The sequence below is a fragment of the Kitasatospora sp. NPDC052868 genome (assembly GCF_044547105.1).
Classification (GTDB): Bacteria; Actinomycetota; Actinomycetes; order Streptomycetales; family Streptomycetaceae; genus Kitasatospora.
This window is the reverse complement of the sequence record NZ_JBITZW010000021.1, coordinates 1-56,483: the sequence shown is the minus strand read 5'-3', so window position 1 is coordinate 56,483 and position 56,483 is coordinate 1. Positions and strand designations below refer to the sequence as shown.

General features: G+C 74.6%; 52 protein-coding genes (1 of these 52 running past the window's edge). 25 read left to right on the top strand and 27 right to left on the bottom strand.

Features of this window, described 5'->3' with window-relative positions; all coding sequences use genetic code 11:
* The 3 genes from ACIGZJ_RS28340 to ACIGZJ_RS28330 all read left to right on the top strand — a co-directional run.
* A protein-coding gene (locus ACIGZJ_RS28340; protein ID WP_396459897.1) for an FHA domain-containing protein crosses the window boundary here: on the top strand, positions 1-1,177 show its 3' portion. Its footprint begins 1,181 nt before the window's first position; the window shows 1,177 of its 2,358 coding nt (coding positions 1,182-2,358); its start codon lies beyond the left edge, outside the window; it ends in the stop codon at positions 1,175-1,177.
* Between the two features lie 33 nt (positions 1,178-1,210).
* Positions 1,211-1,789 (top strand): hypothetical protein, encoded by a 579-nt coding sequence (locus tag ACIGZJ_RS28335; RefSeq protein ID WP_392938584.1) that lies wholly within the window; start codon positions 1,211-1,213, stop codon positions 1,787-1,789.
* Between the two features lie 77 nt (positions 1,790-1,866).
* Entirely contained in the window at positions 1,867-2,838 is a 972-nt protein-coding gene (locus ACIGZJ_RS28330; RefSeq protein WP_396459948.1) for a serine/threonine-protein kinase, read from the top strand.
* A gap of 72 nt (positions 2,839-2,910) precedes the next feature.
* Here ACIGZJ_RS28330 and ACIGZJ_RS28325 read toward each other — a convergent pair whose 3' ends face one another.
* Positions 2,911-4,317: a streptophobe family protein gene (locus ACIGZJ_RS28325; RefSeq protein ID WP_396459896.1), complete on the bottom strand. Its 1,407-nt coding sequence runs from the start codon at positions 4,315-4,317 to the stop codon at positions 2,911-2,913.
* 469 nt (positions 4,318-4,786) lie between these two features.
* Here ACIGZJ_RS28325 and ACIGZJ_RS28320 point away from each other — a divergent pair, with 469 nt between their 5' ends.
* Positions 4,787-5,977: a DUF6777 domain-containing protein gene (locus ACIGZJ_RS28320; protein WP_396459895.1), complete on the top strand. Its 1,191-nt coding sequence runs from the start codon at positions 4,787-4,789 to the stop codon at positions 5,975-5,977.
* A 213-nt stretch (positions 5,978-6,190) separates the two neighbouring features.
* Positions 6,191-7,672, top strand: a complete 1,482-nt coding sequence (locus tag ACIGZJ_RS28315) for an MFS transporter (protein WP_396459894.1) — start codon at positions 6,191-6,193, stop codon at positions 7,670-7,672.
* A 182-nt stretch (positions 7,673-7,854) separates the two neighbouring features.
* On the opposite strand, the gene ACIGZJ_RS28310 is transcribed toward ACIGZJ_RS28315, so the two are convergent.
* Positions 7,855-8,511, bottom strand: coding sequence for a TetR/AcrR family transcriptional regulator (locus ACIGZJ_RS28310; RefSeq protein WP_396459893.1), 657 nt, complete (start codon positions 8,509-8,511; stop codon positions 7,855-7,857).
* A 180-nt stretch (positions 8,512-8,691) separates the two neighbouring features.
* Between ACIGZJ_RS28310 and tgmA the strand changes: the two genes are divergently transcribed.
* Positions 8,692-8,994, top strand: a complete 303-nt coding sequence (gene tgmA / locus ACIGZJ_RS28305) for a putative ATP-grasp-modified RiPP (RefSeq protein ID WP_396459892.1) — start codon at positions 8,692-8,694, stop codon at positions 8,992-8,994.
* Positions 8,994-9,959, top strand: coding sequence for an ATP-grasp ribosomal peptide maturase (gene tgmB / locus ACIGZJ_RS28300; protein WP_396459891.1), 966 nt, complete (start codon positions 8,994-8,996; stop codon positions 9,957-9,959). The genes tgmA and tgmB overlap by 1 nt, the downstream gene beginning before the upstream one ends.
* Positions 9,960-10,004: 45 nt before the next feature.
* On the opposite strand, the gene ACIGZJ_RS28295 is transcribed toward tgmB, so the two are convergent.
* Positions 10,005-10,448: a winged helix-turn-helix transcriptional regulator gene (locus ACIGZJ_RS28295; protein ID WP_396459890.1), complete on the bottom strand. Its 444-nt coding sequence runs from the start codon at positions 10,446-10,448 to the stop codon at positions 10,005-10,007.
* Positions 10,449-10,714: 266 nt separating this feature from the next.
* On the opposite strand from ACIGZJ_RS28295, the gene ACIGZJ_RS28290 reads away from it, so the two are divergent.
* Entirely contained in the window at positions 10,715-11,980 is a 1,266-nt protein-coding gene (locus ACIGZJ_RS28290; protein WP_396459889.1) for a DUF6745 domain-containing protein, read from the top strand.
* 69 nt (positions 11,981-12,049) lie between these two features.
* Positions 12,050-12,532, top strand: coding sequence for a hypothetical protein (locus ACIGZJ_RS28285; RefSeq protein ID WP_396459888.1), 483 nt, complete (start codon positions 12,050-12,052; stop codon positions 12,530-12,532).
* A gap of 65 nt (positions 12,533-12,597) precedes the next feature.
* Here ACIGZJ_RS28285 and galE read toward each other — a convergent pair whose 3' ends face one another.
* From galE to ACIGZJ_RS28265, 4 genes are all read right to left on the bottom strand, one after another.
* Complete coding sequence (galE, locus tag ACIGZJ_RS28280) at positions 12,598-13,617, bottom strand: UDP-glucose 4-epimerase GalE (RefSeq protein WP_396459887.1); 1,020 nt, start codon at positions 13,615-13,617, stop codon at positions 12,598-12,600.
* Between the two features lie 96 nt (positions 13,618-13,713).
* Positions 13,714-14,409, bottom strand: coding sequence for a hypothetical protein (locus ACIGZJ_RS28275; RefSeq protein WP_396459885.1), 696 nt, complete (start codon positions 14,407-14,409; stop codon positions 13,714-13,716).
* An 86-nt stretch (positions 14,410-14,495) separates the two neighbouring features.
* Complete coding sequence (locus ACIGZJ_RS28270) at positions 14,496-16,784, bottom strand: RICIN domain-containing protein (RefSeq protein ID WP_396459884.1); 2,289 nt, start codon at positions 16,782-16,784, stop codon at positions 14,496-14,498.
* A gap of 348 nt (positions 16,785-17,132) precedes the next feature.
* A complete protein-coding gene (locus tag ACIGZJ_RS28265) occupies positions 17,133-17,570 on the bottom strand; it encodes a hypothetical protein (RefSeq protein ID WP_396459883.1) in 438 nt (145 codons plus the stop codon).
* A 795-nt stretch (positions 17,571-18,365) separates the two neighbouring features.
* Here ACIGZJ_RS28265 and ACIGZJ_RS28260 point away from each other — a divergent pair.
* Complete coding sequence (locus tag ACIGZJ_RS28260) at positions 18,366-20,939, top strand: cytochrome P450 (RefSeq protein WP_396459882.1); 2,574 nt, start codon at positions 18,366-18,368, stop codon at positions 20,937-20,939.
* Here ACIGZJ_RS28260 and ACIGZJ_RS28255 read toward each other — a convergent pair.
* From ACIGZJ_RS28255 to ACIGZJ_RS28235, 5 genes are all read right to left on the bottom strand, one after another.
* Positions 20,917-21,048, bottom strand: coding sequence for a DUF6126 family protein (locus ACIGZJ_RS28255; protein ID WP_396459881.1), 132 nt, complete (start codon positions 21,046-21,048; stop codon positions 20,917-20,919). The two genes, ACIGZJ_RS28260 and ACIGZJ_RS28255, sit on opposite strands and share 23 nt — an antisense overlap.
* A gap of 47 nt (positions 21,049-21,095) precedes the next feature.
* A complete protein-coding gene (locus ACIGZJ_RS28250) occupies positions 21,096-21,443 on the bottom strand; it encodes an ArsR/SmtB family transcription factor (protein ID WP_396459947.1) in 348 nt (115 codons plus the stop codon).
* Positions 21,444-21,608: 165 nt separating this feature from the next.
* Positions 21,609-22,457, bottom strand: a complete 849-nt coding sequence (locus tag ACIGZJ_RS28245; protein ID WP_396459880.1) for a hypothetical protein — start codon at positions 22,455-22,457, stop codon at positions 21,609-21,611.
* A gap of 249 nt (positions 22,458-22,706) precedes the next feature.
* A complete protein-coding gene (locus ACIGZJ_RS28240) occupies positions 22,707-23,159 on the bottom strand; it encodes a hypothetical protein (RefSeq protein ID WP_396459879.1) in 453 nt (150 codons plus the stop codon).
* A gap of 285 nt (positions 23,160-23,444) precedes the next feature.
* Positions 23,445-24,407: a hypothetical protein gene (locus tag ACIGZJ_RS28235; RefSeq protein WP_396459878.1), complete on the bottom strand. Its 963-nt coding sequence runs from the start codon at positions 24,405-24,407 to the stop codon at positions 23,445-23,447.
* A gap of 266 nt (positions 24,408-24,673) precedes the next feature.
* Here ACIGZJ_RS28235 and ACIGZJ_RS28230 point away from each other — a divergent pair, with 266 nt between their 5' ends.
* Positions 24,674-25,387 (top strand): polysaccharide deacetylase family protein, encoded by a 714-nt coding sequence (locus ACIGZJ_RS28230; protein ID WP_396459877.1) that lies wholly within the window; start codon positions 24,674-24,676, stop codon positions 25,385-25,387.
* A 43-nt stretch (positions 25,388-25,430) separates the two neighbouring features.
* Here ACIGZJ_RS28230 and ACIGZJ_RS28225 read toward each other — a convergent pair whose 3' ends face one another.
* Positions 25,431-26,633, bottom strand: a complete 1,203-nt coding sequence (locus ACIGZJ_RS28225) for a glycoside hydrolase family 3 N-terminal domain-containing protein (protein WP_396459876.1) — start codon at positions 26,631-26,633, stop codon at positions 25,431-25,433.
* Positions 26,634-26,823: 190 nt separating this feature from the next.
* Entirely contained in the window at positions 26,824-28,362 is a 1,539-nt protein-coding gene (locus tag ACIGZJ_RS28220; RefSeq protein ID WP_396459875.1) for a PLP-dependent aminotransferase family protein, read from the bottom strand.
* Between the two features lie 29 nt (positions 28,363-28,391).
* Between ACIGZJ_RS28220 and ACIGZJ_RS28215 the strand changes: the two genes are divergently transcribed.
* On the top strand, positions 28,392-29,270 hold the full coding sequence (locus tag ACIGZJ_RS28215) for a methyltransferase domain-containing protein (protein ID WP_396459874.1): 879 nt from the start codon (positions 28,392-28,394) through the stop codon (positions 29,268-29,270).
* Positions 29,271-29,317: 47 nt separating this feature from the next.
* Here the strand turns inward: ACIGZJ_RS28215 and ACIGZJ_RS28210 are convergent, their stop codons facing one another.
* Complete coding sequence (locus tag ACIGZJ_RS28210) at positions 29,318-29,821, bottom strand: MarR family winged helix-turn-helix transcriptional regulator (RefSeq protein WP_396459873.1); 504 nt, start codon at positions 29,819-29,821, stop codon at positions 29,318-29,320.
* An 88-nt stretch (positions 29,822-29,909) separates the two neighbouring features.
* On the opposite strand from ACIGZJ_RS28210, the gene ACIGZJ_RS28205 reads away from it, so the two are divergent.
* The 3 genes from ACIGZJ_RS28205 (at position 29,910) to ACIGZJ_RS28195 (ending at position 33,272) form a co-directional block, all read left to right on the top strand.
* Positions 29,910-30,875 (top strand): EamA family transporter, encoded by a 966-nt coding sequence (locus tag ACIGZJ_RS28205; RefSeq protein WP_396459872.1) that lies wholly within the window; start codon positions 29,910-29,912, stop codon positions 30,873-30,875.
* A 55-nt stretch (positions 30,876-30,930) separates the two neighbouring features.
* Positions 30,931-31,569, top strand: coding sequence for an NAD(P)-dependent oxidoreductase (locus ACIGZJ_RS28200; protein WP_396459871.1), 639 nt, complete (start codon positions 30,931-30,933; stop codon positions 31,567-31,569).
* Positions 31,570-31,724: 155 nt separating this feature from the next.
* Positions 31,725-33,272 (top strand): alpha/beta hydrolase, encoded by a 1,548-nt coding sequence (locus tag ACIGZJ_RS28195; RefSeq protein ID WP_396459870.1) that lies wholly within the window; start codon positions 31,725-31,727, stop codon positions 33,270-33,272.
* Positions 33,273-33,346: 74 nt separating this feature from the next.
* Here ACIGZJ_RS28195 and ACIGZJ_RS28190 read toward each other — a convergent pair whose 3' ends face one another.
* The gene (locus ACIGZJ_RS28190; protein WP_396459869.1) at positions 33,347-33,634 is read right to left on the bottom strand and encodes a hypothetical protein; all 288 of its coding nucleotides are present in this window, start codon (positions 33,632-33,634) and stop codon (positions 33,347-33,349) included.
* A 23-nt stretch (positions 33,635-33,657) separates the two neighbouring features.
* The gene (locus ACIGZJ_RS28185; protein WP_396459868.1) at positions 33,658-34,041 is read right to left on the bottom strand and encodes a hypothetical protein; all 384 of its coding nucleotides are present in this window, start codon (positions 34,039-34,041) and stop codon (positions 33,658-33,660) included.
* Positions 34,042-34,435: 394 nt separating this feature from the next.
* Here ACIGZJ_RS28185 and ACIGZJ_RS28180 point away from each other — a divergent pair, with 394 nt between their 5' ends.
* The 7 genes from ACIGZJ_RS28180 to ACIGZJ_RS28150 all read left to right on the top strand — a co-directional run bounded on the left by ACIGZJ_RS28180 (position 34,436) and on the right by ACIGZJ_RS28150 (position 41,963).
* Positions 34,436-35,134 (top strand): hypothetical protein, encoded by a 699-nt coding sequence (locus tag ACIGZJ_RS28180; RefSeq protein ID WP_396459867.1) that lies wholly within the window; start codon positions 34,436-34,438, stop codon positions 35,132-35,134.
* A 186-nt stretch (positions 35,135-35,320) separates the two neighbouring features.
* On the top strand, positions 35,321-36,946 hold the full coding sequence (locus ACIGZJ_RS28175; RefSeq protein WP_396459866.1) for a PQQ-binding-like beta-propeller repeat protein: 1,626 nt from the start codon (positions 35,321-35,323) through the stop codon (positions 36,944-36,946).
* A gap of 190 nt (positions 36,947-37,136) precedes the next feature.
* Positions 37,137-37,316, top strand: coding sequence for a hypothetical protein (locus tag ACIGZJ_RS28170; protein WP_396459865.1), 180 nt, complete (start codon positions 37,137-37,139; stop codon positions 37,314-37,316).
* The gene (locus ACIGZJ_RS28165) at positions 37,301-38,041 is read left to right on the top strand and encodes a pyrroloquinoline quinone biosynthesis protein C (protein ID WP_396459864.1); all 741 of its coding nucleotides are present in this window, start codon (positions 37,301-37,303) and stop codon (positions 38,039-38,041) included. The genes ACIGZJ_RS28170 and ACIGZJ_RS28165 overlap by 16 nt, the downstream gene beginning before the upstream one ends.
* Positions 38,038-39,429 (top strand): pyrroloquinoline quinone biosynthesis protein PqqE, encoded by a 1,392-nt coding sequence (gene pqqE / locus ACIGZJ_RS28160; protein WP_396459863.1) that lies wholly within the window; start codon positions 38,038-38,040, stop codon positions 39,427-39,429. The genes ACIGZJ_RS28165 and pqqE overlap by 4 nt, the downstream gene beginning before the upstream one ends.
* Complete coding sequence (gene pqqB / locus ACIGZJ_RS28155) at positions 39,345-40,334, top strand: pyrroloquinoline quinone biosynthesis protein PqqB (RefSeq protein ID WP_396459946.1); 990 nt, start codon at positions 39,345-39,347, stop codon at positions 40,332-40,334. The genes pqqE and pqqB overlap by 85 nt, the downstream gene beginning before the upstream one ends.
* A gap of 150 nt (positions 40,335-40,484) precedes the next feature.
* Positions 40,485-41,963 carry a lytic murein transglycosylase gene (locus tag ACIGZJ_RS28150; protein ID WP_396459862.1) on the top strand — a complete coding sequence of 493 codons (1,479 nt, stop codon included), beginning with the start codon at positions 40,485-40,487 and terminating at the stop codon, positions 41,961-41,963.
* 169 nt (positions 41,964-42,132) lie between these two features.
* Here ACIGZJ_RS28150 and ACIGZJ_RS28145 read toward each other — a convergent pair whose 3' ends face one another.
* Positions 42,133-42,717 carry a TerD family protein gene (locus tag ACIGZJ_RS28145; protein ID WP_396459861.1) on the bottom strand — a complete coding sequence of 195 codons (585 nt, stop codon included), beginning with the start codon at positions 42,715-42,717 and terminating at the stop codon, positions 42,133-42,135.
* Between the two features lie 177 nt (positions 42,718-42,894).
* Between ACIGZJ_RS28145 and ACIGZJ_RS28140 the strand changes: the two genes are divergently transcribed.
* The gene (locus tag ACIGZJ_RS28140) at positions 42,895-44,184 is read left to right on the top strand and encodes a M20 family metallopeptidase (RefSeq protein WP_396459860.1); all 1,290 of its coding nucleotides are present in this window, start codon (positions 42,895-42,897) and stop codon (positions 44,182-44,184) included.
* A gap of 41 nt (positions 44,185-44,225) precedes the next feature.
* Here ACIGZJ_RS28140 and ACIGZJ_RS28135 read toward each other — a convergent pair whose 3' ends face one another.
* Positions 44,226-44,918, bottom strand: coding sequence for a class I SAM-dependent methyltransferase (locus ACIGZJ_RS28135; protein ID WP_396459859.1), 693 nt, complete (start codon positions 44,916-44,918; stop codon positions 44,226-44,228).
* A gap of 270 nt (positions 44,919-45,188) precedes the next feature.
* On the opposite strand from ACIGZJ_RS28135, the gene ACIGZJ_RS28130 reads away from it, so the two are divergent.
* Positions 45,189-47,552: a glycosyl hydrolase family 18 protein gene (locus ACIGZJ_RS28130; RefSeq protein WP_396459858.1), complete on the top strand. Its 2,364-nt coding sequence runs from the start codon at positions 45,189-45,191 to the stop codon at positions 47,550-47,552.
* An 89-nt stretch (positions 47,553-47,641) separates the two neighbouring features.
* Here the strand turns inward: ACIGZJ_RS28130 and yidD are convergent, their stop codons facing one another.
* Together yidD and ACIGZJ_RS28120 are read right to left on the bottom strand one after the other, a co-directional pair.
* Positions 47,642-48,223, bottom strand: coding sequence for a membrane protein insertion efficiency factor YidD (yidD, locus tag ACIGZJ_RS28125; protein ID WP_396459857.1), 582 nt, complete (start codon positions 48,221-48,223; stop codon positions 47,642-47,644).
* A gap of 85 nt (positions 48,224-48,308) precedes the next feature.
* The gene (locus ACIGZJ_RS28120) at positions 48,309-49,082 is read right to left on the bottom strand and encodes a hypothetical protein (protein ID WP_396459856.1); all 774 of its coding nucleotides are present in this window, start codon (positions 49,080-49,082) and stop codon (positions 48,309-48,311) included.
* 153 nt (positions 49,083-49,235) lie between these two features.
* Between ACIGZJ_RS28120 and ACIGZJ_RS28115 the strand changes: the two genes are divergently transcribed.
* Positions 49,236-49,706 (top strand): hypothetical protein, encoded by a 471-nt coding sequence (locus ACIGZJ_RS28115; protein WP_396459855.1) that lies wholly within the window; start codon positions 49,236-49,238, stop codon positions 49,704-49,706.
* A gap of 621 nt (positions 49,707-50,327) precedes the next feature.
* Here the strand turns inward: ACIGZJ_RS28115 and ACIGZJ_RS28110 are convergent.
* From ACIGZJ_RS28110 to ACIGZJ_RS28085, 6 genes are all read right to left on the bottom strand, one after another.
* Positions 50,328-51,737 (bottom strand): family 2B encapsulin nanocompartment shell protein, encoded by a 1,410-nt coding sequence (locus ACIGZJ_RS28110; RefSeq protein ID WP_392938678.1) that lies wholly within the window; start codon positions 51,735-51,737, stop codon positions 50,328-50,330.
* Between the two features lie 440 nt (positions 51,738-52,177).
* The gene (locus ACIGZJ_RS28105) at positions 52,178-53,143 is read right to left on the bottom strand and encodes a hypothetical protein (RefSeq protein ID WP_396459854.1); all 966 of its coding nucleotides are present in this window, start codon (positions 53,141-53,143) and stop codon (positions 52,178-52,180) included.
* Between the two features lie 204 nt (positions 53,144-53,347).
* Complete coding sequence (locus ACIGZJ_RS28100) at positions 53,348-53,470, bottom strand: hypothetical protein (protein WP_396459853.1); 123 nt, start codon at positions 53,468-53,470, stop codon at positions 53,348-53,350.
* A gap of 201 nt (positions 53,471-53,671) precedes the next feature.
* On the bottom strand, positions 53,672-55,102 hold the full coding sequence (locus ACIGZJ_RS28095) for a PLP-dependent aminotransferase family protein (RefSeq protein WP_396459852.1): 1,431 nt from the start codon (positions 55,100-55,102) through the stop codon (positions 53,672-53,674).
* 136 nt (positions 55,103-55,238) lie between these two features.
* Positions 55,239-55,526 carry a hypothetical protein gene (locus ACIGZJ_RS28090; RefSeq protein WP_392938688.1) on the bottom strand — a complete coding sequence of 96 codons (288 nt, stop codon included), beginning with the start codon at positions 55,524-55,526 and terminating at the stop codon, positions 55,239-55,241.
* A 161-nt stretch (positions 55,527-55,687) separates the two neighbouring features.
* On the bottom strand, positions 55,688-56,101 hold the full coding sequence (locus tag ACIGZJ_RS28085) for a universal stress protein (protein WP_396459945.1): 414 nt from the start codon (positions 56,099-56,101) through the stop codon (positions 55,688-55,690).
* Between the last annotated feature and the right edge of the window lie 382 nt (positions 56,102-56,483).

The window sequence follows — 56,483 nt, the reverse complement described above, 5'->3', positions numbered from 1 at the left end:
CGGGATGGAGCGCTCGGTGATGCAGATGCTGCGCAGCCTGGCCGACGACGGCCGCACGGTCGTGGTGGTCACCCACAGCGTGCTCAGCCTGGACGTCTGCGACCGCCTCCTGGTGCTCGCCCCCGGCGGCCGCACCGCCTACTACGGCCCGCCCGACGAGGCCCTGCCGTTCTTCGGCTTCACCGAGTGGCCGGAGGCGTTCGAGGCCTTCGAGAACGAGGACCACGCCGCCTGGCAGCGCCGCTTCCGCGAGTCCCCGCAGTACGACCGGTACGTGGCCGCCAACGCGCTGCCCCCGGCGCTGCGGGCGCCGCCCCCGGCCTCCCCGATCGGGCCGGAGAAGCCGCAGAGCTGGGCCTCCCAGCTCAGCACCCTGATCCGCCGCTACACCTCGGTGCTGGCCGCCGACCGGCTCTTCCTCACCGTGATGATCGCGCTGCCGTTCATCATCGGCATCATGTGCCGGGCCATGGCCGGATCCCGGCTGAGCTCGGACAACGCCCTCAACTGCCTGCTCACCCTCTGCATCGGCGGTCTGCTCACCGGCTCCGCGAACGCGGTGCGCGAGATCGTCAAGGAACGGCCGATCTACCAGCGCGAACGGGTGGTCGGGCTGTCCAGATCCGCGTACCTGGTCTCCAAGGTGGTGGTGCTCGGCACGATCACGGTCGTCCAGGCCGCCGTGCTGACGGTCGTCGGCCTGGGCGGGGTGGACCTCAGCCCGCCGCTGCCGGGCGGCGGCCAGGTCCCCAGCGGGGTGGTGCTGCCGCCGCTGGCCGAACTCATCCTGGCCGTGGCACTGCTGTCCTTCTCCGCGATGATGCTGGGCCTGCTGGTCTCCGCGCTGGTCCGCAAGGAGGAGGCCACCATGCCGCTGCTCGTCCTGCTCTCGGTGGTGCAGATCGTGTTCAGCGGGGCCATGCTGAAGCTGCACGGGGTTCCGGGCCTCGAACAGTTCGCCTGGTTCATCCCGTCCCGCTGGGGCCTGGCCGCGATGGCCCAGACCATCGACCTGCACGCGATCCTGCCCACCGCCATCACGGCCGACCCGCTGTTCCGCCCCGACCGGAGCGTGTGGCTGCGCGCGATGGTCCTGCTGGTGGGGCTGTCGGCGGTGTTCGGGCTCGCCGTGCTCGCGCTGCTGCGCCGCCAGGAGCCCGCGATCATGCGCAAGTGAAGCGGCCGCCGATGGACGGAGCCCACGGAGCCCATGGACGAATTCGCCTTCCACCCGACCCACGTCGCCCCGCCGGACGGCATGGCCACCTGGACCGCGCCCGACCCGGCGCGGCCCTCGACCCGGCTGGACCCGCTGCTGCCGGTCCAGCTGATCGGTCGCGAGGGCGACTGGGGCCACGTCCTGTGCTCCAACGGGTGGGCCACCTGGGTGGACGGCCGGCTGCTGATCAGCCTCCCGGACGCCCCGCCCGCCGCCACCGGCCCGCCCAGCCGGACCGCCGACCCCCGGCCGGTGCTCGCCCAGGCGGAGGGCGCGCTGGCCCGCTACCGGTCGCTGCTGGAGGACCTCGCCGCCGGCGGCGCCGACCTGGAGACCTTCCAGCAGCGCACCCGGGGGCTGCGGACCGGCCTGGTCATCGACGGCGACGCGCTCTGGGTCTTCGACCCGGTGCACGACCGCTGGTGCTACTGCGACGGGCTCCAGCTGCAGACCTACGCCGCCGCCGTACGGCCGACCGACACCCCGCCCGCGACGCCCTCCACCCCGGTGCCGCGGGTGCCGCCGGAGCCGCCCGGCGAGTACGAGCCCACCCGGGCGGGTGAACCGTGATCCCCCCGGAGCGGGAGGGCGGCGGGGAGCCGGCCGAGGAGGCCGCCACCCGGGCCTCGCCGAGCCTGCCCTCCGGCATGGTGGGACGGCAGGTGGCCGGCTACCGGCTGGAGGCGGAGATCGGGCGCGGCGGCATGGCGGTCGTCTACCGGGCCAAGGACCTGCGGCTGGGCAGGACGGTCGCGGTCAAGCTGCTGGCGCCCGAACTGGCCCGCAACGAGATGTTCCGCCAGCGCTTCAGCCGCGAGTCCGAGGCCGCCGCCGCGATCGACCACCCGCACATCATCCCGGTGTTCGAGGCCGGCGAGACGGACGGCATCCTCTTCATCGCGATGCGCTTCGTCGAGGGCGGCGACCTGCGCGGCCTGATCACCCGCAGCGGGCCGTTCCCGGTCGACCGCGCCGCCCGGCTCGCCCTGCAGATCGGCTCCGCACTGGACGCCGCGCACGACCGCGACCTGGTCCACCGGGACGTCAAGCCGGGCAACATCCTGGTCGCCGCCGGGACGGACGACGAGCACCCCGAGCACCTCTACCTGGCCGACTTCGGCCTCACCAAGAAGTCGCTCTCGCTGAGCGGGCTGACCAGCGTCGGCCAGATCGTCGGCACCCTGGACTACGCGGCGCCCGAGCAGATCTCCGGGCGGCCGCTGGACGGCCGCTGCGACCAGTACAGCCTGGGCTGCGTGGTCTTCGAGATGCTGGCCGGGGCGCCGCCGTTCCGCCGGGAGAGCGACCTCGCGCTGCTCTGGGCGCAGCTCAACGACCCGCCGCCCACCCTGCGGGCCCTGCGTCCCGACCTGTCCGAGGCGGTGGACGCCGTGGTGGCCCGCTCCCTCGCCAAGGCGCCCGAGGACCGCTGGGCCAGCTGCCTGCAGTTCGTCGCCGAGCTGCGCGCCGCCGCCACGCCCGTCCCCGGGCCCTGGGAGTCCGCCGGACCGCCCACCCAGGTGGTCCCGGCCTTCGGCACACCGGTGCCGAGCGAAGTCCCGCAGCCGCCCGCCTGGGCCACCCCGGTGGTCTACCCGGTGCGGCCTGCACCGCTCTGACCGGGGCGCCGGCCCTGATCCGGCCGCGTCGCGGCCACCCGTGCGGCGGAATGCCGCCGGGTGAACCTCCGGCTACCGCCGCGCGGGCGGCGGGCCGGCCGGGGGCGGCCCGGCCGGAGGCTTACCGTCCGCGGCCCCCGCCACCGGTACCTCGCCGCGCCGCCCGAAGCGGGCGGCCAGCAGGCCGCCCAGCCACCCCGCGACCAGTCCCCAGGCCGCCGCCAGCGGCACGGTCACCCACAGCACCGGGTCCAGCACTAGCTTGCCGCCGCCCAGGTCGGCGACCGGGTTGTCGCCCAGCACGGAGCCGAGAAGGTCGCCCAGCCCGCCCTGTCCGACGCCGACGCCGAGCACCGAGAGGCCGTAGGCGGCCGACACCCGCGACCAGACGCCCACCAGCAGCATGGTGACCGCCGCCGCCACCCCGAGCCGGACGGCGTGCTGCCAGAGCCGGACGCCGCGCGGCGAGCGGTAGGCGGCCAGCACCCCGGCCGCGAGCATCAGCACCCCGGCCACCGGCAGCAGCCACCAGGCCCGGGCGTCGTAGTCGGCCAGCGCCCCCAGGTCCACGGTGGCCTCCTGGCCGTCCTGCGCCCGCAGCACGTCGGCGAGGACGGGCGGCATCGGCAGCCCGATCCCGCCCTCCAGGTGGCCCTGCCACCGCCCGCCGAGCCCCACCCCGAACCCCAGCCAGGCCAGGTTGGGCATGGCCAGCAGCACGACCGCCATCGTCTCGCGGCCGTTGCCGTGCACCAGGGCGGTGACGACCCCGGCCACCGCCCCGATGACCACGTACACCAGCAGCACCAGCAGCATCGCGAAGGCGGCGGGCCGCACCACCCGTTGGAACGGCACCAGGCCGCGGGGCAGCGGCGCCCGGCGGGAGACGGCGAACAGCACCGCCAGCACCACCAGCAGCCAGAGCAGGCCGAACCCGAGCGTGCTCACCGCGTCCGCGTGGAAGCCGATCTCCGGGGTCAGCCCGAGGGCGCCGGAGAGCTCCTGCACGAGGTCCCCGCCGAGCGGGACGACGAAGGTGTGCCGGGCGCCGACGGTGAGCAGCGCCAGGGCCGCCAGCCAGACCACCACCGTCCGGGCCACCCGGCCCAGCAGCTCGGCGCCGCCGGCCACCGCGCGGAAGCGCAGCTGCCGCAGGAACACCTCGGCCGTCACCAGGGCGCCGACCAGGCTGACGGAGAGCGGCATCGCGGTGATCCCGGCGTCCACCTGGGCGAAGAAGCCGGCGCCGCCGTCCATCCGGACCGTGCCGCCGACGGCGAGTGCCAGGGTGGCGGCCAGGACGGACGGGAAGCCGCCGCCCGGGAGGTCGTCGGCGCCGGCCAGCCAGAGGCCGAGGGCGGCCACCGCCGCCATCGCGGCGACCCCGGCGAGCACCACCGCCAGGGCGTCCAGCCAGCCGCGCAGGGCGCCGGGCGGGCCGGCCGGCCGGGCCGCCGTGCTGAGGGGCTCCTGGTGCATGCGGGCTCCTGGTTCGACTCGGGTGCCCCCCCTCGGGTCTGCCTCCAGGTTCACCCAGGTCGGCCGCCCGCGCGCTGCGCACGGCGACGGCCGGATCACCTGCTGTTGCGGGTTCCGGAAAGCCGGGGCAGAAATAGAAAGCCAGTGGCAGGAGCCTCTCGCGTCGGCGGCTTTCGCCGACCGCCTGCGAAACGGAGCCCCGATGAGTTCCCAACCGCCCCCTTCCGGTCCCCCGTTCGGCCCGCCGTCCGGTCCTCCCTCGGGCCCGCTCTCCGGGCCGCCGTCGGGCGGCGGCTCGGGACCGAGTTCCACGCCCCCGCCGCCCTCCGGCCCGGGCGGACCGCCGAGCGGGCCGGCCAGCGGGTCCGGTGCGCCCTCCGGTCCCGGCGGGGGCGGCGGGCGCCCGACGCCCTGGTGGCGGTCGGGGAAGAAGCTGGCGCTGGCCGCGGGCACCGCGGTGCTGGCGGTCGTGGCGACGGTGCTGATCGTCAACAACAACGGCAGCAAGTCCAGCGACGCCATCCCGGCGGCCAACGAGGTCGCCCTGCAGAGCCCCTCCGACCCGGGCGCGGCGCCGTTCACCGAGTCGGTGGAGACGACCGCCGTGTCGGCCCCGGCGCCGTCGTCCGTCCAGCCCACCGGGACTCCGGGCGGGGGGACGACGGGCACGACCGCCACCGCCGGCACGACCTCGCCGTCGGGCCTGCACGCCGTGGAGGGGACGAGCAGCGGGCTCTACGCGGGCGAGATGTCCAAGCCGAGCTGTGACACCGAGCGGCTGATCGGCATGGTGTCCGCCGGGGACAACGGCCGGGCCTGGGCCTCCGCCCAGGGCATCCAGCAGTCGGCCATCCCGAGCTACCTGCGCTCGCTCACCTCCACCTACCTGCGGGTCGACACCCGGGTGACCAACCACGGCTACAAGGGCGGCGCCGCGGTCGCCTACCAGTCCGTTCTGCAGGCCGGCACCGCCGTCCTGGTCGACTCGCAGGGCGTGCCGCGCGTGCGGTGCAGCTGCGGCAACCCGCTGAAGCCCCCGGCGCTGGTCTCGAACGCCAAGTACACCGGCAAGCACTGGCAGGGCTTCCAGCCGACCTCGCTGGTCGTCGTGACGCCGGCGCCCGCGCCGGTGAAGGAGCTCGTGCTGGTGAACGTGGTCACCGGCGGCTTCTTCGTCCGGGTGACCGGGCGGATCGAGGTGATCGACAAGACCGTGCCGGCGCCCAAGGGGCCGCTCGCGCCCGGTATCCCGGCGCCCGCTCCGATGACGCCGATCTCGCCGTCGGCCTCCGTCTCCCGCTCCACCTCCGCGTCCGGCTCGACCTCGGGCTCCGGCTCGCCCTCGACCTCCGGCGCGACCACCTCCTCCGGCGGTCCGACCTCCGGGTCCGCCTCCGCCTCGACCACCTCGGGCTCGCCGTCCGGGCCGTCCTCGGGCTCCACCACGTCCTCGGGCGGCCCCACGACCTCCGCGTCGACGGCCACCGGATCGTCAGGACCGACGACCACCGCGGCCAAGCCCACCACGAGCGTGGCGACGACCGCGAGCATGGCCACCACGACCAAGACGACCGCCGCGGGTGCGACCACGACCACCACCACGACGACCACGACGTCCTCGCCGCCGCCCTCCACCGTCTCAGCCGGGTCCTCCGAGTGACCTGACCGCGGCCGCTCCCCCGCCGCTTCGCTCGGCCCCGTCTCTTCTCGGCCCCGTCTCGGCCCGTCTCGGCCCCGCTTCGGCGGGGCCGAGACGTTTCGGTGCCACCTCCACCCAGTAGGTTGGATTATCAAACTCACACCGCTAGGGTGAGTCCCACATTCCAACTCACCCTGGAGAGCGCCGTGAACCACCCGTCCCCGGAGGTACCCGATGCAGCGCGCTGACCGCGCCGGGCTCGTCCTGCTCGCCGCCTGCCTCGGCCTGTTCACGGTGTTCGTGCAGACCACGCAGACCATCGGCACCCTGGGCGCGGTCCGTGCGGACCTCGGCCTCGACTCCGCGGACCTGGTCTGGGTCCCGAGCACGTACACCCTCGTGGTGGCCTCCTTCGTGCTCGGCGCGGGCGCCTTCGCCGACCGCTGGGGGCGGCGGCGGATCTTCCTGGCCGGCACCCTCGCGATGGCCGTCGGCGGCCTGGTCCTGGTGTGCGCCGACGGTCTGCCGGCCGTCCTCGCGGGCCAGGCGGTGGCCGGCCTCGGCGGCGCGCTGATCACCCCCAGCTCCCTCGCGCTGATCACCAACGCCTTCCCCGATCCGCGCCGCCGGGCCGGTGCGATCTCCGCCTGGGCCGCCGCCTCCGGCCTCGGCCTGGCCATCGGCCCGATCACGGCCGGGCTCGCACTGCGCTGGTCGACCTGGCAGAGCGCCTTCTGGCTCGGCCCCGCGGTCGCCGCCCTCGCCGCCACCGCCGCGCTGCTCGGCGTCACCGAGTCCCGGGTCGAGGGCGGCCGACTGGACTGGCCCGGCCAACTCCTCGCCACCACCGGGCTCGCACTGCTCGTCTACTGGCTGATCGACGGCGGCCGGCACGGCTACCTCGCCGGCCGCCCGCTCGCCGCCGCGGTGGCCGCCGCCGCCTTGCTGGCCGCCTTCGCCGTGGTCGAACTACGGGTGCACCAGCCTCTGTTGGACCTGCGACTGATGCGCGACCCGTCGTACAGCGCCGCGCTGCTGCTGGCCGCGACCGTGCTGTTCGGCTTCGTCGGCCTGTCCCTGCTCCAGGTGCTCTGGCTGCAACAGGTCCGCGGGCTGACCGCCCTCCAGGTCGGCGTCCAACTCCTGGCGGAGTTCGGCACCTTCATCCTCGCCTCGGTGGCGGCCGGGCTGCTCGGGCGGCGGTTCGGCGCCGCGCCGCTGATCGTCACCGGGCTGCTGCTGGCCGCGGCGGGCGCCGCGCTGTTCGCCACCGTCGAGCCCACGGACGCCTTCGCCGGATACGCCCTCTCGCTGGTGGTCTTCGGGTTCGGCTGCGGCCTAGCCAACGCCCCGTCCACGGCCCTCGCGGTCGGACACGTGCCGCGCGGCAAGGAGGGCGCGGCGGCCGGCACGGTCAACGCCGCCCGCCAGGTGGGGGCGGTGCTCGGCACCAGCATCCTCGGCACCCTGACCACCACCCGGTTCGAGGAGCACCTCGGCAGGCTCGGCCGACCGCGGCCCCAGGACGTCGCCCAGGCCTTCACGGAGTCCGTCGGCCACGCGGCCTCGGTCGGCACGGCGGTCCTGCTCACCGCAACAGCGGCGGCCACCGGCCTGCTGGCCCTGGCCCGCCGCCGCCCGCCCACCCCGGCGCCCCACCTCCCCGCACCCGCCGCCCGGTCGGACGCGCCGTCGCCCGCCCCCGTACAGCACTGAACGGTCGTCGGGATGGCCGTCCTGATCCACGGCAACCGCTACGGCATGCTCGCCGACCGCGGGACGGAGCACCCGCGGGCCCGCCCAGCCGGGCCCGGGACATATCGGTGGCCGCCGAGGCGATCGGCGTGCTCGCCGCCAGCGGCCACGCGGCGCCGGGTCGCCGTGCGCCCGTCCGGGCACTACCTGATCTCCGGACGAGCGGAGGTCGGATCGTTCCACAGGCCCCGGCCGTACACCCCGTGCCGACCGTTCGGGCTCTCCGGGTACACCGCGTCCAGCAGGCTGCGGACGAACCCGTCGAGGTCGTCCAGACCGGCGGCAGCCAGCGCGCGGGGGCCGTCCGCCAACAGGTGGAGGACGGCGCCGTGCAGGGCGAGCGTGACGCCGGCGGCCCGCTGCGGGGTGACGGGAAGCCCGGCAGCCCGTTGGGCCAATTCGAAGCCCGCGAAGTCGGCCGTGGCGATCTGATCGAGGATCGCTGACAGCCAGGGCTTGCGGGCGGCCTCGCACTGCAGCTCCAGATAGGCGAGCATGCGCGGCCGGCCCGGCCCGGCGAGGTTCGCGAGCAGCCCGCAGAACATGGCCACCAGTCCCTCGCGATCGATGGGCCCTGCTTCGGAGCCCGCCACCTGCACCGTCATCGAGCGGTACTGCTCCACACACCGCTCGGCCACCGCGCGCAGCACGGCATCCCGGGTCGGGAAGTAGTTCTTCGCGGTCCCCGGCGGCACCCCCGCGGCCGCGTCGACGGCCCGGTGCGTCAGGCCGCGCCCGCCGGCATCGGCCAGCACCTCGATGGCCGCGTCGCCCAGCAGGTTGCGACGATTTTGATTCACCGTCAATTCCTCTTTCTAGGCGCCGACTTGTTTCTAATCAACCCCAGACGTGGTACCACAGATGTAGTAGCGGGCATTGTAGTGGCGAGCACCGACAGGCCGCGCCAACCCGCCGATGGCCTCCGCTCAGGCAGCGGGAGAGTCACCCGTACGAACAGTCGGAAGCAAGGGAGTCGAACGATGGAAACACGAGACCACGGCGCCCCCTGGGGCACCACCCGCATGGCGCCGTACGCCGAGTCCGACCTGGTTGCCCCACTCACCCCGGTGATCGACCCCGAGACCCAGATCGCCGTGATAATCGACGAGTACGGCCGCACGGTCGAGCTCGGCGACCACCTCACCGTCAACAGCCCCTCGAACTCCACGAGTACCAGCAGCAGCACTCAGAACTCCACGAGCACAAGTGGTCCTGACAGCTACGACTCCGACAACAACTCGGACTCGGACTCCGACTCGGATCACGACCCCAGCGGCTGGTGATGACAGGCCCGGGCGGGTCCGCGCTCGTCCTGACGAACCGTCATGACGTGACCGCCGACCTGGTTCTGCGCATCCTCGCGGAACGCAAGGTCCCGGTGGTCCGTCTCGACCCGGGCGTGGACCTGCATGCAGGTGCCGTGCTGACCGCCACGTACCGCACAGGCGATCAGCGCGGCACCTTGCGCACGCCGAGCCGAGAACTCGACCTCACGGAAGTCCGATCCGTCTGGACCCGCCGCCCCTCGCCCTTCCAGGGACCGGACGAACTGGACGAACAGGAGCGCCGGTTCGCCGGATCACAGTCCCTGTGGGGCGTTGGCGGCATCCTGGCCTCGCTCCCCGGAGCCCACTACGTGAACCACCCGTGGAACAACCGGGCGGCGGAGTACAAGCCGGCCCAGCTCGCCACCGCCCAGCGCAGCGGCTTCGCGGTCCCCGGCACGTTGATCACCAACGACCCGGACGAAGCACGGGAGTTCGTTGCCGGTCAAACCGGCGCAGTGGTCTACAAGCCGTTGTGGAACACCCCGTACGAGGTCGACGGCCGGGCGCAACAGGTGTGGGTGCGGGAGGTGCGCACGCACGAGATCACCGCTGCGGTGGCCGCCTGCCCCCACCTGTTCCAAGCCAAGGTGGAGAAGGCATTCGACGTACGGGTCACGGCGGTCGGAACCCGGCTGTTCGCGGTCCGGATCGACAGTCCTGATCTCGACTGGCGGCAGCGCCAGTCCCTGATGGAGTGCATTCCGATCGACGTCCCCGCCCGGGTCGCGCGCTCGGTCTCCGCCTATCTCACCACCTGCCGACTGGTCTTCGGTGCTTTCGACTTCGCCGTCACGACTGCTGGTGACTGGTACTTCCTTGAGTGCAACCCCAACGGACAGTGGGCCTGGCAACCCGACTCCGTCACCGACGCGATCGCCCTCGCCATCGCCGACCGACTTCAGAAGGGCCCAGGGGCGTGAACCGCCTCGCCACGCACTGCGCCGTGTCGGACACGGCCCAGACCTTCAGGGCAGCAGCACCTCGGCGTCCTCCGGTGCGAGCACCCGTCCGTCGGACGAACGGACCTCCAGCGCCGCGACCGGCTCCCCGGCCGAGCGGTCCACCAGCCGCGCGCGGGGCTCGCCGTCCTCGAAGAACCAGGCGTCGCCCCACTGGCGCAGCGCCGTGACGACGGGGAAGAGCGCGCGCCCCTTCTCGGTGAGCAGGTACTCCTGGTACGGGCTGCCGTCGGCGGCCGGCACCGATACAAACACCCCCGTCGCGACGAGGTTGGCGAGCCGTGCGGAGAGGATGTTCTTCGCCAGGCCGAGGTTCCGCTGGAACTGGCCGAACCGCCGCAGCCCGTCGAAGGCGTCCCGGACGATCAACAGCGTCCAGCCGTCACCGACCACGTCGAGCGGGCGGGCGAGCGGACAGACCGAGTCCTCGTGCGTGGTGCGCTTCGGCACTGGTCCCACCTCTCACCGACCGGGCTGTGCGGGCGGCCTTCGAGTCCACAGCTTGCGCTGCGCAACGCTACCGCGTGCCCGGCGCCCCGACCCTCAACCCGCGACGGCGAGTTCGGCGACCACCGCACGGTGGCCGGTGCCGTGCACGGCGTGCTCCCCGACGGCCGACACACGCTCTCCCTGCGGATATTCGCTTGCGGCCGATGCGCGGGGCCTGCCAGTCTGCGGCACATGACGAACCGAGAGGCGGTCTCCGCCATCATGCGATGAGCGGAGCGACGCCACCCGCAGAGCGGGTATCCGACGCACCATTCTCCGACTCCCCTGCCGGGCCCGCCGGGCAGCTCGCGCTGATCTGCGCGCTGCGCGACGAATGGCTCCGGCACGGGCTCTGCACACTCCCCGCCGACCGGGCGGTGGCCGAGGAGGCCGTCTCCCGGCTGTACGGGCTGATCGGCGAACCGCCGCCGCACTTCCTCTGGGTCGACTCGCCCGCCGCTGCACGGGGGTTGATCGCCGCCCGGCGGACGGACGCACCCACCTGGCGGGTCGGCGGAACCCTCCCGACCCGGGGTGGGGCCTGGCCGGCCGCGGCCCGGCTGGCCTCGCTGCTGTCCGACCTCCGCGCCCGCCTGGACCACCGGATCGCCAGGTCGCACCCTCTCTCCTGGAACCGGCCGGACCACATCTACCGGGACGCCCGCACCCTGCCGCCCCAATCTGCGCTCGCGGCCGGGCTCCCCGTCGACTCGATCACCGACATCACCGTGGAGGCCTCGCTCGCGGACACTCTGCGCGACGCGTTCTGCGCTCCCGTGCGCACCGCCCTCCTCGCCGGCGCCGGCAGCGCGCTCGGCCTGACCTGGTACGGCCAGCAGGACGCGGACTGGGTCGGCCACTACGACACCCGCCGCCGGGCCGGCCTGGCGGTCTACGGGCGCGAGAACGACCGCCAACTCGACCTCTGGGCGGCGCTGGCCCGGTCAACCGGCTGGTGGTGGCCCGCCGAGGGTCGCTGCGTCCTGGCCGAACGGCCGGTCGCCCTCCACACCGAGGCCCTCCCGCACGGCCACCACGGTCAGCGGCGGCTGCACCGGGAGGACGGCCCCGCGGTCCGCTTCGCCGACGGCGCCGAGGTCCACTCCCTGCACGGGACGCTCGTCCCCGCCTGGGTGGTGAACGACCCCACGGTGGAACGCATCCACGCCGAGCCGAACATCGAGGTGCGCCGCTGCGCCATCGAGCGCGTCGGCTGGGAGGCGTACATCGAGCAGGCCGGGCTGGGGCTGGTCTCCACCGCACCCGATCCGGGCAACCCCGGGTCCGAACTGCGGCTCTACCACCTGCCGCAGCAGTCCTGGGGCGTGCCCGCGCGGGTCCTGCTGGCCGTCAACGGCTCGGTCGAGCCGGACGGGCGGCGGCGCCGCTACGGCCTGAGCGTGCCCCCGTACCTCGACGACCCGCTGGCGGCGGCCGGCTGGTCCTACGGCCTGAGCGGCCGGCAGTACGCGCAACTGGTCCGTCGCACCTGAGCGTTCGTGCCGCCCTCCCCTTCACACCGTTCCGGCCCTCCCGGCCCATCACATCCCGAGGTGATTCGCATGCCCATCAGCACCGACGACGTCCTGACCCTCGCCGACCTCACCGCCCTCACCGGACTGGACGTCCTCGATCACCTGGAACGCGAGGTGGCCGTCCCCGTGGTGGCCGGGCTCCAGGCCCAGGGCGATCTGATCGTCATCCCGCAGTCCTTCCTGGAGACCGTCACCCTCACCCCGTTCGGCTACAGCCGCTGGCTCGACGTGCCCGCCGCCGGCCTCGAACTGCTGCGCAGCGCCGGGGGCGGCAACCCCCACTCGCTGGTCGCCGATCCGGGCGCCTGCCGGTGGACCGACGCCATCCACGATCCGACCGGCCTGGCGCTCGGTCTGATCGACGCGACCGCCGTCGCCTATCTGATCCACCCCGAACACGGCGCCACCGGCATCGCCCCCGGCCGCTACGTGGTCCGGCGCCAGCGCGAACGCGGCACCGGCTTCGGCATGGTGCTCGGCCGCTCCATGAACCGAATGGTCTGCGACTGACCACCGGGCCGGGTCCCGCCCCGGTGGGCCTGTGAGCGGGCCCACCGGGTGGGGCGGGCGGGGGGTCAGATGGTGGTGCCGAGGTGCGCGGCCCACTTGGCGCGCCAGGTGAGGGCGTCGGTGACGCCCTCGGCGATGGTGCGGCGGGCGGTCCAGCCGAGGAGGTCGCGGGCGGTGTCGACGGAGGTGTAGCAGCCGATGACGTCGCCCGGGCGCGGGGCGGCCTCGCGGACGTCGAGGCGGGTGCCGACGGCCTGTTCGAAGGCGGCGACGAGTTCGCGGACGGTGGTGCCCTCGCCGGTGCCGACGTTGATGACGCGGTAGCGGTCCTCGGCGGCGGGCTCGACGACCTGGTCGAAGCGGGTCAGCGCGGCGACGTGCGCCTCGGCGAGGTCCTGGACGTGGATGTAGTCGCGGATGCCGGAGCCGTCCCGGGTCGCCCAGTCGACGCCGGTGACGGTGAACGGCGCACCGGTGGTGTGGGCCTCGATCAGCTTGCCCAGGGCGTGGGTGGGGTTGAGGTCCTGGAGGCCGGTGCGCAGCTGCGGGTCGGCGCCGATGGGGTTGAAGTAGCGCAGCGCGATGACGCGGATCGCCTCGGCGCCCTCGGCGCGGGTCCAGTCCTGGAGGACCTGCTCCATCATCTGCTTGGTGCGGGCGTAGGGGCTGTTGGCGTCGACCGGGCAGGTCTCGTCGACCCGGGCGTCCGGGGTGGGGGCGTAGATGGAGGCGGAGCTGCTGAAGACGACGCGGGTGCAGCCGTTGCGCTGGAGGGAGTCCAGCAGGTCGACGGTCTTGGCCACGTTCTCGCGGTAGTAGTACAGCGGCCTGGCGACGGACTCCGGTACGACGATCTTCGCGGCGCAGTGCACGGCGGCGTCGATGTCGGGGTGTTCGGCGAAGACGCGGTCGAGGAGCGCCGGGTCGGCGATGTCGCCCTGGTAGAAGATCCGGTCCTCGACGAACTCGGCACGGCCCTTGGAGAGGTCGTCGAGGACGACCGGTGTGATGCCCTGGTCCAGCAGTGCCGACGCGACGGTGCTCCCGATGAATCCCGCGCCACCGGTGATCAGGACCTTCTTCATACGCGCGTGCTCCCTTGCGGTCGGCCGGACGCCCTGGTGGCGTCCGGTGACAGTGGGGACGGTGGTTCGGGCCCGACGGTTCCCCGCCGGGGCGGATCAGCGCAGGCGGGCGCCGGGGCGGGGGGTGCCGCGGCGGAGCCAGTAGCCGGCGGCGACCAGGAGCACGGCGGCGACCGCAGTGGCGATGGCGGCCCAGGTGGCCGCGTCGGACCCGCTGTCGGACCCGCCGCCGGATCCGTCCGCGGACCCGCCCGCGAGCGTCGCCGCGGCGGCCACGGACGGCGAGGCGCCAGACGAGGCGGACGGCGTGGCGGACGGCGTGGCGGACGGCGTGGCGGACGGCGCCGGGGAGAGGGTCGGGCCGAGGGTCGGTGTGGCGGCCGAGCCGGGCACCGGCAGCGTCGGGTCCGAGATGGCGGTCGCCTCGACGTCGAGTTCGCGCTCGCCGTGGCCCAGCGAGGGGAACGCGCAGTCCACCGTGATCCGCCAGTGGCCGGCCGGCAGGATCTCCCGGGTGGTGTACGACCCGGGGCGGCCGGGGACGGCGACCAGCCGCCACGGGCCGGCCGAGCGCCCGTCCGCGGAGGTGGCGGCGAGTGTCCCGGCGAACTCCTCGGTGACGGGGTCGTGGTCGTTCTCCCAGGTGGCCACGGTGGTGATGTGCCCGCCGTCCTGGCCGGCCACCTCCAGGTGGACGGTGTCGCCGTGGGCGGCGGCGGGCACGACGGGCGCCAGGACGGCCGCCCCCGCCAGAGCGAGGACGGCCAGGGTGCCGAACGGACGGGTACGCATGGTGGGGGCTCCTCGTGGGGGGTAGCGGGTACGGGCCGCCGCCGCAGTTTGCGACGACGGCCCGCACCCTCGGGTGCCGCGGTGGGTCAGGAGGTCTTCTGCAGCGACCAGGACTGGTAGGCCTGGCCGTTGGGCTTCTGCAGCTCCAGCAGCCAACCGCCGTAGTACCAGCGGCTGCTGACGCCCAGGACCAGGGTCGAGCCCTCGGCGGTGATGGTGAACCCGCCGCCCGACGGGGTCAGCTGCCACTTCTGGGCGGCCGAACCGGAGCAGGGCTGCTGCGCGAGGTACTGGCCGGCCACCGGGTCGCCGCCCAGCTGGAGGCACTTGTCGGAGCGCACGGACTTGATCCGCAGCGCGCCGTTGCCCGCGTCCTCGAAGCTCCACTTCTGGTTGGCGTACCCGGTGCGCTGGTAGGCGATCGCCACGGTGCCGTTGTTGAGCGAGCTGCCCCACAGGTCGGCGGCCTGGCCGGTGAGGCCGTTCACCATCGTGTAGCGGGAGCCGGTCTGCGGGCGGCCCGCGTCGGCCAGGGTGTGGAAGGTCGCCGGGCGGCCGGGCTTGGACACCGCGCCGGCGGCGTCGCGGACGGCGATCGCGACGGTGTAGGCGGTACCGGGGGCAAGCCGGACCACGCCGACGGTGGTGGCCTTCACCGTGCCGATGGCCTGGCCGTTCAGCAGCACGTCGTAGCCGGTGGCCGCGGGGACGGCCGGCCAGCTCAGCACGACGGAGTTCGGGGTGACCTGACTGGCCGTCACATCAGGCCCGGTGGCCCCGGTGCCGGAGGTGGGGCTCGGCGAGCCGGTGGGGGTCGCGGTCGGGCTCGTCGTCGCGGTGGGCGAGGCGGTCGGCGAGGCCGTCGGCGAGGTGCTGGAGGTCGCGGTCGGGCTGGGGGAGGCCGTCGGCGAGGCGGTCGGCGACGGGGTGCGGGTGGGCGAGGCCGTCGGCGAGGGGGTGTTCGTCGCCGTCGGGCTCGCGGTCGGCGTGGGGCTCGGGTTCGGCCCGGTGCCGCCGCCTGCGATCAGGAAGCGGTTGCTGGCGACGTTCCAGTGCGTGGCCAGGTAACTGCCGGCCGCGGGCGAGGTGTTGTAGTAGTCGTCGTGGTGGCAGTCGAGCCGGGCGTCACTCGCGTTGTCCGGGCAGACCGTCTTCATCGCCGGGTAGTAGGGGGTGTCCGAGTAGCACATCAGGTCCCACTCGTCGACGCAGTGGCCGCCCTTGCTGGAGTTGGGCGCGCTGTTGCTCACCGCGCCCAGGTTGTGGCCGAGTTCGTGCGCGGCGGTGTGCCCGCCCCAGCAGCCGGAGTCGGTACGGCCGTACGAGGGGCCGAAGTTGCTCAGGTTGTCCTGGCCGGGCCGCTCGTCACCGGCGAAGGTCCCGATGCCGCAGTACACCTTGGCATCGGTGAACATCATGTACTTGCGGTCCTTGCGGTTGAACCCCTGGGCGGCCACCGCGCGGTTGCTCGCGTTGAAGTCCTGGATCTCGGAGTCGGAGACCTGCACGTTCAACACGGAGGCGGAGCAGTCGGGTTCGGTCACGAACCGGACGTGCCGGACGCCGCCGGTCTCCTGGGCGCTGGCGTTGTAGATGACGTCGACGTCCGCCGCCCACTTCTTGAACGAGGCGAGGTACTGGGCGAACCGGTCGTTGCCGGGCCCGTGGACGTACACCACCTGGACCCGGTTCCCGCTGGTGCCGTCGCCCTCGCAGACCACCCCGGACCCGGCGGCGGGCGCGGCGGCGGGCGCCGCGGGCGATCCGGCGGCTGCCCCGGCGTCCCCGAGCAGCGCCTTCTGGGCCGCGTCCAGGACCGGCGCCGCACCCTTCAACAGGTCGGCGGCGGCGGGCGGTTGGGCGTCAGCCGGAGGTGTCAGAGCGGGCACCTGGGCGGCCGCGGCGGCCACCGGCGCGACGTCCTTGTGGATGTCCACGTCCTTGGGCGGCGCGTCCGGGCCGTGGCTGCACAGCTCCCCGCCCGGCACCTCCAGCGAGCCCGCGCAGCGGTCGCCGGTCGGCAGCGTCAGACCGGCGTAGACCAGGCCGCGCTCCGGCTGGTCCTTGGGTATCTCCTTCAGCGGCGCGGCCTTCTTCTCGCGCTGCGGCGCGGGCGCCCTGGTCGCGCCCTCGGCCGTCCCGGTCACACCGGGATCGCCGTCATCGGTGGCCGCTCCGACCGTGCCCGCCTCCGCCCGGTCGGCCGAACCGGCCACCGCCGCCGTGGAACTGGTCCGGTCGGCGGCCGGGTCGAGTGCCGTCTCGATGCCCAGCGCACCGGCGACCAGTCCGGCCGCCACGGCGACCGCCAGGAGCGCCGTCCGGCGTCCCGTCCTCCCGCGCCGCTTTCGGCGCTCTGCACTCCGGTGTCCCATGCGCTATTCCTCTCCGAGTGCGACGGCCCGAGCGCCACACAGCGTGGCGGCCAGGCCTTCCGACACCCCGGAGAGCGCATCCGACCGGAGGCAATAACAGAAACATCTTGCGAAAATCGTCAGCTTGCTCGTGACGGCGTTCCCGGCGCGCTCCTGGCGGTGTGCGCAGCGCACCGGCGGCCGGGTCCGTGGACGCCTCCGCCGGCACCGTGGCGGGCACAGCCCGCCGCCCGCTCCCCCCGGGCCCGGACACGGCGATTCAGGCCCCTACCGCCGGTGGGCGACGCCGCGTCACCCGCCCTGCCGCGGCCGCTCATCCGCAGAGGGAACCGCCGGCGACCGCCGGTGTCAGGCCGCCACCCCGACGGCCGGGGCGGTCCCGGCCACCGGGGCACCCGCCCCGGCGAGCGGGCCGTGCAGCCGCGCGAGCGAGGCCGCCAGCCGAGCAGGGTCCCCGGCCAGCCAGAGCCTCAGTGCGGCGGCGAGCGCACCACTGGCGGGACCGGTCGGCAGGCCGCTGGTCCGGGTGACCCGATCGCCGACCAGCGGCAGCAGTTCGGCCACCGGCTCGGGCAGCCACAGCGTGACGGCGCACGGCGCCGGTCTGGCGAGGACCCGTGACAGTCGCAGCGCGCCCGCGTCGGCGTACAGCGCGGGGATCACGTCCAGCAGGCCGTCCGCCGCCACGTCGGACACGTCCCTGTTGTGACCACGCGCCAGTGCGCGCAGCAGCGCCCGCTCGGCGGCGGTGATCCGGACGGTCAGCATGACTTCTTCGCAGTCCATGGTCCCAGTTCCCGTCTTGTGCGTGTGCCCGTCGTCAGGTCGTGAACAGGTCGTGCACGGGTGGTGTCCCCCGTCCGGTGCCGCTGCTCGATTCCTGCCCATCAACGGGCGTCGGCTACCGGCGTGATCAAGCCGTAGTGGCCACCGGCTCGGCGGCCGCGAACCGGCCCGGGCCGCACCGGGGTCGGCCGGTACGAGGGTCCTCCCGCACCGGCGCCGGCCCGCGGCCGCACGCGGCTCGGGGGCGGACCGGTAGTACGGACCGGTGGTGCGGACGGGGCATCGGGATCCTCCTTCGTTCCGCACCATGCTGGACCCGGTCGGGCCTTGCGGCCGAGGGCCGAAAGACCCTCCGACCCGTCAGACCTCCTGACCCGCCGCCACCCCGGCCGCCCCGCACGACCACCCAGCCCGCCGCCACCCCGCCGACCACCACCCCGCCGACCGCTACCCGCGCCCCGACCGCCACTCGCGCTACCGCCACCCGCCCGCGACCGATCCACCGATGGGGTGATCCGTCCGGGTGTGGCGGAACGCTCGCCGGACCGGCGCGTTTCCCAGGGCGTGCGCCCTCCGGCAGCGGCGCGCGCGGGGTTCCGCGCTGACGGGGCACCGCCTTCCGGCTGCCGCGACGGCGCATCCGGCGGTACCGCCGCGCTGTCCCATCTGGTGAGAGGTGATGTCATGGTCCTGACGACCGAGACGCGTAGACCAATCGTTTCCCCGGGCGCCGTCTGCCCCCGAGCCACTCCACCCGCAACCACTCCGCCCAGAACCGCCCCGCCGAGAAGCGCCATGCCCAGAACCCCACTGCCGAGAACCACTGCACCGCGAACCACGGCGCCGCGAACCACGGCGCCGCGAACCACGGCGCCGCGAAGCACCCCGCCCGGGGCCCCCTTCCCGGGCACCCCGTCCGCCGTCCCCCCGCTCGCACCGGGGGCACTGCCCGGCCTCGGCCACGCCCCCGCGCTGCTGCGCGACCCGCTGGGCTTCCTCGGCTCGCTCTCCCGGTACGGCGGCGTGGTGCGGATCCGGCTCGGACCCCGCACCGTCTGCGTGGTGACGGATCCGGCCCTGGTGCACACCCTGCTCGTCGCGCTCGCCCACGACTGCCCGCGCGGCGCCGTCCAGGACACCCTGAAGACGGCGTTCGGCGACGGCCTGCTGATGTCCGAGGGCGTGGCCCACCGCGACCGCCGCCGGATCCTCCAACCCGCCTTCGGCCCGGACCGGATGGCCGAGTACCTCGCGGTGATGCACCAGGTCACCGAGGAGCGCGCCGGGCGCTGGCGGCCCGGCCAGGTCCTCGACGTGGCCAAGGAGATGAACCACCTCGCGCTGGAGATCGTCACCCGCGCACTCTTCGACGCCCGACTCGGCGAGGACGCCGCCCTGGCCTTCCACCGGGCCCTTCCCGACCTGGTGAAGGGCCAGATCGTCCAGTCGCTCTACCCGCACCCCGTGCTCGCCCGGCTGCCCCTGCCGGTCAACCGGCGCTTCGACGCCGCCGTCCGGGCGCTCAACCGGGTGGTCGACCAGGCGGTCAGGGGCGGCGCCCGGTCGGGTGCCTCGACCGGCACCCTGCCCGCGCTGCTGCGCGCCGCCACCGACCCCGCCACCGGACGGGCGCCGACCGCGGCCGACGTCCGCTCCGAGGCGATCACCATGTTCGGCGCCGGGACCGAGACCGTCTCCACCACCCTCACCTGGCTGTTCGACGAACTGTTGCGCCACCCGCAGGTGGAGGCCCGCATCCTCGCCGAGCTGGACGAGCACCTGCCGGCCGGGACGGTGCCCACCCCGGAGGCTCTCGCCAGGCTCGGCTACACCCGCAGCGTCACCCGCGAGGTGCTGCGGCTGCACGCGCCGAACGCCTTCCTGATGCGGACCGCGAGCGTGCCCGTCGAGCTCGGCCGGTACCGGATCCCGGCCGGCACCGAGCTGCTGTACAGCCTCACCGCGTTGCACCGCGACCCGGCGCTGCACCCCGAACCGCTGCGCTTCGACCCCGACCGCCGTCGCGAGGACGGCGAGGCGGCCACCGCCGGGCGGCAGTCGTTCCTGCCCTTCGGGGCGGGCAAGCACAAGTGCATCGGCGAGGCCTTCGCCTGGGCGGAGCTGACCGTGGCGGCCGCCGCGATCCTGCGCCGCTGGCGGCCGACGGCCGTCCCCGGCGCCCGGGCCCGCGAGGTGGTCTGGACCACCGTTCAGGCCCAGGGCCTGCACGTGCGGCTCGCCCCGCGCGGGAGCGACACCCGGCCGCCCGCCTCCCCCGCGCCCGTCCGCGCCATCGCGACGAACCGCGACACCGCGACGAGCCGCGCCACCGCCACCGCCACCGCCACCGCCCGCCCGGCCTGCCCCGTGCCGGGCGGATCCGCCGCGCCCGGGTCCGAACCGCCGGCCCCGGAGGCCGCCCGCCGGCCGGACGAACTGCGCACCGCCACCGCCCGGCACGCCGGCTGGATCCTCGGCCACGACCTGCTCACCGCCGCCGAGCTGCCCCGCTACCAGGCCTACGCCCTGCCCAGGCTGATCGGCCACGCCTACCCCCGGGCCCGTGGCGCCGAACTCGACCTGCTGGTCGACGTCCTGGGCTGGTTCACCATCCTCGACGACCGCTTCGACGGCCCGCCCGGGCACCGGCCCGCCCAGGCCCGCGCCATCGTCGACCCGCTGCTCTCCGTCCTGGACCGGCAGGCCCCGCACGCCCTACCGGTGCAGGCCCTGCACGTCCCGGGGGCCCTTCCGGCGCAGACCCCGCCCGCCCCCGGCCTGCTCGACGCCTGGCAGGAGCTCTGGCACCGCCAGGCCGAACCAATGTCCCCCGCCTGGCGCGCCCGGGCCGCCCGCGAGTGGCGCGCGTGTCTGGAGACCTTCCTCACCGAGAGCACCCACCGGGCCGAGGGCACCGCCCCCGGTCTCGCCGAGACCATGCGGCTGCGGCGCCACGCCAGCTGCCTCTACCCGTTCATGAACATACTGGAGCGGGTCCACGGCGGGGACGCCCCGGCCCGGCTGCACGCCGAGCCCGCGCTGCACCGGCTCCGCGCGCACACCGCCGACGCCGCGACGCTGATCAACGACCTCTACTCGCTGGAGCGCGAGGAGTTGCAGCCCGCGGCGGCCTTCAACACCGTGCTGACCGTGCAGCGCGTGCGCGGCTGCACCCGCCGCCAGGCGGCCCGGACGGTCCGCGACCGGATCGCCCGCCTGCGCGAGGAGAGCGGGACGCTGCGCCGACGACTTCTGCTCGACCACCCGGCCGGGCAGTGGTACCTCGACGGGACCAGGGAGCTGGTCGACGGCGTCCTGGCGTGGACCAGCACCACCCACCGCTACCTCAGTGCCGGTCCCCGAGGGTGAACAGCAGGATGACGAAGCCCGCGAACAGGTGCGTGGCGAAGATGTAGATGCCCGCGCGGACGAGCATGGCCCTACGCCTGCTCCTCTCGTCGCTGATGCCGTCGGTCACGGTCGGGACTCCTTCGGTGGAACCGGGCTCGCCGGGGCGCCCGGTGCTCATGCGCTTGCCGTCTGGGCACCGGGCGCCCGCAGCTCGGCGAGCAGGGCGCCCTGGTCGGTGATCAGCTCGGTGAGGATGCGGCGGGCGGCACGCAGCAGCTCGGCGACGTCGGGCGTGCTCAGCGCGTACACCACGGTGTTCCCCTCGCGGGTGGCGGTGACCAGCCGGGTGCGGCGCAGCACGGCGAGCTGCTGGGAGAGGCTGGACGGCTCGATCTCGATCGCCGCCAGCAGCTCGCGCACCGGCCGGGGCCCGTCCTGGAGCAGCTCCAGGACGCGGATCCGCACCGGGTGCCCGAGGGTGCGGAAGAACTCCGCCTTGGCCTGGTACAGCGGGACCGGCATCATCCGCCCTCTTCCTGGTCTCTCCGCCGCTCCGGTGCGGGCCCGTCCGCGCCTGCCGGCCTGTTGGTCGCGCCCGCGCGGCCGGGGAGCATCATCCATGCAGATGAAGAATTCTTCAAGTCGTCACGACCCGCCCCGACCCCGCACCCCCCGCCCCGGGGGCCGTCACGGCTTCGGGCTGCCCGAGGAGGTCGGATCCGGGGCGCCGGGTGCCGGGAGCTTGGCGCACAGGGCGGTGGGGAACTGCGGCTCGGCCCGCTGGACCGCCGCGCAACCGGGCTCACCGGAGGTGGTGATCACCGACCAGCCGGTGGGCTGGAAGCGGTAGAACCAGCGCTGGCTGCGCGGGTGGCTGTCGCAGCCCGGACCGGCGTCTCCGCAGGCCGGCCCGGTGGGGGAGGAGATGTCCAGGACGAGCCAGCGCCCGTCGCAGCCGCGTGCCCGCCAGGTGCTGTGCTTCGGCGTGTCGGCGCCGGCCGCGGCCCTGCCGTAGGCCTCGTCGGTACAGCCGGTGGGAGCCGGGTCGCAGCCGCCCTGGCCGCACTCCCGCAGGGCCGGCGGGGTGGCGCCCCGGACGGTGTAGACGTGGCTGTTGTCGACGCTGACCAGCTGGTCGCCGAGCGGCCCGGGCAGCGGGACACCGATGTTGCTGGGCTCGGACTGGGTGCAGCCGGAGCGGCGGTCCATGGAGCGGGTCTCGTAGGTGATCTGGACGAAGACGGTGCCGCGCTCGACCGACCGGACCTCGCCCTTCAGTCCGCGCGCGCAGTTCGGCGCGCCGGAGGCGACGGGGAAGTCCACGACCAGGCCGCGGCCGCCGTCGGTGGTGCGGACCGCGGTGATGGTCGTGGGGCTGACCGTGGTCCAGGGGATCTCGGCGGTGTCGGTGACCGCGGAGCCGTCCCCGTCGGGCCCGCCCGCGTCCCCCGAGGGCGCGGCACGGCTGCCGCAGGCGGTGAGCAGCAGGGCCGCCAGCAGGGCCAGGGCCCCGGCGGCGCGCTTGCGGGTGCGCACATGCATGATCATCGTTACCCCCCGGTACGGTCGTGTGCCGGTCAACCGTACCCGGGGCGCCGGCCGCGGACGCGCCGGGGCGGCTCCACCGGCCCCGGCACTGGCCGGACCGGCACGCGCACCGCCCTGCCCGTCCCGCCCGGGTCGCACCCGGCGGGGACGGACAGGGCGGGCGACCAGGCGACCGCCTCAGCCGGCCCGGGAGTGTCGCGCACAACTCCCGGACCGGGCTGGTCCCGTGGACAGAGGTCAGCAGACCACCGGCACGTCGACGGTCACCGGCACCGGGCCCCACGGGTAGGTGGCGACGCTGAAGCTGCCGTGCACGGTGGAGCCGCACGGCACGGTGCCGCCGACGCCGTTGACGCGCACGGTCGAGGCCGTGAACAGGGTGCGCCCGCTGACCGAACCGAGCGAGGCGCCGCCGACCACCTGGCCGGAGAGGCCGGTGAGGAGCTCCTGGGTCTGCGGCCACGGGGTGCCCGGGCTCGGCGGACCGGCCAGGCTGATCTGGCCGTACAGCTGGACGCTGTCACCGGTGACCTCGGCACAGACCTTGGTCATCAGGCCGGCCTGCAGGCCGGAGGCACCGCAGGTCACCGTGGTGGTGGCGGTGGTGGTGGCGGCACCGGCCTCGACGGGGACGGCAAGCAGGGCGGCGGCGCCGGCAGCGCCCGCCGCGATCAGGGCGATTCGGTTCATCGGAGTACTCCTTCAGTCATCTATGTAACGCCACATGTGAAATTTCACATGTGGCGCCACGAACTCTGTCATGCGATTCGAATGCCCAGGCGACGATCTCCGCCTGAATCCCTCAGCGGACCGGAAATCGACCTTCGATGGCGTGATCAGACCCTCCGTCAGGTCCGCGACCCGCACCAGGTTCACGGCCGCCGACAGGCCCGCCACCAGGCCAGCGATCCGCGCCGGTCAACGCCACCGGCCTACGCCCCCGCGCCACCGGTCAACGCTCCGCCCCCGCCGCCCTCAGCGCCCGGGAGTGGTCTCCAGCCCCTCCAGGACGGCCTTGAACTCATGGGCGATCCGCAGCACGTACTCACCGTCCTGATAGTCCGTCAACCGGATCACCTCGCCGGGCAGCCACCAGTGCAGATGCGGGCTCAGACCGTCCGGGACCTCGGCGTACCTGGTCCGGGCCCAGCGGGCCAGGGCGGCGAGGCTGGGGTAGAGGCTGCGGCCGCGGATCGCGTGGAAGGCGAGCTCGTATCGGGACGGGAAGGCGAACACCGCCCCCTCCGGGCCGAGCGGCAGGCCCGTCAACTCGTCGACCAGGTCGTCCAGGTAGGTCATCCGGCCGGCGGTGAACATCGAACTGCCGGACACCACGTCGAAGCGGGTGCCGTCCTGGTCCCGGACCACCTCGTGGCGCTCGATCAGCAGGCCGCGCAGGTTGTTGCGCGCCTGGAAGCGCAGCCCGACCGGATCCCCCAACCGCTCCTCGTCCGCCCGGGAGAGGGTCTGCATGCCCTGCGGGGCCTCCACCGCCAGGAACTCGTGGAACCCGGGCGCCACGAACGGCGCATGGACGGCGGCCTCCAGAACCGGCAGGTTCGCGGCGTCGACCACCAACGGGTGGATCCGGCCGAGGAGTTCCTCCGTCGGGAGTCGCTCCAGCGCCGACGGGCCGGTCACCTCCCGCACCAGCTCGGCCACCTCGGCGGTGACCACAACCCCCCAGTCCTCGCCCGCGAGATCCGCCGCGCGGGCCGCCTCCATCACCGTGAGCAGGCTGTACTGCCGGCCCTGCCCGTCCGTGGCGGAGTCGCCCGTGACGGTCACCGGCAGCCCGTGGTCGTCGAACGCGGCCCGCACCAGCAGCCGTAGCAGCCGGACCCCTTCGGCGGTCGCTAGCGCCGGGCCGCCCGCGCGGTGCGCTCTGACCTCCACGGCGATGCCGTCGACCGTCTCCTCGACGAGAAACGGAGCCACCGGCACCCGATCGGCCCTTGCCCTCGCCCGCCGCTCACGCCAGTCCTGAAACCTGCCCACCCGTCACCACTCCCCCTGGTCTCCCCGGGCGCCAGTCTAGGTCCTGTCCGCTCGATACCGGCGGAGCAGCGCGCGGCTCCCCCGGCTCCCGGCCGGCGGACACCCCCGGCGCCGCGCCCGCCGCCGCCCGGCCCGCGCTCCCCTCCCGGCCCGCGCTCCCCCGGTCGGCGGGTATCCGCCGCGCGGGCGGGCGCGTTGGACGCGGTGTGAAGCGCATCCTCGCCGTCGCCGCCGCCGTCCTGGCCCTGGTGGCCGCCGCCGCGCCGCCCCCGTACCTGCTCGGCGACGAGATCCGGCGGATCCCCACGGATGAGCGGGTGATGGCGCTGACCTTCAACGCGGCCTGGGACGACACCGGGTTGGACACCGTCCTGGCGGTGCTGCGGGAGCGGTCGGCCCCGGCCACCTTCTTCCCCACCGGGCAGTACGCCGAGCAGCACCCGGACGCGGTGCGGGCGATGGCCGCCGCCGGCCACGGGCTCGGCAACCACTCCTACAGCCATCCGCGGTTCGACGGGCTCGGCCCGCAGCAGGCCCGCGCCGAGGTGCTGCGCGCGGACGCGGCGATCCGTACGGCCTCCGGCGCCGAGCCGCTGCCGTTCTTCCGCTTCCCGTACAGCGAGACCACCCCGCAGGGCATCGCGGACGTCAACGCCCTGGGCTTCGCCGACATCGAGTTCACCGCGGACACCAACGGCTATCTCGGCGAGGAGGGTGGCATGACCGTCCGGAAGGCCGTCGACCGGGCCCTCGCCGCCCTCGTCCCCGGCGGGATCCTCCAGCTCCACGTCGGCGTGTCCGACCAGGAGGGACCGTGCCTGGACGCGCAGGCCCTGCCGCTGATCCTCGATGCCGTGGGCGCCCGCGGCTACCGGATCCTGGACCTGCGCACCCTGCTCGACGGCGCGACCGCCCGCTGACCGTCTTGACCCGCTCTGGCCAGCTTTGAAGCTTTGGCGCGAACTACCGCAGCCCGGAGCGGAGTTCGTCGACCCGCTGGAGGGCCTCGGTGAACGCCGTGCGGTCCAGGCGGCCGCTGTCCAGGGCCTCGGCGAGGGCGGCGGCGGCCTCCTCGCCCTGCTGGACGTCACGGGCCGAGCAGAGCAGCAGGTCCATCCCGGCGTCGGCGGCGGCCAGTGCGCGCGGTCCCGTCCCCCCGTACGAGGCCAGCGCCTTCGCCTCCAGCGCGTCGGTGACGGTGACGCCCTGGAAGCCGAGGCGCTCCCGCAGCTCGCCCTGCACCACCACGGGCGACAGGCCCGCCGGACGCGCCGCGTCGAGGGCCGGGTAGACCGCCCAGGAGGCCATCACCAGCCGGACACCGGCACCGATCGCGGCCCGGTACGGCTCCTCGCCGCGGGCGCGGAGCTCGGCGAGCGGCACCGGCAGGGTGACCGGCTGCTCGTCGGTGTTCTGGTCGCGGGCGGCGCTGCCGAGACCGGGGAAGTGCTTGGCCGTCGCCGCGACCTGGAGGTCCTGCTGGGCGGTGAGGAAGCTGGCGCCCAACTCGGCGACGGTGGAAGGGTCCTGTCCGTAGGAGCGCTCGTGGTGGTCGATGAAGTTGTCGGCGGTGTCGTAGACGTCGAGGACGGGAGCGAGGTTGACGTTCAGCCCGATGTCCGCGAGGGTGCGGCCGGCTCCGGCACCCGACCGGGCCGCCTCGGCGACCGGGTGCGCGGACCGGCCGGTCCGGCGGGCCGAGAGCTCGGGCGCGCCGGGCAGCCGGCGGACCTTGCCGCCCTCCTGGTCGGTCATCAACAGCAGCGGCGCCCCGGTCGGGGACTGCGCCGCCGCCTCGCGCAACTGTGCGACGGCGGCCAGGATCTGGTCCGGGCCGGTGACGTTCTCGCCGAACAGGATCACCCCGGCGGCGCGGCCCTCACGGATGGCCTGGAGCAGTTCGGGCGGCGGGGTCGGGCCCGGGTAGGAGTAGACGATCCGCCGGCCGGCGAGCAGCCGGGAGTCCGCGGTGGTGGCCGGGGTGGTGCCCGGCGCGGTGTCCGGGTTGGCGCCCGGTATCGACTCCGGTGCGGTCACGGGCGGTGTCCTCTCCGCGGAGGTCGGCGGCTGCAGGGGCGTGCGCACCGCTTCGGGCGGCGACGTGCACAGGGCGGCCAGCAGCAGGCCGAGCGCCGCGACGGGGGCGATCCGCCGGAGCCAGAGCACGGGGCCTCCCGGAGGGCGGGGTCGGGTTCGCTGCGCCAGGCTATCGGGGCCCGCGCGCCCCGGCAGCCCGAAGGTCCCAACTCGGCCCGCCGCCGAAGCCCGTCCCGGCGGCCGCCCTGCTCACCCCGCCCTGCTCACCCCGCCCTGCTCACCCAAGCCCGCTCACCCCGCTCCGCGCACCCCGCGCCGCTCACCCCGCTCCGCGCACCAGTCGGCCGAGTACCGCCACCCCCTCGGCGATCTCGCCCGGCGTGCCCGCCGCGTACCCGAGGACCAGACCCGGCGGGTGCGGCAGCCGGGCGTGCCAGGAGAGCGGCTGCACCTTCACCCCGCCGGCCAGTGCGGCCGTGGCGAGTTCGGTGTCGGAGCAGCGCAGACCGCCCGGAAAGGTGACCATCAGGTGCAGCCCGGCGGCCGCGCCGTGCACGGCCGCGCCCGGCAGCTCGGCGCCGATCGCGGTGATCATCGCGTCCCGGCGGCGCCGGTGGCGGCGGCGCAGCAGCCGCAGGTGCCGCTCCAGCTCGCCGGACTCCATCAGCCGGGCCAGGACCAGCTGCGGCAGCACCGCGTTGCCCAGGTCGGCGAAGCGCTTGGCCGCGAGGACGGCCTCCCGGTAGCGGGGCGGGGCGAGCAGCCAGCCGGTCCGCAGGGCGGGGGCGAGCAGCTTGGAGATGCTGCCCGTGTAGCAGACCTGGTCGGGGACGGCTGAGTGCAGCGCGGGCACCGGGGGCCGGTCGTAGCGGTGTTCGGCGTCGTAGTCGTCCTCGATGACCAGACCGCCCTCGGCGGCCCAGCGGAGCAGTTCGCGGCGCCGGCCGCCGCCGAGCACCACGCCGGTCGGGAACTGGTGGGCGGGGGTGAGCAGCACGGCCGGGGCCCCGGTGGCGCGCAGCGCGTCGACCCGGATGCCCTCGGCGTCGACCGGGACGGGCGGGGTGGCGGTGAGCCAGTGGCCGAGGTGCTGGCGGACCCCGAGCGAGCCCGGGTCCTCTACCGCGACCTCGGAGATGCCGTCCTGGCCGAACGCCTGGCCGAGCAGGGCGAGGGCCTGTGCGGTGCCGGCGACGATCAGGACGTCCTGCGGGTCGACCCGGATGCCCCGGTAGCGGGCCAGCCAGTGGGTCACGGCCAGGCGCAGCGCGGGTGTGCCGCGCGGGTCCCCGTAGCCGAGGTCGTGCGGGGACAGGCCGTCGAGGACGGCGCGTTCGGCGCGCAGCCAGGCGGCGCGGGGGAAGGCGGCGAGGTCGGGCCGGCCGGGTGAGAGGTCGATCCGGGCGGGGGCGGCGCGCAGTGCGTCGAAGCTCTCGGGGACGGGGTCGGTGTCGAACAGGGACCGGTCGGCCGGACGGGGTGGCCGGGGCGGCCGGGGCGGCCGGGGCTGCTGGGCCTCCTGAGCCGACCGCCCGGATTTGACGGGCTGGACGGGCTGGGCCGACTGGGCGACCACGACGGTGCCGCCCCGGCCGCGCCCGGCGATCTGGCCCTCCTCGGTGAGCCGCCGGTAGGCGTCGGTGACGACCCCCCGGGAGACCCGCAGCTCGTCGGCCAGGACCCGGGTGGCGGGCAGGCGGCCGCCCGCGGGCAGTCGGCCGTCCGCGATCGCCTGCCGCAGCCGCCGGGCGAGCCAGTCGGCGAGCCCGCCGGGCGGGGCCTCGGCGGTGTCGAGCTGGAGGAAGTCGGCGCCCGCCGCTTTGGACCTGTCGTCGGGCTGCTGATTGGACCTGTTCACCGGTCCATTGTCGGGGCCAGGGTGGGGACATGACCACCACGCAGACCACTTCTCCCACGACCGCCTCGCCCACGACCGCGGACGACCCCGACCGCGCGCCCGGCCGCGACTACGTCCACGGCTACTCGGACACCGAGGCCCGGCGGCTCGGCGACCAGGCGGACACCCTCGCGGAGCTGCTGCACGCCGGCACCTCCTACCCGGCGGGCAGCCGGGTGCTGGAGGCCGGCTGCGGGGTCGGGGCGCAGACGGTGCACCTGCTGGCCTCCAGCCCCGGGGTTCACCTCACGGCGGCCGACATCTCGGCCGACTCGCTCGCCCAGGCGCGGGCCCGGGTCGCGGCGCAGGCGCCCGGTGCGCAGCCGGTCTGGCACCACGGGGACCTGCACGAGCTGCCGTTCGCCGACGACTCCTTCGACCACGTCTTCGTCTGCTTCGTGCTGGAGCACCTGGCGGACCCCGCGGCGGCGCTGGCCGCCCTGCGGCGGGTGCTGCGGCCGGGCGGCACGATCACGGTGATCGAGGGCGACCACGGGTCCGCCTTCTTCCACCCGGACAGCGCCGCCGCCCGGGCGGCCGTCGGCCACCTGGTCCGGCTGCAGGCCGGGGCCGGCGGCGACAGCCTGGTCGGCCGGCGGCTCTACCCGCTGCTGGCGGAGGCCGGCTTCGGGGACGTCGCGGTCCGCCCGCGCACCGTCTACGCGGACGGCGGCCGCCCCGCGCTGGTCGAGGGCTTCACCCGGCGCACCTTCATCACCATGGTCGAGTCCGTGCGCGCGGACGCGCTCGCCGCCGGGCTCGCCACGGCGGCCGAGTTCGACCGGGGCATCGAGGAGCTGCGGCGCACGGCGCAGGAGGGCGGGACGTTCCACTACACCTTCTTCAAGGCGGTCGCGGTCAACCCGTAGCGGGCGCCCGCTCCCCGACCCGGTGCCCGGCAGGGCAGTCAGGGCTGTCAGGGCTCGTCCGGGCTGTCGCCGAGTGAGGCGAGCAGGGTGCGCAGGACCTCGACCAGCGCCTCGGTCTGCGCCTCGTCGATACCGGCCAGGAGGCGGCGTTCGGTGGCGAGGTGGTCGGGCAGGGCGCGGTCGACCAGGGCGTAGCCCTCGGGGGTGAGGGCGACCTCCCGGCTGCGGCCGTCGGAGCCGCTGGCGGTGCGGGTGACCAGCCCCCGCGCCTCCAGCCGGTCGAGCCGCTGGGTGATGGCACCGGAGGTGACCATCGCGGAGCGCATCAGCCCGGTGGGCGTGAGCCGGTAGGGCGGGCCGCTGCGGCGCAGGGTCGCGAGGACGTCGAAGGAGGGGGCGTCCAGGTCGTGCCCGGCGAAGTTCTGCTTCAGCTCGGCCTCGACCAGCCGGGACAGCCGCTTGAGGCGTCCGATCACCTCCATCGGGGAGACGTCCAGGTCGGGGCGCTCGGCGCCCCACTGCTTCACCAGTCGGTCCACATGATCTGCCACCGCTTCAGCCTAGAGGATTACTTAGCGGTGAGATACATCACAGCACTCGAACGGACGCGATACCTTAGCGCTGAGATACATTGGCTTAGTGCTAAGGAATCGAACCGCCATCGTGCTGGTGACCGCTCTCGCCCCCGCCATCTGGGGCTCGACCTACCTCGTCACCACGGAACTGCTCCCGCCCGACCGCCCGCTGCTCGCCGGGGTGATGCGGGCCCTGCCCGCCGGGCTCCTCCTCGTCGCCGTCACCCGGCGGCTGCCGCAGGGCAGCTGGTGGTGGCGCTCGCTCGTCCTCGGCGCGCTCAACATCGGCGCCTTCTTCGCCCTGCTCTTCATCGCCGCCTACCGCCTCCCCGGCGGGGTCGCGGCCACCGTCGGCGCCGTCCAGCCGCTACTCGCCGCCGGGCTCTCCGCCGGACTGCTCGGCAACCGGCTCACGCTGCGGACCGTGCTGTCCGGCATCGCCGGGATCGCCGGCGTCAGCCTCCTGGTCCTGCGGTCCAACGCCCAGCTGGACGCCATCGGGGTCGCCGCCGCGCTCGGCGGCGCGGTGGTGATGGCCCTCGGCGTCGTCCTCTCCAAGCGCTGGGCCTCCCCCGCCCCGCTGCTCGCCACGACCGGCTGGCAGCTCACCGCGGGCGGCCTGCTGCTGCTCCCGGTCGCCCTGCTCGTCGAGGGCGCCCCGCCGTCCCACCTCACCGGCGCCAACCTGCTCGGCTACGGCTACCTCACGCTGATCGGCGCCGCCATCGCGTACGCGCTGTGGTTCCGGGGGATCCGCGCACTGCCGCCGACCTCCGTCGCCTTCCTCGGCCTGCTCAGCCCGGTGGTCGCCACCGCCCTCGGCTGGCTCGCCCTCGGCCAGGACCTCTCGCCCGTCCAGGGGCTCGGGGCGCTGATCGTGCTCGGCTCGCTGGTCGCCGCCCAGACCCAGAAGCCGCGCGGCGCACAGCCAGCGCAATCCCCGCAGCCCGCGCAATCCCCGCAGGCCGCACAGCCCGCCCGGCCCGAGCCGACCGCGGCCCCGGTGGCGGGACGCCCGCACGCCTCCTGACCGCGCACCCGCACCCGCAGTCACAACCACAGTCCCACCCGCCAAGGAGAGCACCATGAACATCACCGTCTTCGGAGCAACCGGGAACGTCGGCAGCCGCGTGGTCGCCGAGGCGCTCGCCCGCGGCCACCGCGTCACCGCCGTGGTCCGCAACCCGGCCAAGCCGCACGGCCTCCCGGCGGCGGCCGCGATCGCGGTCGGCGACGCCCGCCACCCGGAGGACGTCGCCCGCCTCGCCGCCGGCCAGGACGCGGTGATCAGCGCGACCCGCCCGGCACCCGGCAGCGAGTCCGAACTGGCCACGGCCACCAAGGGCCTGCTGGCCGGCCTGGCCGGGACGGGCGTCCGCCTCCTGGTCGTCGGGGGTGCCGGCAGCCTCACCCTGCCCGGCGGGGACGGCGCCACCGTCGTCGACGACCCGGACTTCCCGCCCGCCTGGCTCCCCATCGCCCTCGCCTGCAACGAGCAGCTCGACCTCCACCGCCTCGACACCGAGGTCGACTGGGCCTACCTCAGCCCCGCCGCCCTGCTCGAGCCGGGCGAGCGCACCGGCCGCTACCGCCTCGGCCGCGACGAACTCCTGGTCGACGCCGACGGCACCTCGGCCATCTCCATGGAGGACCTCGCCGTCGCCCTGCTCGACGAGGCCGAGACCCCGGCCCACCACCGCACCCGGTTCACCGCCGCCTACTGACCTCCCCTCACCGCCCAGTGCCCCGGCCCCCACCGGGGCACGCGCGCATACAGAAGGGGCCGCCCCCGCCGTCCGGGGGGTGTCCCCAGCACCACCCCCTGAACTGGAGCGTGCTGGATCGACCCGCCGGCGCCCCGGCGGCCAGGATCACCACCGTGACCACATGCGAACGCAGCACCCGCCGGCGGCGCGCCCCGCTCGCCGCCCTGACCTCCGCCCTGCTCGCGGCCGTCGCCCTCCCGGCCACCGCCGCCGGCGCCACCACCGCCGAGACCCGCACGCCCCCCGTCCCGGCCCACTACGCCCAGCAGCAACTCGCCTGGCAGGCCTGCGCAGAGGCGCCGTCGATGGACTGCGCCACGATGGCCGTCCCCCGCGACTGGCACCACCCCGCGGCCGGACCGGACCTCACCATCGCCGTCTCCCGCCACCGCGCCACCGGCCCCGCCAAGCGGATCGGCACCCTGCTGATGGCGGCCGGCGGCCCCGGCGGCAAGGGCCTGCTGCGCCCGGCCGACTTCGTCCGGAGCGCACCCTCCGTGGGCGCGGCGTACGACGTCGTGGGCTTCGACCAGCGCGGGGTCGGCCACAGCACCCAGGCGCACTGCCAGACCCCGCAGGAGTTCCAGGACTTCTTCGCCGGGGACTTCCGGGACGACTCCCCCGCCGCGACCGCCCGGGTGGTGGACAACTCCCGCAGGCTCGCGGCCGACTGCGAGCAGCGCAGCGGCGGCCTGCTGCCGTACCTGACCACCGAGCAGACCGCCCGGGACATCGACCTGTTCCGCTCGCTGCTCGGCGAGCGCAGGATCTCCTACTACGGGCCGTCCTACGCCACCATGATCGGCGCGTACTACGCGACGCTCTTCCCGCAGCGGGTCGAACGGATGGTGCTGGACAGCAACATCGGCTTCGAGGGCACCTGGGAGGCGTTCCAGCTCGGCCAGCCGATGAGCTTCCAGCGGCGCTTCGAGGAGGACTTCCTGCCCTGGCTCGCCGCGCGCGACAGCACGTACCACTACGGTGCCACCGCCGCCGAGGCCAAGGCCCGCTGGGAGGCGCGACGGACCGTGCTGCACGACCACCCGCTGGTCGAAGGGGCCCTCACCATCGGGCCCAACCAGCTGGACAACGGCACCATCCAGGCGATCTACCAGGCGGCCGACGGCTTCCCCGCGCTGGCCACCGCGCTCACCGCACTGGACGACTGGCCGAACGCGGACCAGCAGGCCCGTGCGACGGCCGCCCTGGTCTTCGGCCGGTACCTGAGCCCGGAGTTCCTCGCCGAGTTCTTCGCGGTCACGTGCAACGACACCGCGTGGAGCAGGAATCCGGACGACTGGATCGCCCGGGGTGCCGCGAACACGGCGCGCTGGCCCCTGGTCGGCGCCCGCACGCTCGCCTTCGCCACGGTCTGCGCGAGCTGGCCCGCGCCCACCGCACCCCGGGTCCGGGTGACCGGCGCCGGCCTGCCGCCCACCCTGATGCTCAACTCGGTCCACGACCCGGCCACCTACTACGAGGCCGCGCTCGGCGCCCACCGGGCGCTGCGCGGCTCCCGTCTGGTGACCGTCACCGGCAACGGCGACCACGGCCAGTACCCCGGCCCCGACACCTGCGTGCGCACCGCCGTCGAGGACTACCTGCTGGCCGGCCACGCCCCGGCCCGTGACATCATCTGCGCCTCACAGCAGACGCCCTGACGCCATCAGCCGGAATCGCCGGATCAGGCGCCGGCCGTGGCCGCCCGCACCCGGGGCGGCCTCGGCCGGTCCGCTCAGCCGCCGTCCGGCCCGGCCCCGCCCTCGCGCTTCGCGCCCTGGCCGCGCTGCTGCCGCAACCAGGCGACGCCGCCGACCAGGCCCGCCGCACCGGCCACCCCGACCTTGACCGCGCCCTTGGCCAGGAGCCAGCCGACCCACGGAAGGGTCCAGCCCATCCAGTGGAACACCACCACCAGGACCACCGCCGCGCACAGCCCGGCCGCGATCGCCACGACGACCGCCACCGCGCCGGAAATCCCCTGCTCCTCGGACGCCATGCCGTCCGTACCCCCACTGTCCATGGGAGTGATCCTAAGCGTCGGGCTCAGCGCGGTGCGTGGTGGGTGTCCCCGGTGTGCTCGCCGGTCTCGTGGTCGGGGAAGCTGACGGCCAGGGTGACCCGGTACTCGAAGACGTCCTCGCGGTGGCCGGGCACCCGCGCCCAGGCGAGCGAGTGGACCTCCGCCTCCGCCGCCTGCCGGCACCAGGCGGCGGCCTCCTCCAGGGCCCGGGCCGCCGACCGGCCGGTACAGACCACTGCGGTGTAGGCGGCGACGGCCACATCGCCGCCGCTGCGTCCGACGCGCGACACCGCCCGGACGGCGGCCGCGGCCTGGGTCAGATCCCGGGCCAGGTCATCGACCACCCGGGGCGGGGCCGGCAGCACGACCGACGCCTCGGCGATGGTCTCCGGCAGGTTCGCGCTCACGCCACACCCTCCATATCCGCTGAGCAACGGCCCCAGGATGCCGGGCCGCGATTCCTGGCATGACCACTTTCACCAGAACGTCACCCGTCCGGGGACGTGATGGTGTACAGCCCGGACGCCGATCCGCCCGTCCTGCTATCGGCGCGCCCACCGGCCGCGCATCGACCCAGCTCAGGCGGGTGCGACCGGGCGCCGCCGAGAGCCCGGGCCGGGGGAAGTGCGCCGCCCCGCGCTCCGAACCGCCCGTTCGCCCCGGTGGCACACCCGGTTCACGTCCGTCGCGCGCTCGCGCAACTCCCTTGGCCGATAAAGCGGTTAGGCGTCAGTGGCGCCCCGTATGATCCTCCCACATCGCAGCCCGCCGACCGGCGGGCACCAGTGGAGGGGGCTCCCCATGCAGGTCGATTCGCCGATCCGGACCGGGCGCCGGTACGGGTGGCTGCCCGTACTGGCCCTGACGGCGGCCGCGTTGGCCGGGTGCTCCTCCTCCGGCGGCGGCAACGCCGCCGCGGGCGCACCCACCGCCGCACCGTCGTCCTCGGCGCCCGTCACCGCCCCACCCTCGCCCAACGCGCCCTCGTCCAAAGCGCCTTCACCCGCCGCGACTTCGCCCGCCGAGCCGACCAGCGGAACCGCCCCCACCGGCACACCCGCCGCCCCGCCCGGCAAGCGGCCCGCCGAGGCCTGCCCGATGCTGACGTCCGAACAGGTCGTCACCATCGTCGGCACCTCCGGCCCGTTCCGCGGTACCCGCCTCTCCCCGGCCGGCGACGGCAGCCCGGTGTGGGGCTGCACCTGGGGCTCCCGCGAGTCGTACGCCGCCATCCACGAGGTGTCGGCCACCGTCCTCGCCTCGGTCCGGGCCAACCCCGAGCTGGAGGTCACCCCGCTGCGCCAGGTCGGCCAGGACGCGGTGCTCTCGGTGTGGAAGAAGGACAGCACCCGGCCGGTCGTGTACTTCACGGCCGACGGGCACACCTACTCCGTCGAGGTGGTGAAGTCCCGCGCACCGGGCGACGGCGTCAACGCCCCCGCCGAGGTGATGGCCGAGGGCATCCTCGCGACGCTGCTCGCCAAGGCGCTCACGGCCTGAGCGCTCACCGCCTGAGCGAACGCCGTCCGGGGCCGGCGGAGGGCGCCGGGCGGCGCAGCCCGTTCCCCCAGGGGCGTGAACGGGGGCTGGCCCGGGGTTGCGGGCGGATGCGGGTACGGCGGGGACGCTCACACAATGACGCCACGGCGCCGTACCCGTACTCCCCTCACAGCCAAGGCGGATCGTATGAGCCGACTTCACCCACCCCCGCACACCCCGGCCGAGGCCGGCCCCCGTCGCCGCGGCAGGCGCCGCCCCGCAGCCCTGTTCGCCGGCCTGGCCCTGGTGGCCCCGGCCGCGGCCGGCTCGCTGGCCACCGCGATACCCGCCCGGGCCGACAACCCGACCGTCTCGGTGAACAACCTGCGCACCGCCTGGGACGCGGCCGAGCCCGACCTCGGCCCCGCGAAGGTCTCCGCCTCGGACTTCGGCCGGCGCTGGTCGACCGCCGTCGACGGCGCCGTGTTCGCGCAGCCGCTGGTGGCCGGCTCGACCGTGGTGGTCGCCACCGAGACCAACCACGTCTACGGCATCGGCGCGGGCGACGGCCGGATCCTGTGGCAGCGCGCCCTGGGCACCCCCTCGCCGTCGTCCACCGCCTGCCTCTCCCCGGGCACCGGCATCACCTCGACGCCCGTGTACGACAAGGCCGGCGGCACCGTCTACCTGGTGGCCAAGACCAACGACGGCGGGGGCCGGTTCTCCGTGCACGCCCTGGACGCCGTCACCGGCGCCGAGCGCAGCGGCTGGCCGGTACCGGTCCAGGGCGACCCGGTGAACAGCCCCGGCGTCCCGTTCAACCCGGCCACCTCGGCCCAGCGCGCCGGCCTGCTGCTGCTGGACGGCGCGGTGTACTTCGGCTTCGCCTCGGACTGCGGGGTCGGCACCTACGTCGGCCATGTCGCGGGCGTGAACACCAGCAGCCGCAAGCTGACCCTCTGGTCCACCGAGTCCGGCTCCGCCTCGCAGAACGCGGGCGTCTGGATGAGCGGCGGCGGCCTGGTCTCGGACGGCGCCGGGCGGATCATCGTCGCCACCGGCAACGGCGCCGGTACGGGCTCCTCGCCGCTCAAGGGACCGGGCGGCAACCCGCAGGGCCACTTCGCCGAGTCGGTCGTCCGGCTGGGCGTCAACGGCGACGGCAGCCTCGCCCCGAAGGACTTCTTCAGCCCGACCAACAACCGGGACATGGACCACGGCGACGTCGACCTCGGCTCCGGCGGCCCGGCCGCGCTCCCGGCCGGCTTCGGCACCAGCGCGCACCCGCACCTGCTGGTGCAGGTCGGCAAGGACGGACGGATCTTCCTGCTGGACCGCGACAGCCTGGGCGGCATGGGGCAGGGCCCGAACGGCACGGACGCCGCGGTCGGCATGACCGGCCCGTACAAGGGCGTCTGGGGCCACCCGGGGGTATGGGGCGGCGACGGCGGCTATGTGTACCTGGTCGAGAACTACGGCTCGCTGCGCGCCCTCAAGTACTCGGTGAACGGCTCCGGCAACCCGCAGCTGACCAGCGCCGGAACGAGCGCCGAGGGCTTCGGCTACGCCTCCGGCTCCCCCGTCGTGACGTCCAACGGCACCGCCTCCGGTTCCGCGCTCGTCTGGACCGTCTACTCGGGCACCGGCCCCGGCGGGCAGAACGGCGAGCTGCGGGTGTACGACCCGGTGCCGGTCAACGGCACGCTGAAGATGCGCCGCAGCTTCGCGCTGGGCACGGTGAGCAGGTTCGCCGTCCCGGCGACGGACGGCGGCAAGGTGTTCGTCGGCACGAAGGACGGGCATCTGGTCGCCTTCGGACGCGCGGGCGCCTGACCGCCGCCGCGGGGCCCGGACGCCGGTCCGTCACTCGTTCGAGCGCGATTGTCCGCGCATCGCGCGGTTCGGACCGGCGGCCCGGCCCGGTGGCTCGTAGCGTCCTGACCACGGGGCCCGCGGGCCCCGCCCCCGGCAAGTCCCCCGATATCCCCCGCAACCCCCGCAACCCCTCGTCAGGAGGACCTCCATGAGTACCACCACCCCCGCAGACCCGGCCGCCGTACCCGAGGCCGTGCCCGCCGGCCCCGAGTCCGGTACGGCAGCCCGCCCCAGGCCCGCCTGGTCCGCCCCCGCCGTGGAGTGCCACCAGACCGGCGCCGAGGTCACCGCGTACGCCGGACGGGCCGCCCAGTGGCTCAACCGCTGACCCGCGAGCGGTTCGCGGCCGGGCTGTACGACCTGCGCGAGCGGTACTGGGACACCCACCCGTTCCACCTGCGCCTGCACTCCGGTGGCTGCACGCCACCGGAGTTGCGGCGCTGGGTCGCCAACCGCTGGTACTACCAGCTCTGCCTGACCCGCAAGAACGCCGCGATCATCGCCAACTGCCCGCTGCCGGAGGTCCGCCGCTCCTGGGTCGAACGGCTCGGCTACCAGGACGGGCCGGGCCCGGACGCCGCCGGCCCGGACCGCCCCGATCAGCCCGGTGGGGGCCGGCAGCCCGGTGAGGGCGGGCTGGCCGACTGGCTGGTGCTCGCCGAGGCGGTCGGACTGGACCGCGCCGAGGTCACCGACGAGCGGCACGTCGCCCGCGGAGTGCGCTTCGCCGTGGACGGCTACCTGCACTTCTGCCAGACCAGGCCGTGGACGGAGGGCGTCGCGGCGGCCCTCACCGAGATGTTCTCGCCCGACCACATGGCGCAGCGGGTCACCGCCTGGCGCACCCACTACGAGTGGATCGACCCGGGCGGGTACGCGTACTTCGAGCACCGCATCCCGACCGCGCGCCGGGACAGCGCCCGCACCCTGGAGCTGGTCCTGGACCACTGCGTGACCGCCGCCCAGCAGCAGGCCGCCGTGGACGCGCTCGCCTTCAAGTGCGAGGTGCTGCGGGCGATGCTGGACGCCGTCGACTACGGGGGCGACCGGTGACCACCGCCCTGGCCGGCCGGGTGCCCGGGCTGCGGCCCGGCGTCCGGCTGGTCTACGACCCGGTCCGGGAGCGGTCCGCGCTGCTCTACCCGGAGGGCGTGCTGCTGCTCAACGACACCGCCGCCGCCGTGCTGCGGCACTGCGACGGACGGCGTGACAGCGCGCTGGTGACCGCCGAACTCGCCGCCGAGTACGACGGGGTGGACGCCGCCCAGGTGGACGAGCTGCTCGCCGAGCTGGCCGGGCGCAGGCTGCTCAGCCTGGACGGCACCGGCTCGCCCGTCCGGCCGCTGCGGGCCGGCGGCCTGCCCGCAGCGGCCGTGCGGGGCCCGGTTCCGCTCGGGCTGATCGCCGAACTCACCTACCGCTGCCCGCTGCAGTGCACCTACTGCGCCAACCCGGTGGAACTGGCCCGCTACCGCGACGAGCTCGACACCGGGCACTGGCTGCGGATCCTGGACCAGGCCCGGGGCCTGGGCGTCCTCCAGGTCCACCTCACCGGCGGCGAACCGCTGTTGCGCCGCGACCTGGCCCGGATCATCGGCCACGCCCACGGGTTGGGCCTCTACACCAACCTGGTCACCAGCGGCCTCCCGCTGGACGGGCCGCGGGCCGCCGAACTCGCCGCGGCGGGCCTGGACCACGTCCAGCTCTCCGTCCAGGACGCCGACCTGCGCAGCGCGGACGCCATCGCCGGGCGGGCCGCGCACGAGCGCAAGCTGGCCGCGGCCGCCCTGCTCACCGGCCAGGGCCTGCCGCTGACCGTCAACGTCGTCCTGCACCGGGGCAATCTGGCGCGGCTCGGCGCGCTCGCCGACCTCGCGGTGGCACTCGGCGCCGACCGGGTCGAACTGGCGCACACCCAGTTCTACGGCTGGGCCTGGCGCAACCGGGCCCACCTCGCCCCGAGCGAGGAGCAGGTCCGGCAGGCCGAGCGGGACGTGGCCGCCGCCCGGGAGCGGCACGCCGGGCGGATCGAGATCGTGCACGTCGCCGCCGACCTGCACGGTGGCACCGCCAAGCCCTGTATGAACGGCTGGGGCAGCCGCCAGCTGGTGGTCGCCCCCACCGGCGACGTCCTGCCCTGCCTGGCCGCCGCCCAGCTGCCCGGCCTGACCGTCCCCAACGCCCGCCGGGACGGCCTGGCGGCGATCTGGCACGACTCACCGGCCTTCAACCGCTACCGGGGCACCGACTGGATGCCCGAGCCCTGCCGCGGCTGCGAGCTGCGCGAGGTGGACCACGGCGGCTGCCGGTGCCAGGCGTTCCAGCTCACCGGCGACGCCGGCGCCACCGACCCGGCCTGCCGGCTCTCCCCGCACCACCACCTGCTCACCGCGCCGGCCCTCCCGGACACCCCGGCGCCCGTCCCCCGGAGGCTCCGCTGAAGATCCGGATCCTCGGCACCGCCGCCGGGGGCGGCCTGCCGCAGTGGAACTGCGGCTGCCCCGGCTGTGCCACCGCCCGCGCCACCGGCGCCACCCGCACCCAGGACTGCCTGGCGATCAGCGCCGACGGCGCCGCCTGGTACCTGGTCAACGCCTCGCCGGACCTGCGCGGCCAGCTGCTCGCCGCCCCCGAGCTCGCCCCCGCGCCGGGCACCCGGGACACCCCGCTGCGGGGCGTCCTGCTCACCAGTGGGGAACTCGACCACACCCTGGGCCTGGTGACCCTGCGGGAGGCCGCCGCGCTGACCGTGCACGCCGCCCTGCCGGTGCGCCGCGCACTGCACGAGGCCTTCCCGGTGGGCCCGCTGCTCGCGCCGTACACCAAGGCCCGCTGGCACACCGCCGTCCCGGGCACCGTGCTCGAACTGGACGGCGGACTGCGCGCCGAGCCGCTGGCGCTCGGCGGCAAGCGGCCGCGCTACGCCGCCGACCAGGCCGGCGAGGAGGGGGCGCAGCGGTCGGACTGGGTGACCGGCTACCGCTTCACCGACACGGCGGGCCGGGCGGCTGCGGTGTACGCGCCGGGGCTGGCCGCGTGGACGCCCGCCTTCGACCGGGCGGTGGCGGGGGCCGACCTGGTGCTCCTGGACGGCACGTTCGCCACCGACGGCGAACTCGCCGGGCACACCGGCGGCTCGCGCACCTCCCGGGGCATGGGGCACCTGGCCGTCGAGGACTCGCTGCCCGAGCTGGCCCGCCACCCCGGACCGCGCTACCTCTACACCCACCTCAACAACACCAACCCGCTCGCCCACCCCGACTCCCCCGGGTCCGCCGCCCTCGCCGGGGCCCTGGCGGCGGCCGGCGCGGCCGTCGCCGACGACGGGATGTTCATCGAGCTGTGAGGCCCCGGCCCGGCTCCGGCCACCGGGGGCGGTTCAGATCGTCGTGATACTAATCATTCCGGTACGACACTCTTGCGGGGGCAGTACGGGCACGTTCATGACATCCCGTCCGTTCCCCGAGGGCCGGGACGACGACGGGGAGGGCACGGCGTGAGCGCGAAGTTCGGTACCGGGCAGGGCGGTCGGCGGATTCGGCTGGGCAAGCGGGTGACCGGCGCGGCCGCGGCGTTCACCGCGCTGGCTGCGCTGACCGGATCCCAGGTGACGGGCCTCGGCCTCGTGCCGGTGGCGGCCGCGGACCCGGCGGCGCTGGACAACGCCACCGCCGCATCCGTGGTGACCGCCTCCGGTACGCTGCCCGACCCCCGCCAGGGCGCCACCCTCCTGTCCAACACGCCCGATCCCGCGGCGCCCGGCGCCGGCCCGGTGGACGGCGGCGGCACCTTCCCGCTGCCGCAGCCGCCCGGCACCGTCCCCGGCGAGCCCTCGGCGGCCCCGTTCCGCACCGGACCGGCCCTGCCGGAGACGGTCTTCGCCGCCTACCGCAAGGCCGAGACCGCCCTGTCCCTGCGCTCGCCCGGCTGCCACCTGCCCTGGCAGCTGCTGGCCGCGATCGGCGAGGTCGAGTCCGGCCAGGCCGACCGGGGCCGGGTGGACACCGCGGGGACGACCTACCGGGCCATCCTCGGCCCGGTCCTGGACGGCAAGGGCTTCGCGGCCATCGCCGACACCGACGGCGGCCGCTTCGACGGCGACCGGGTCTGGGACCGCGCGGTCGGACCGATGCAGTTCATCCCCTCGACCTGGGCCTACTGGGGTGTCGACGCCAACGGCGACGGCCAGGCGGACCCCAACAACATCTTCGACGCCGCCGAGGGCGCCGGGCGCTACCTGTGCGCGGGCGGCCGCAACCTGTCGGACCCGACGCAGCTGGACCGCGCCGTCCTCGGCTACAACAACTCGGGCGAGTACCTGCGGACCGTCAGGAACTGGATGGCCCACTTCGGCAGCGGCACCCCGACCACCACCCCGGACCGCCCGGCGGCCCCGGGCGCCGCGGCGGCCCCGACGTCCGCCCAGCCGACGGCGCCCACGCAGGCACCGGCCACCCAGGCACCGGCCACGCCCGAGCCGGTCACCCCTGAGCCGGTCCCGGCCTCGCCGAGCGCGCAGCCCTCGACCACGCCGTCTGCTTCGCCCTCTGCTTCGCCGTCCGCCTCGCCCTCTGCGGGCCCGAGTCCGTCGCCCACGGCGACGGCCACGCCGACCGGTTCGCCGTCGCCCTCCGCCGAGCCGACCGGGACGCCCAGCGCGACCGCGACCCCGAGCGCCACGCCCACCGGCACGCCGACCGCCTGCCCCTCGCCGACCGCGACGGCCACCGCCACCACCACCACACCGAGCGGTTCGCCGACCGGCACCCCGAGCAGCACGCCGACCGGGACGCCGAGCACGGCTCCGTCCGGTACGCCGTCGACCACGGCGACCCCCACCGGTCCCGACTGCGCCCCGGCCACCGCCGGTGCCACCGCGTCGGCCGCACCGGCCTCGTCCGCCCCCTCCGCAGCGGCGAGCCCGTCCGCGGCCGCCTCGCCGTCGCCCTCACCGTCCGCGACGGCCGCCCGCTAGCCCCGTCGGAGCCGGAGCCGCCGAGGACGAACCCGGCCGACCGCCTCGGTAACCTCCGTACAGCAGAACGGCCTTCGTCCCGATCCGGTGCTCCGACAAAGGATGCACGGGACCGGGACGAAGGCCGTGGGGTGCGTGTGCCGCCGCGCGGTGGTTCCGGCGGTCGGCCCTAGAGGTGCTTGACCAGCTCCGGCATCAGGTCCTGGAAGGTCCGGCCGGTGGCCGGCTGGCCGATCGCGGCCATCTGCCAACCGGCCGCCGTGCGCTGCACCTTGGCCATGATCTGGGCGGTGTAGGGGCCGCCGCCGGTGAGCGTGTAGCGGGCCAGCTCGGCGCCGGTCTGCGCGTCGACCAGCCGGCAGAAGGCGTTCTCGACCTCCTGGAACGTCTGCCCGGTGAAGGAGTTGACGGTGAACATGATCTGGTCCACCTCCGCCGGCACCCGCGCCAGGTCGACCGTGATCGACTCGTCGTCGGTGGCGTCGCCCGCGCCGCCGGTCAGGTTGTCCCCGCTGTGCCGCACCGAGCCGTCGTTGCTGGTGAGGTGCTGGAAGAAGACCACGTCCACCGGGCGCTCACCCGCGAAGAGCACGGCGGAGGCGTCCAGGTCGATCTCCTGCGAGGCCAGCAGCTTGGCGAAGAAGCCCTTGCGCTGCGCGGCGCGCCACCCCAGGCCCATCCGCACCAGGCCCAACTGCCCTCCGCCCGGCTTCTCCAGGCTCAGCTTCTGTCCCTTGGCCAGCGAAACGCTCATCGCGTCCTCCTCGTCCCTCCGCCGGCGCCACGCCGGTGCTTGCGTCGGCGCCGTTGCGGGCGCGCCTTGAATCTACAGCACTGTAGAAAGATTGCGGGTCCAGCGCGTTCCCCTCCTAGCTCGTACCCCGCTTCTACGATCATCACCACATGATCCGAGGACAGGGAGAGCCACGCGATGAGTGACACGCTCCACGCCGAACTGGACCGCCGCGCAGACGAGGTGGCCGAGCAGGTCATCCGGTGGCGTCGCCACCTGCACGCCCACCCGGAACTCTCCAACCGCGAGGCCGGCACCGCCGCGCTGATCGCCGACCACCTCCGCTCGCTCGGCCTGGACGAGGTGCGCACCGGCATCGCCGGACACGGCGTGGTCGGCGTCCTGCGCGGCGGGCGCCCCGGCGGGCGGGTGGTCGCCCTGCGCGCCGACACCGACGCGCTGCCCGTGCCGGACCGCTGCGGCACCGATTTCGCCTCGGGGGTCGTGGACGCCGACTACCCCGGCGGCCCGTTCGCCGTGTCGCACGCCTGCGGCCACGACTGCCACACGGCGATCCTGCTCGGCGCGGCCACCGTCCTCGCCGGGGTGCGGGACCGGCTGCCCGGCACCGTCCTGTTCGTCTTCCAGCCCGCCGAGGAGGGCCCGCCGGTGGACGAGCCGGGCGGCGCCCGCGAGATGCTGGCCGAGGGCGCGCTCGCGGACCCGGCGCCGACCATGGTGTTCGGCCTGCACGTGACCCCGGATCCGAAGGGCCACGTCGGCTACCACGCGGGCTACCAGATGAGCGCCTCCCGCCTGGTGAAGATCGTGGTCACCGGGCGGCAGACGCACGGCTCCTCGCCCTGGCGCGGGATCGACCCGATGCCCGCGGCGGGCGCCGTGCTCACCGGGATCGGCCAGCTCTACCGGCAACGCTCGGCCTTCGACCCGGTCGCCGTCTCCATCGGCCACCTGGAGGACGTCGGCCGGTTCAACATCATCGGCGAACACGTCACCCTCTGGGGCACCATCCGCTGCGCGATCGAGGCGGACATGGCGGAGGTGGAACGCAGCCTGGCCACCCTGGCGGAGCACACCGCGCTGGCGTACAACTGCACGGCGAAGGTGGACTACCTGCAGCCGGTTCCGGCCCTGCACAACCGGCCGGAGTGGGTCTCCGCCGCGCTGCCGACCTTTGAACGGGTGGTCGGCGCACAGCGGGTCGACCAGGTGCAGCCCTCGCTCGGGTACGACGACGTCTCGGAGTTCGTCAACGCCTTCGGCGGGCTCTACGTGATGCTGGGCGTCCAGGACACCGAGCGGACCGCGGAGGGCACGGTCGTCCCGGTGCCGGGCGGGCGCGGGGTGGCGGTCAACCACAACCCCGCCTTCTACGCCGACGACGACACCCTGGTGACGGGGGTGCGGCTGCACGCCCATGTCGCCTGGGACCACCTGACGGGCGCCCTGGAGCCGGCCGCGGACTGAGGCGGGAGGGCCGAGCAGACGCGGCCGACGGGCCGGCCGGGCTATCGGCGCTCCAGCCGCACCAGGGCGTCGACGGCCTCGACCGCCCGGCCCTCCCCCGACCGGTCGTGCGCGGCCTCCGCGCCGACCGGGCGGCGGACCCGTTCCGCCCGGACGGTGTGCAGTCCGGTGTCCGCGAGGTCGGCGAGCACGTCCTCGGGGGTGAAGAGGACACGCGGATCCTGCGGACCGCCGACCCCCTCGGTCAGGTTGGTGGAGTCGTGGCCGACCACCAGCAGGGTGCCGCCGGGGGCCAGCGCGGCGGCGGCCCGGCGCAGCGCGGTCCGGCGGTCCTCGGCCGGGACCTGGAGGTAGGCGACCACGATCAGGTCGTAGCCCCCGGCCGGGGCGTCGAAGGTCCGGGCGTCGGCCTGCCGCCAGGTCAGCCGGGCGGCGATCGCGGCGGGCAGCGCCTCGGCGAGCCGGGCGGCCCGGTCGAGGGCGACGGCGGAGAAGTCGAGTCCGGTGACCTGCCAGCCCTGGCGGGCGAGCCAGATGCTGTTCCGGCCCTCCCCGGCGGCGAGGTCCAGGGCGCGGCCGCGGGCGGGGCCCTCCCCGGGGCCCTCCTCTGAGCGTCCCGCGGGCTCGGCGGCTCCTCGCAGGCCGGCCAGCTCGCGGACCACCCAGAGGTTGGGTTCGGCGCCCCAGACCAACGCGCTCGCGGCGTACCGGTCGTCCCAGTCCTGGCTGTCCATCGTGTCTCCTCCGTTCTGCGGATCTTCACCGTACCGCCGGGGCGTCCGTCGGAGCGGGTGCCAACAGTCCAGTGACCGGACACTCTTGACGGCGAATATTGGTCCAGTCCAATCTGTGGTGTCGTGACGTGGCCGGGACAGTGGAACCGCCGCGTCGCTCACACCGGTTCCCACCGCCCGCACGCCCCCACAGCGCGCGGGTCGGCTCCCTTCGACCCGATCCCGGGTCACTGCACCGCCGGAATCCCCCACCCATCCGGAGGACAGCTCATGCACGACAGAGTCACGCCCGCGCTCCCCGCCGAGCGCCGGGCCGCCGCGCCACGCCGACGGGCCGCCGCACTGGCCCTCGCGGCCACGCTCACCACCGGCAGCGCCGCCCTGGCCCTCTCGCTCGACACCGCCTCCGCGGCGGCGGTCAACCTGCTGACCAACGCCGACTTCGAGGCCGGTTCGCTGGCCGGCTGGAGCTGTGCCAACGGCTCGGTCGTCACCACCCCGGTGCACGGCGGCGGTTACGCGCTCAGCGGTGCCGCCTCGGCCTCCGACACCGCGCAGTGCCAGCAGACGGTGGTCGTCCAGCCGAACACCACGTACACCCTGGCCGGTTGGGTCCAGGGCAGCTACGTCTACCTCGGCGCGACCGGTACCGGCGTCAACGCCTCGACCTGGGCGCCGAACGCGACCGGTTGGACCCAGCTGAGCACCACCTTCACCACCGGCGCGACCACCACCTCGGTGACGGTGTTCACCCACGGCTGGTACGGCACCGGCACCTACCGCGCGGACGACCTCACCCTGACCGGGCCGGCCGGGCCGACCAGCAGCACCAGCCCGACCGCCTCCAACAGCCCCACGGCGTCCGGCAGTCCGACGGCCTCGACCAGCCCGACCGCCAGCAACAGCCCCACGGCGAGCAACAGCCCCACCGCGAGCAACAGCCCGACCGCCTCCAACAGCCCCACGGCGTCGGCCAGTCCGACCGCCACGGCCACCGCCACCTCCACGGCCACCGGCCCGGCCGGCGACGGCAAGGTCACCACGCCCGCCGGGGTCACCGTCAGCAAGGTCACCCACAACGCCGTGGTCCTCACCTGGCAGCCGTCCACGCTGACCGGCGGCGACGGCCCGATCGCCTACAAGGTGTACGCGGGCAACCAGCTGGTGGCGACCTCGATGGGCACCTCGGTCGCCGTCAGCTCGCTGCTGCCGAGCACCGCCTACTCCTTCACCGTGCAGGGCTACTCGGGCAGCCACGGCTCCGCCCAGTCCGCGCGGGTCGGCACCACCACCTCCGCCGCACCGGCCGCGAGCCCGTTCCGCTCCGCCTACTTCGACCAGTGGGGCGTCTACGAGAACGCGTACAACGCGAAGAACGTCGACACCAGCGGCGCGGCCGGCAAGCTGGACGTCATCAACTACGCCTTCGCCAACATCCACCCCACCTCGCACACCTGCTTCCAGGCGGTGAAGGCCTCCGACTCGGCCAACGAGTCCAACCCCAACGCCGGCGACGGCGCGGGCGACGCCTACGCCGACTACCAGGCCGACTACAACGGCGCCACCAGCGTGGACGGCAGCAGCGACACCTGGGAGCAGCCGCTCAAGGGCAACTTCAACCAGCTGCGCCAGCTCAAGGCCAAGTACCCGAACCTGCGGTACACCATCTCGATCGGCGGCTGGACGTACTCCAAGTACTTCTCGGACGCGGCCGCCACCGACAGCTCCCGCAAGGCCTTCGTCTCCTCCTGCCTGGACATGTTCCTCAAGGGGAACCTGCCGACCGGGATCGCCGGTGACGCCTCCGGCGGCGCCGCCACCGCGGCCGGCCTCTTCGACGGCGTCGACCTCGACTGGGAGTACCCGGGCTCGGCCGGCGGCCACACCGGCAACCACTACTCCCCCGCCGACAAGCAGAACTTCACCCTGCTGCTCAAGGAGTTCCGCACCCAGCTGGACGCCCTCGGCAACGCCCAGGGCAAGCGTTTCCTGCTGACGGCGGCCCTGCCCAGCGGCCAGGACAAGATCGCGCTGTTGGAGACCGACAAGATCGGTGCCTACCTGGACTACGCCGACATCATGACGTACGACATGCACGGCGCCTGGGACGCCAAGGGCCCGACCAACCACCAGGACCCGCTGCACGACAGCCCGGCCGACCCGACCACGCCGATCACCCCGGGCACCCGCAAGTACAACGTGGACACCACGCTCGCCGCGTACACCACCGGCCTGCCGGAGTACGGCATCACCGGCGGGTTCCCGGTGAGCAAGCTGGTGCTGGGCGTCCCGTTCTACTGGCGCGGCTGGACCGGCGTGCCGGCCGGCTCCAACTTCGGCCTGTACCAGACCGCGACCGGCCCCACCCCGGCCAAGCCGCTCAGCGCGGAGGCCGGACTGGCCGCCTGGAAGGAGCTGAACGCCACCGCCGCCACCACCCACTGGGACCCGGTGACGGAGACCTCGTGGGTCTACGACGGCACCAACTTCTGGACGGGTGACACTCCGCAGGCCATCCAGGCGCGCGGGGCGTACGTCAAGAGCAAGGGCCTGGCCGGCATGTTCGCCTTCTCGCTGGAGAACGACGACTCCTCCGGCACACTGCTCAACGCCATGAACAGCAGCCTGCACTGACGATCCGTCAGGACACGTGAAAGGGGCCGCGCGGATCGCAGTGATCCGCGCGGCCCCCGCCGTGCCGGGCAGGCCCCGGCGGTGATCCGTTACTCCGGCACCTGGTCGACCCCGCCGCGCCGGGCCGCACCCGGGCGGCAGCGCAACAGCCTGCCGACCGTCAACCGCGCACCCCGCAGGGCGCCGTGCCGGTGCAGTGCCTGGACGGCGTAGGTCGAGCAGGTCGGCGTGTACGGGCAGCATGCCGGACGCTTCGGGCTGACCTCGGCGCGGTAGTACCGCACCGCGCCGTACAGCACGCCGGCCGCGAACCCGCCCGGTACGGGCGCCGCCGGGTCCGCCCCGCGGCGGTGCCCGTTGCTGCTCCCGCGCCCGCGCCCGTGCCCGCTGCCGTTCGCACGGCTCCGGCCCGCGCCGAGGGCGAAGCGGACGCCCGAGGCCATCATCACCGGGATCAGGGCGATCAGGCAGGGATCACCCAGGTCGCAGCAGTCGCAGGCGTCGGAGCAGTCGTTGTCGCGCTTCCTCTTGCCGTTGCGGCGCTGGTGCTCCGCCCAGGCCCGCCGCTGCTCCCGGCGGCGCCGGCGCTCCTGCTCGGGCAGCCACCACCAGGCCCGCTGGGGGCGCTGCGGAGGATACGAGGCGCCCTGGCCGGGCGGCGGGTAGGACACGGCTGACGATCCCTTCGACGCGGCCTCCGGGTCCGCCCGGAGGTCCGGTCAGACTATCGGAGGAGCTCCAGCGCCCCCGCGGACCTCAGTCCTGGCCGCCGCCCAGCGTCGGGAAGAGGTCGAGGAACGGCTGGGTGGTCACCGAGACGCTCCGGCCGAACGGGTCGTCGAAGTCCCAGATCAGGAACAGCAGGAAGGCGATCAGCGCGCTGAACGCGCCTGCCAGCAGCAACTCCCTTGGGGAGCGCCGGATCTGCAGCGCGAACACCATGCCGACGGTGATCAGCGCCCCCACGATCAGACCGAACCAGACCACCCCGGGGATGGTCGGCCCGACGTTCTGGCCGCGCGCGGTGCGGGCGTCGTCGGCACTGCTGATCCGATCCATGATCGGCTGGTAGGCCTGGGCCTCCAGGTCGCTCGCCGGGGTGCGGTTGGCGAAGTCCTGGCGCAGCTTCTCCAGGAGTTCGGTGCCCCGGTCGGAGATCTCTCCGTGCTCGCGCATGTAGGCCCACTCGACGTCGACCACGTACGAGACATAGCCGTCGACGTCGGCCCGGATCTTGTCGCGGAACTCGACGGGGTAGACCTGCGCGCGTGCGCTGACCTCGTGCAGCGACTGCGCCTCGCGCACCACATCGTCCTGGGCGGCGCCGCGCGCCTCCCAGACGCCCGCGATGGCGAGGCCGAGCACGATCGCGTAGACCACGCCGATCATCATCGTCATGTACTCGATGACGTCGGGTGTCTCGTCCGTGTCCTCGTCCTCGCTGACCCGGCGGTGCCTCAGCACCACCACCGCCACCACGACGGCACAGGCCGCCGACATGGCGATGGCAAGCGCCAACCACTCGGACATCAGGACTCCTTTCCAGTTGTTTTTGGGATGGGGGAAGAGCGACCGAACCGGTAGGACCCGGTTCAGGACCGTCCGGAGCCACCGCGCCCGGACCCACCGCGTCCGGCCCGGCCACGCGGGCGCAGGGCCGCGGCGGCGAGCACGGCCGGCACGGTGACCAGCAGCATCGTGGTGGTGGGTGAACTGCCGTGGTGGCGCTGCGCGACGGGCGGCGGAAGGGCCGCGGGCAGCCGGACGGGCTTCGGCGCCGGCTTCACCGGGGTGGGCCGTACGGTCGGCGCCGGCGGCGAGGGCTCGGCGGCCGGCGACGGCGGGTCCGCGGGCTGCACGGTCGGCGCGGGTCTCGGCGGCGGGGTGGGCCGCGGCGTGGGCGGCGCAGGCGGCGGGGTGGGCCGCGGTGCCGGAGCGGGCGCCGGGGGCGGCACCGGCGCGGGGGCCGGTGGCGGGGTGGGCGCCGGTGTCGGCTTGGGTGTCGCGGTCACCGGCGGGGTCGGACTCGGGCTCGGGGCCGGGGTCGGACTCGGCGTCGAGGTCCGGGTCGGCGTCGGACTGGGCGTCGGACTCGGGCTCCGAGTCGGCTTGGGCGACGGCGACGGGGTCGGGGTAGGACTGGGGCAGTGGTGATGGGTCGGCGGGTGGCCTGGTTTCGAGTGGCTGGGCTTGGGCGTCGGCGTGGGTTTGGGGTGGTGCGGGTCGACGAGGACATCCACGTCGACGTCGACGTCCACATCGACGTCCACACCGCCCTTGCCGACCGACACCGAGACCTCCGTCTCGGTGCAGACGCAGGTGTCCACGACCGGCCCGTGGCCATGGCCGTGACCGCCGTACGATCCGGAGGCCTTCGCCAGGGGCGCGTCGGCCGCGCCGCCCAGCAGCGCGCAGAGCGCGGCCACGGCGGCCGCCGCGCCGGCCAGCCTGGTCCGGCGTCCACGGCCGGTGCCGCCGCTCGCGATGATCGGCGCTGCCCTCATAACAGCCCGTCCAGCGGTATCGGCTGGGCTTGCGGCATGCGTGTCACGCACCTTTCGCGTCGTCCGGTCGGGGCGGTCGACACCGGGAGTGGGGGCCGACAGCGGACGGCCCGCCTGCGGGGGCGGGCCGTCCGACATCAGGTGAAACGATCATGCTGGCGACCGGTTACGGCCCGGCGGCGCTGGACGCGACACCTTCGGCAACCGGCCTCAGCGGTGGCCCGGTCCCGGGCCCGGGAGCGACGGCCCGGGGCCCGGCGACGCCCAGGGATCAGTGGCGGCCGTGCGCGATCTCGACGTTCTCCAGGACACCGACGGCGTCCGGCACCAGGATCGCCGCCGAGTAGTAGGCGCTCACCAGGTAGGAGATGATCGCCTTCTCGCTGATCCCCATGAAGCGGACCGAGAGCCCCGGCTGGTACTCGTCCGGGATGCCGGTCTGGTGCAGACCGATGACACCCTGGTTGTCCTCGCCCGTCCGGATCACCAGGATCGAGCTGGTGTTCTCCTTGGTGATCGGGATCTTGCTGCACGGCAGGATCGGCACTCCGCGCCACGCCGGCACCTGCTGCCCGCCGAGGTCGACGTGGTGCGGGTAGAGCCCGCGCGCGTTCAGCTCACGGCCGATGGCCGCGATGGTGCGCGGGTGCGCGAGCAGGTAGTCGGGGTCGCGGCGACGGCTGAGCAGCTCGTCCAGGTCGTCCGGGGTGGGCGGGCCGGAGTGGGTCTGGATCCGCTGGTCGAAGTCGGCGTTGTTGAGCAGGCCGAACTCCGGGTTGTTGATCAGCTCGAACTCCTGGCGCTCGCGCAGCGCCTCGATGGTCAGCCGGAGCTGGTGCTCGGTCTGGTTCATCGGCTGGTTGTAGAGGTCGGCGACCCGGGTGTGCACCTTGAGCACCGTCTGCGCGACGCTCAGCTCGTACTCGCGCGGCTTCAGCTGGTAGTCCACGAAGGCGCCGGGCAGCTCGAACTCGCCGTGGTGGCCCGCGGACATCGCGATCTCGGCCTCGCCCCGCTCGTTCTGGCGCTGGAGCGGAAGCGCCAGGAAGTCGCGCAGGTGCGCCTGGAGGGCGGGCGAGCCGTCCCGGATGCCCTCGAAGTCCCGCCGGGGCAGGGACAGTACGGTACCGGCGGTGACGGCCTTGGCCGTGAACTCCCAGACCGCGTCCGGGTCGAGCACGGCCTGCTCGCCGAAGCGGTCGCCGTCGCCGAGGGTGCCGACGACGGTCTCGTCGCCGTACTTGCCGGTGCCGATCTGGTTGATCTTGCCGTGGGCGATCAGGAAGATCCGGTCCGCCTGGGCGCCCTTCTCGGCCAGCAGCTCACCCGGGCCGAAGTCGCGCTGCTCGCAGCGGTCGGCGAGGGCGGTCAGCACGTCGTCGTCGTCGAAGCCGCGCAGCAGGGCGAGTTCGCCGAGCTCGCGCGGGATGACCCGGACCTCCGAACCGGTCTTGATGAACTCGATCCGGCCGTCACCGACGGTGTAGGTGAGACGGCGGTTCACCCGGTAGGCACCACCGGCGGCCTGTACCCAGGGCAGCACCTTGAGCAGCCAGCGGGAGGTGATCTCCTGCATCTGCGGTGCGGACTTGGTGGTGGTGGCGAGATTGCGGGCAGCGGCCGTGGTCAGGCTCGACTGCTGGGGTACCTGCTGCGTCTCCGGATTCGTGTCCACGGGCATCGGCAGGGTTCTCCTTCATCTGGTCAGGTCACGCCGACCCGTCTCGGCAGAGGCCATGACGGACCGTCAGGTAGGCTTATCAGCATGGGATTTGACGAACTTGCGAGGGGCGTACGCGTCCACTCGGTTGGCCCATCCGGAACCCTAGATCACCAGCGCCAGACCGGGCCGCTCAGCGCACCCCCTGCCCCCCGATAGGGTGAATCTCAACGATGGAGTGGTTGGCATCCCTCAACCACCTCCGGACACATCTTCGAATCACTGCGCATGCGAATAGCCCGCGCGGGGGAACGCCCGCCCCCCTGTGGACCCGACGAACCGGAGCGCGCCGTACCGGCGCACCACCCCTTCCGGATGGGCACAGATGTTCGCATGATCGAACAGAGGGTTCGAGTGGCGGTCGACGGGGTGCCGGCGCCCCGCGCGGTCACTCCGTGTGGTCACTCCTCGCGCTCTCCCGGGCCGGGCTCCGGGGAGCGGTCCCGCCGACTTCGCCCGCGGTGCCAGCGCCAGCCCACCAGGCTGGAGAGACCGATCAGGACGAGCCCGAGGACGGGCCACCGGCTGCCGACCAGCCTGACGTCGGCGCCCACCAGGACGACGATCGCCACCAGCGGCAGGAGCAGGGACACCAGCGCCCGCAGACCGCCGGCGGCCATCCCGGGGTCGACCCGGGACGGCCCGGCCCGCCAGTCGGCGGCATCGCCGAAGTGGAAGGTGGCGGCCCTGGCCGCGATCCGGTCGGTCGCACGGGCGTACGACATCCCCATGTAGGGCAGCCACACCAGCGGCGCAACCGTCCCGACCAGGAAGACGACGCCCACCAGCACCCACCCGGCGGCCGTCCGCCACCGGGAGGGCGGTGGGTCGGCGTCCGCCCCGGTCAGCCCGAGCAGCCGCGCCATCCGCGAGATCAGCGACCAGAAGCCGCGCCAGCGGCCCACCTCGGGGCCTGGCACCGGACCCGCCTCGGCGGCCCGGCCGATCGCGCGCTCGGCGCTCGCGACATCGGGGTACGCGCCCTGGAGCACCATCACCTCGGCGGCCCGGGCGGGGTCGGTCGGGTCCTTCCCGGACAGGGCGGCGAGTTCGAGCAGGAGTTGCGCCTGCGCCAGCAGCGCGGTGCAGAACGCGAACGGGACGAGCACCAGGAAGGGCCCGCCGACGAACGCTCCCTCGCTCTCGCTCACCCGCTTGGCGTGGGCGACCGCCCGGTCCACCAGCTCGGCGGGGGTGGCCTCGGGGTGTGTCTCGCGCAGCCTGGCGATCCGGCGGGCGGCGCGGGGGCCGCGGTGGCGGACCGCGAAGACGGCGAGCACCTCGGCCAGCCGGGAGGGGTGCGCCCGGAGCGAGCGCACCAGCTCCCTGACCGGGGCCTCCGGTCCGTCCGGTCCGTCTGCTGCCATGTCCGTCCCACCGTGCACCGCGCGCCTTGGCCGCCGTGGGCCGAGGTGCCCCGGCGTCTCCCAGCAGCCTAGGTCCGATCCGGCCGGGATGCCCGGCGTCGCGCCGCCGGCCGGGGTGGCCCGACCTGCCGGTGCGGGCGCCGGTTCGGCCCGTCAGGTGCCGGTACGGGGGCGGCCGGCACCTGACGGGTGTTCGGGGGAGGGTCAGCCGGAGCCCGCGGTGAGCAGCGGGATGCCGGCGGGGGCGGGGAGGACGGAGCAGAGCAGAGCGACGAGGAGGGCCGTGCTCGCGGACGGGCCGAGACGGCTCACGTGTGTTCTGCGCATGACCAGTGAGCCTAGGGGGCGGCCGCGCCTGCGGTGCGCGGCTCCGCCTGGACCGGTATTGGCATATGACAGCGGAGCGGACGCGGCGGGCCATTGTGCCCGCACCCGCCGCCCGCCGGGTGGCCCGGCGCCCTACGCTGCGCCCTTCACCTTCCTACGTTCCGCCGTCCTTCCTGCGTTCCGCCCGCCGCCGGGCCGGGCTCACTCCGGTGCGGGCAGGACGTCGCAGAGGGCGGCCAGCGCCGCCGGGTAGGCGTGGTCGGACGGGGTTGCGTAGCCGACCACCAGGCCGTCGACCGCGGGCATCGCCGGCCCGGTGGCGAGCGGGTGCCGGTAGTCCGCGAGGCCGTCCACGGCCACGCCCCGGTAGGCGGCGGCCTTCAGGACGGACCGCTCGGTGCCGGGCGGAAGGCGCAGCACGGCGTGCAGGCCCGCCGCGACGCCCGACACCCCGAGGTGCGGCGCCCGCTGCTCCAGGGCGGCGACCAGCTGGTCCCGGCGGTCCCGGTAGCGGCGGCGCATCCGGCGCAGGTGCCGGTCGTAGCCGCCCGAGTCGATGAAGTCCGCGAGGGCGAGCTGGTCGAGGACGCTGGCCCAGGCCTCCCGCTCGCCCTTGACGGCGAGCACCCGGTCCACCAGGTGCTCCGGCAGGACCATCCAGCCGAGCCGCAGCGCGGGCGTCAGGCTCTTGCTGGTGGAGCCGAGGTAGACCACCCGGTCCGGGTCCAGGCCCTGCACGGCCCCGACGGGCTGCCGGTCGTAGCGGAACTCCCCGTCGTAGTCGTCCTCCAGGACCAGCCCGTCGCTCCCGCGGGCCCAGTCGACCACGGCGGAGCGCCGGGCGGCGTGCAGCGGGCCGCCGGTCGGGAACTGGTGGGCCGGGGTGAGTAGCACCGTCCGCACCTCCGGGTGGGCGGCCAGCTCCCGGACCCGTGCGCCGCCCTCGTCGAGCGACAGCGGCACGGTCGGCACCCCGGCCCGGGCCAGCAGCGACCGGTGGAAGGCCAGCCCGTAGCCCTCGACGGCCAGCGGGCCGGGCAGCACGGCGGCCGCACCGTCGAAGAGCAGCCGCAGCGCGTGCGCGAAGCCGGAGCAGACGACGATCCGGTCCGGGTCGGTGCGCACCCCGCGCGCGCGGGCCAGGTAGTCGGCGAGGACGGTGCGCAGCTCCCGGCGGCCCTGCGGATCGCCGGGCCCGAAGGCCTCGTTGGGCGCGGCGGTGAGCGCCCGGCGGGCGGCGGCCAGCCAGGCGGTGCGGGGGAAGGAGGCGGCGTCGGGCTGGCCCTGGCGCAGGTCGTGGGCGGGGCGCGGCGGCACGGAGGGCCGGCGGGAGCGGACCGGGCCGGCGGGCTGGGCCCGTTCGGCGACGGTGGTGCCGGAGCCCTGGCGGGCGGTGAGCCAGCCCTCGGCCACGAGTTCGGCGTAGGCGTCGGCGGCGGTGTTGCGGGCGATGCCCAGGTCGGTGGCGAGCGAGCGGTAGGGCGGCAGCCGGGTGCCGGGGGCGAGCCGTCCGCTGCGGATCGCCTCACGCAGGGCGCTCATCAGTGCGGCGCGGCGGCCGCCGGCGGCGGGCAGTTCGAGGTGCAGGTCGCTGCCGGTCGACCGGGCCTGTGCGACCGGGGAGTCCGTCATGATCACGCACTCTATCGCCGGGCGCGCCGCGGCCCCGGGGCGGGCTGTGCCGGTCGCCCCGGGGCCTTCGGATCGCGCGGCCGCGCCTCGGACGGGCCGTGGCCCGGCCGGCGAGCGGCCCCCGCCCCTTCGTGACTCAGTCGATGCGGATCGAGTTCACGATGTAGGTGCGCACCTCGTTGCGGGTGCGCTCGGCGAGCGTCGAGTCCGTCGAGTAGGCGCTCACCGTCATCCAGGTGTTCCCGCCCTGCGGGACGCAGACGATGTTGGTGATCACGTCGTTGTTCCCGCCGATCACCTGGTAGTCGCCGTCGCCGGCGAGGTCCCAGACCTGGAAGCCCCGATCCGTCAGCGCGGTCTGCGCCAGGCCGAGGCAGTAGCCGAGGGTGTCGTTCTTGGTGAAGGTTCCCCAGTGCACGTACATCCGCGTGTCCCTTTCGTCCGCGGGCTGCGGGCCCTTGCTCCCGGCCCGTACACCGAGGATCGGGCGGCGGATGTCCCGGGGGCACGGGGCCGGTGTCCCGTTCCGGCCCCGCGCCGTGTCCCGGTCCGGTCCGGTCCGGTTCCACCTGGGGAGAGAGAGGCCTAGGGAACGACGGTGACCGGCCAGCGGCCGGCCTTCACCAGCCGGACGGCGACCGAGCCGATGACCCGGTGCCCGGCCCGCTCGGAGGCGCCGACGACGACGGCGTCGGCGCGCAGGTCGTCCGCCATCCTGGCGAGCCCCGTGTACGGGTCGCCGCGGACGGTCAGGAAGCGCCAGTCCAGCCGCCACACGTCGCTCGTCCGCTGCTCCGCCTCGCGCAGCGCGGCCAGCAGCTCGTCGGCGATCTCCTGGGTGGTCTCCTCGACGGCCGCGCCCGCGAGCGCGGTGGCCGCCCCGAGGACGGGCTGGATGTAGGCCACGGTGAGGGTCGCCTTCTGCCGCCGGGCGAGTCCCGCCGCGTAGGCGGTCGCCCGCCAGGAGGACTCGGAGCCGTCCAGCCCCGCCAGGATCATCTTGGGCCCGTCGGTCCCCAGCTCGAACCCCGCGGGCGCGACCGCCGCTCCGGGCTCCTCGGCGCCGCCGACGGCCTCTGCATCGCTCTCGTTGCTCATGGCCAGAGGCTATGCCCGACACGGTGGGTGAGCGGAGGGGCCACGGTGGGTGGGGGTTGTGGTGCGGGCCACCCGGGAGCGGGCGGGCGACCGGCGGTGGCGGCACGCGCGGCAGGGGGGCCGTCACGCGCTGTCGACGATGTGCCCGGCCTCACAGCACTCCCGCTGTGGCCCGGGCCACTTTCAGACCCGGTTCGATCTTGAAAAAGCGGACATTTGGCTTCAAATCATGCCATTTACTTGATCCATACCAGCGGTAACAGCACCCTGACGTGCCCAAACC

Coding starts and splice junctions, on each gene's coding strand:
- ACIGZJ_RS28130 (WP_396459858.1), top strand. CDS start 45,189: ATGCACGACAGAGTCACGCCCGCGCTCCCCGCCGAGCGCCGGGCCGCC.
- ACIGZJ_RS28270 (WP_396459884.1), bottom strand. CDS start 16,784: ATGGGACACCGGAGTGCAGAGCGCCGAAAGCGGCGCGGGAGGACGGGA.
- ACIGZJ_RS28110 (WP_392938678.1), bottom strand. CDS start 51,737: ATGCCCGTGGACACGAATCCGGAGACGCAGCAGGTACCCCAGCAGTCG.
- ACIGZJ_RS28285 (WP_396459888.1), top strand. CDS start 12,050: ATGCCCATCAGCACCGACGACGTCCTGACCCTCGCCGACCTCACCGCC.
- ACIGZJ_RS28260 (WP_396459882.1), top strand. CDS start 18,366: ATGCCCAGAACCCCACTGCCGAGAACCACTGCACCGCGAACCACGGCG.
- ACIGZJ_RS28330 (WP_396459948.1), top strand. CDS start 1,867: ATGGTGGGACGGCAGGTGGCCGGCTACCGGCTGGAGGCGGAGATCGGG.
- ACIGZJ_RS28335 (WP_392938584.1), top strand. CDS start 1,211: ATGGACGAATTCGCCTTCCACCCGACCCACGTCGCCCCGCCGGACGGC.
- ACIGZJ_RS28290 (WP_396459889.1), top strand. CDS start 10,715: ATGAGCGGAGCGACGCCACCCGCAGAGCGGGTATCCGACGCACCATTC.
- ACIGZJ_RS28215 (WP_396459874.1), top strand. CDS start 28,392: ATGACCACCACGCAGACCACTTCTCCCACGACCGCCTCGCCCACGACC.
- ACIGZJ_RS28250 (WP_396459947.1), bottom strand. CDS start 21,443: ATGCCGGTCCCGCTGTACCAGGCCAAGGCGGAGTTCTTCCGCACCCTC.
- tgmA (WP_396459892.1), top strand. CDS start 8,692: ATGGAAACACGAGACCACGGCGCCCCCTGGGGCACCACCCGCATGGCG.
- galE (WP_396459887.1), bottom strand. CDS start 13,617: ATGAAGAAGGTCCTGATCACCGGTGGCGCGGGATTCATCGGGAGCACC.
- ACIGZJ_RS28170 (WP_396459865.1), top strand. CDS start 37,137: ATGAGTACCACCACCCCCGCAGACCCGGCCGCCGTACCCGAGGCCGTG.
- ACIGZJ_RS28315 (WP_396459894.1), top strand. CDS start 6,191: ATGCAGCGCGCTGACCGCGCCGGGCTCGTCCTGCTCGCCGCCTGCCTC.
- ACIGZJ_RS28175 (WP_396459866.1), top strand. CDS start 35,321: ATGAGCCGACTTCACCCACCCCCGCACACCCCGGCCGAGGCCGGCCCC.
- ACIGZJ_RS28140 (WP_396459860.1), top strand. CDS start 42,895: ATGAGTGACACGCTCCACGCCGAACTGGACCGCCGCGCAGACGAGGTG.
- ACIGZJ_RS28095 (WP_396459852.1), bottom strand. CDS start 55,102: ATGACGGACTCCCCGGTCGCACAGGCCCGGTCGACCGGCAGCGACCTG.
- ACIGZJ_RS28200 (WP_396459871.1), top strand. CDS start 30,931: ATGAACATCACCGTCTTCGGAGCAACCGGGAACGTCGGCAGCCGCGTG.
- tgmB (WP_396459891.1), top strand. CDS start 8,994: ATGACAGGCCCGGGCGGGTCCGCGCTCGTCCTGACGAACCGTCATGAC.
- ACIGZJ_RS28090 (WP_392938688.1), bottom strand. CDS start 55,526: ATGTACGTGCACTGGGGAACCTTCACCAAGAACGACACCCTCGGCTAC.
- ACIGZJ_RS28180 (WP_396459867.1), top strand. CDS start 34,436: ATGCAGGTCGATTCGCCGATCCGGACCGGGCGCCGGTACGGGTGGCTG.
- ACIGZJ_RS28120 (WP_396459856.1), bottom strand. CDS start 49,082: ATGTCCGAGTGGTTGGCGCTTGCCATCGCCATGTCGGCGGCCTGTGCC.
- ACIGZJ_RS28240 (WP_396459879.1), bottom strand. CDS start 23,159: ATGAACCGAATCGCCCTGATCGCGGCGGGCGCTGCCGGCGCCGCCGCC.
- ACIGZJ_RS28105 (WP_396459854.1), bottom strand. CDS start 53,143: ATGGCAGCAGACGGACCGGACGGACCGGAGGCCCCGGTCAGGGAGCTG.
- ACIGZJ_RS28135 (WP_396459859.1), bottom strand. CDS start 44,918: ATGGACAGCCAGGACTGGGACGACCGGTACGCCGCGAGCGCGTTGGTC.
- ACIGZJ_RS28145 (WP_396459861.1), bottom strand. CDS start 42,717: ATGAGCGTTTCGCTGGCCAAGGGACAGAAGCTGAGCCTGGAGAAGCCG.
- ACIGZJ_RS28275 (WP_396459885.1), bottom strand. CDS start 14,409: ATGCGTACCCGTCCGTTCGGCACCCTGGCCGTCCTCGCTCTGGCGGGG.
- ACIGZJ_RS28100 (WP_396459853.1), bottom strand. CDS start 53,470: ATGCGCAGAACACACGTGAGCCGTCTCGGCCCGTCCGCGAGCACGGCC.
- ACIGZJ_RS28085 (WP_396459945.1), bottom strand. CDS start 56,101: ATGATCCTGGCGGGGCTGGACGGCTCCGAGTCCTCCTGGCGGGCGACC.
- ACIGZJ_RS28265 (WP_396459883.1), bottom strand. CDS start 17,570: ATGGACTGCGAAGAAGTCATGCTGACCGTCCGGATCACCGCCGCCGAG.
- ACIGZJ_RS28190 (WP_396459869.1), bottom strand. CDS start 33,634: ATGGACAGTGGGGGTACGGACGGCATGGCGTCCGAGGAGCAGGGGATT.
- ACIGZJ_RS28325 (WP_396459896.1), bottom strand. CDS start 4,317: ATGCACCAGGAGCCCCTCAGCACGGCGGCCCGGCCGGCCGGCCCGCCC.